Consider the following 46225-nt stretch of genomic DNA (forward strand, 5'->3'; position numbering starts at 1 on the left):
AGCATGGTGCTCCGGGCCCACGTGCTCAAGGCGGGGCCCCGGTCAGGCCTGCGGTCCCGGCCGGGTCCTGCGGCCCCGGTCAGGTCTTGCGGTAGATCCAGGCCTCCTCCGCGGCGGCGAGCACCTCCGCCAGGCGCGCGCCGCCCCCGGCGGTGACCGCCGCCGCGACCGCGCCCTCCAGGAACGGCACGTCCGCCACGAGCACCCGCCCGGGCTCCTCCAGCAGCCGTGCGGTCAGCACGGAACTGCCGAGATCGGGCACCAGGACCACCCCGTCGCCCTCGTCGGCGTGCGCGATCGCCGTCTCGATCAGGTCGATGCTGGTCCCGAGCCCGCCGCCCACGTCGCCGCCCGCCCCGGCCAGCGGCACGCGCTCCCCGGCGATGCCGCGCACCAGCGCCACCGCCTCGGCCGCCATCCCGGCGCTGTGCGAGACCAGCACGACGCCTACCATCGGGCGGCCACCGTGTGCAGGGCCCTGACCAGCAGCGCCGCCGAGGCCGCGCCCGGATCCTCGTGGCCCTCGCTGCGTTCGCCCAGGTAACTGGCCCGGCCCTTGCGGGCGCGCAGCGGTGCCGTCGCCCGGGCACCGGCCTCTGCCGCGGCTGCCGCCCGGTCGAGCGCCTCCTCCAGTTTCACCCCGTCCTGTACGGCAAGCGCCAGGGCCGCGGCTGCCGGGCGGAGGGCGTCGATCATCGTCTTGTCGCCCACGGCGGCCTTGCCCAGCCGCTCGACCGCCACGACCCCGGCCTCCAGCGCGGTCGCTAGGTCGGCGGGGGAGACCTGCGGGGCGTCGCCCAGCGCCTGGCCCATCGACCGCAACGCCGTGCCGTACAGGGGGCCGGAGGCGCCGCCGACCTTGCGGATGAGCAGGCTCCCGGCCGCACTGACCACCTTCCCGGGAGGGAGGGGGGAGCCGGAGGTGGGGGCGGGCGTCGGGGTCGGGTCGTCGGCCGGTGCCCGGGCGGGCACCGCTGCCTCCTGGATGGCGGTGAAGCCGCGGGTGAGGTTGGCGCCGTGGTCGGCGTCGCCGATGGCCGCGTCGAGCTCGGTGAGCCGGTCGCGGTGCGCGGCGACGACGGCGGCGCACTCGGCCAGCCAGGCGGTGAAGAAGGCGGCGTCCATCAGCGCCCCCAGCGCAGGCCGGGCGTCTCCACCGGCGCGTCCCAGAGCCGTTCGAGCTCGTCGGTGAGCCGGCAGACGCTGACCGAGAAGCCTTGCATGTCCAAGCTCGTCACGTAGCTCCCGACCAGCGACCGCGACACCCGCGCCCCCTTCCCGCGGATGTACGCCTCGACCTCGGCGAAGATCACGTACAGCTCCAGCAACGGCGTGCCGCCCATCCCGTTGACCAGCACGAGCAGATCCCCTTCGAGCGGCAGGTCACCGTGCACGGCGTCCATCGCCAGCCCGGCCAGCTCACGGGCCGTCCCCATGCCCGCCCGGCTGCGCCCCGGCTCGCCGTGGATGCCGATGCCCAGCTCCACCTGGTCGGCGGGCAGGGCGAAGGTGGCCTTCCCGGCCGACGGCACCGTGCAGGAGCTGAGCGCGACCCCGAACGAGCGGCTGCGCCCGTTCACGAGCTGCGCCGTCGCCGCCACCTCGGCCAACGGCGCCCCCGCCTCGGCCAGCGCACCCGCGATCTTCTCCACGAACAACGTCGCACCGGTGCCGCGCCGCCCGGCGGTGTAGAGCGAGTCCTGGACCGCCACGTCGTCGTCGACCAGCACCGAGGCCACCTCCACGCCCTCCTCGGCGCAGAGCTCGGCGGCCAGCTCGAAGTTGAGCACGTCACCGGTGTAGTTCTTCACGATGTGCACCACGCCCGCGCCGCCGTGGCCGGCGGTGGTGGCCTGGACGATCTGGTCGGGCACCGGTGAGGTGAACACCTCGCCCGGACAGGCGGCGTCCAGCATGCCGTACCCCACGAAACCGGCATGGAGCGGCTCGTGGCCGGAACCGCCGCCCGACACCAGGCCGACCTTGCCCGGCGTCATCGTGGCGCGGTACACCACCCGCTCCGCCACGTCCACGCGCAACCCGGGGTGGGCGGCGGCGAGGCCGGCCAGGGCGTCGGCGACCGCGTCGCCGGGATCGTTGAGGAGCTTCTTCATCGGGTACGTGGCGCGCGCGGGGCGGCCACTCCTCCCTTCGCCGTCGCCGTGGGGGGCCTCGTTGCCACCTTCTACCCCGGCTTCGGGCGTCGCAAGGTTACGCAGGCGTAGGTTACTGTCTAGTTCATGGCCGAGCTCGTGTACCCGCCCGTGATCGCCGCGGCTAGGACCGTCTTCCGACTCATGGACTACCGCTTCCAGATGGAAGGCGTCGACCGCGTTCCAGCACGTGGTGGCGCGGTGCTGGTCAGCAACCACATCAGCTACCTCGACTTCATCTTCGCCGGCTACGCCGCCTTCCCGGCCGGCCGCAAGGTGCGGTTCATGGCCAAGAAGCAGGTCTTCGACCACCCGATCTCCGGGCCGCTCATGCGCGGCATGCGGCACATCCCGGTCGACCGCTCGGCCGGGGCCGACTCCTACGCGCACGCCCTCGGCCTGGTGCGCTCGGGCGAGATCGTCGGCGTCTTCGCCGAGGCGACGATCAGCCGGTCGTTCACCGTCAAGGAGATCAAGAACGGTGCGGTACGGCTGGCGCAGGAGGGCGGCGTGCCGCTCCTGCCGGTCGCGCTGTGGGGGACGCAGCGGCTCTGGACCAAGGGGCGGCCCAAGCGCCTCACCCAGCGGCACGTGCCGATCAGCATCCTGGTCGGGGAGCCCATGCAGGTCGGGCCGGACGACGATGTCGCGGCGCTGACCCTGGACCTGCGCGAGCGGATGCGCGGGCTGGTCGACCGGGCGCAGGCCGAGTACCCGGAGCGGGAGGCGGGTGCGTGGTGGCTGCCGGCTCACCTCGGTGGCAGTGCGCCCACCCCGGAGGAGGCGGCGGCGCTGGACGCGGAAGAGGCCGCTCAGCGGGCGGCCAAGCGCCGGTGACCCCGGGCGCGGGGCAGTCCTGGGCGGGTGCCGTCCTGTGGTGGGTCAGAGCGTGGCGTGGTGGTGGTGCGCGGCCGTGCGGATGTCGGCCAGCAGGATCGCCGCCTGCTGCTGGGTGAGCCGCCGGGCCGGGTCGTAGCGCAGCAGCCCCTCGATGACCGGCCGCAGCGCGCCCGCCCGCCGAGGCAGCGGGTACACGCCGTTCTGGATCATCGCCACGACCGTCGGGGCGTCCTTGCCCGGGTACGGCGGCTGCCCCTCGACCGCGCTGTAGAGCGTGGCCCCGAAGGACCACATGTCCGCCTCCTTGGTGGCCGCTCCGCCGTACAGCCTCTCGGGGGCCATGAACGCGGGCGTGCCGCGCAGCCCGCGCGAGGCCGGTGCGTTGGCGCCGGTGTCGGCGGTGGCGATGCCGAAGTCGGTGAGCACCACGCGGTCACCGGTGAGCATGACGTTGGCCGGCTTGACGTCGCGGTGCAGGACGCTGGAGCCGTGCGCGTTGCGGAGGGCGGCGAGCAGGTGCCGGCCGATCGCGGCGACCGACTGCGCGGGCAGGGTGCCGACCTGGGACAGGAGCTGGTGCAGGGACAGGCCGTCGAGGTACTCCATGACGATCCAGAGCCGCCCGCCCTCCTCGATGAGGTCGTGGACGGTGACGATGTTGGGGTGGCTCAGGCCGGCGGCCATCCGGGCTTCGCGGAGCACCCTGCGGCGCACCGCGGCGAGCTCGCCGGAGAGCGTCAGCTCCTTGAGCGCAACCTCGCGATGGAGAAGCTGGTCGAAAGCACGCCAGACAATGCCCATCCCCCCACGACCGGCCTCCTCGCTCAGGAGGTACCGTCCGCCGATCTCCCGCATACCATCCCCTCGTCGCTCGATCGTAATCATGTCACCTGATCACGGCCCGGGGGACACTTACCGTGATCCGGATATGCCGGAAACGACGGTGGTGCAGGTCAGGGGGCGGGAAATCAGTCGGGGCGAAATCAGCGCGACCGCGATCAAGCACACCACCACGGCCGACACGAACACCGCCGGCAGCCCGTACGCCTCGCCGACCAGCCCGCCGGCGAGCGCCCCGAGCGGGCTGCCGCCCATGCCGATCAGGCGGTAGGCGGAGTTCACCCGGCCGAGCAGTTCCTCCGGGATGATGCGCTGGCGCATCGAGATCACGATCACGTTGCCCGCCGCGCCGGTGACCCCCAGCAGGGCGCCGGTCACGTACAGGGCCCACGGGGTGGGGTACAGGACCGGGACCAGCAGGAGCAGGCTGCTCAGCGTCCACACCGCCGCCAGCGTGCGCCCGTCGCCCAGCGCCGCGGCCACCCGGCTCGCCACCTGCGAGCCGACCAGCGCGCCGACCGCCAGCGTGGTCATCACCAGGCCGTACGCCGCGGGCTCCATGCCGATCCGCGAGCCCGCGCCGACCGCCCACAGGATGAACACCGCGAAGTAGGCGGCGTTGGCGAAGTTCAGCAGGCCGGCGGAGATGGCCAGCGTGCGGAGGAACCTGTGCTCGCGCAGGTACCGCAGCCCTGAGGCGATGTCGCGGCGCAGGGGGCCGGTCGACGGGTTCTCCGGCCGGTAGGTGCCGCGCATCCCCACCAGGGCCAGTGCCGCCAGGCCGTACAGCAGGGCCGGCGCCCCGATCACCGCCACCGGGACCAGCGCCACCAGCAGGCCGGCCAGCGGGGCGCCGACGAAGTCGTTGCCGATCGTCTGCACGCCCACCACCTGGCCGTTGGCGTGCGTCAGCCGCTCGCGCGGGACCGCCATCGGCAACACCGCCTGGGCCGAGGTGTCGGCGAACACCTCCGACACACCCGCCAGCAACACCGCCGCCACCAGCAGGGGGAGGCTCAGCCACCCGCACAACGCCAGCACCGTCGCCGTCCCCAGCGTCGCCGTGCGCACCAGGCCCGCCGCCATCATGATCCGCCGCCTGTCGCCCCGGTCGGCGATCGCGCCCGCGTGCAGGGCGAGCAGCAGCCACGGCAGCGTGGTGGCCATCCCCACCAGCGACACCAGCGTGGGGGACCTGGTCATCGTCACGGCCAGGAGCGGCGCGCCCACCTTGAGCAGCCCGTCCGCCAGGTTGGACGTGGCCGTGGAAACCAACAGATGTCTGAACGCCCGCACAGGAACCTCTTCGTAGCAGCTTGTGCAAATCTTCCTTTGCAAAGCTATCTATGCACACTTTCCTTTGCAAGCCGATATCCGGGCGACTAGCGTGGACCCATGACCCCGCCCACCCCGTCGTCCACTCCGTCGTCCACTCCGTCGTCCACTCCGTCGTCCACTCCGTCGTCCACTCCGTCGTCCACCTCGTCCGCCCCGTCGTCCACCTCGTCCGCCCCGTCGTCCACCTCGTCCGCCGAACGCCCGTCGGCCCTCCCACCCGGGACGCCCGCTTCCTCGCCCGCCGCTCCCGATCCCGATCCCAAGGTCGCACCGGGATCCCCGCCCCGCCCGTCCACCTCCTCGCCCGCTCCTTCCGGTCCTGAAGTCGTGCCAGGCTCTCCGTCCCGCTCGGGGGCCGTGTCGCCGCCCTCGCCCGAGCCCACCCCAAGTCCGCTCTCGCCCGAGCCCACCCCAAGTCCGCTCTCGCCCGAGCTGACCCCAGGTCCGCTCTCGCCCGAGCTCAGCCCAGGTCCGCTCTCGCCCGAGCTCGCTTCGGAGTCGCCGACATCCCGGGCTGATCCGGTTCTGGCGGCACCTGTGGCCGTTCAGGGCGCGGGCGCGCTCGGAGGTGTTCCGGGCGCGGCCGTATCCGGGGCCCAAGCGGCGACGGCCCCTGCCCCCGGCGGGGCGGCAGGCTCGTCGAGCTCGTCGAGCTCGTCGAGGGCGGCGGGTCCGGCGCGGGCGGCGGGGGCGACGGGTCCAGTGGGGGCGGGGGTTGTGGGGGCGACGGGTTCGGTGGGGGCGGGGGTTGTGGGGGCGACGGGGGCGACGGGTTCGGTGGGAGCGGGGGTGGTGGGGGCGGCGGCGCGGAAGTTGACCGGGGCGGCGCTGAAGTCGTTCGCCCACCCCCTCCGGCTGAGGATCTACGAGCTGCTGGAGGAGCACGGGCCCCTGACCGCGACCAAGCTGGCGGGTCTGCTCGACGAGAACACCGGTGCGACCAGCTACCACCTGCGGGAACTGGCTCGGCACGACATGATCGAGATCGCGGAGGGCCTGGGGCGGGGGAAGGAGAAGTACTGGCGGATCACCCCAGGAGGCTTTTCGACCGGCGAGCCGTGGAAGGAGCCGGACGCGGGAGCCGTACACGCGGCTCAGTTGCTCATCGACCGCACCCTCGGGCAGAGGGCTGAGGAACTGGCCCGGTGGCGGCAGGAGGCCGCGTCCACGCCTGAGGAGTGGGTGCGGGGCAGTGTGCTGGGGCGGCGGTCGTTGCGGTTGACCTCGGCCGAGATGCATGAGATGGCGTCGGAGGTACTGGAGGTGCTCGACCGGTTCCGGGTGGCGGCGGAGCGTCGCGAGTCCCCGGCGGAGACGGCTCGGGTGGTCGTGCACTTCGACGTGTTCCCGGTCGGGGTCACCGAGGGGGGCTCGGGGGGCGGGGTCGCGCAGGGGTGACGGGCGTCAGGCTGGGCGCGGACGTGGCTGGGCCGAGCGGGGTGGGACGGCCGTTGGTGCGGCAGAGCGGCCTGACTTTGGGAGGCTCCGCCGGGGGTGATGAGTCGGCGGAGACCCGTGCCGCGAACAGGGAGACGCACTCGACCTGCTCGGCGTCTCAGGCAAGGGTTCCGACCGGAAACCCCACAAGGCCGCACCAGAAGGGGGCCGCACCAGGAGGGGGCCGCACCAGGAGGGGGCCGCACCGGGAGGGGGCCGCACCAGCAGGGGGCCCGCACTGGAGAGGCCCGCATAGGGAGAGGGCGGTATCGGTAGAGGGTCGCATCGGAAGGACCCGGGTCAGGAGTGGGCTACACCACTAGGGGTCACGTCGGAGGTCGGGAGGAGGTCGCGCCGGGCTCCGCCTGGTCCCGGCGCGGCCGCGAGCCCCCAGGGGTGAAGGGTGGGACGCACCTCCCCCACGTCCAAGTGCGCGAAGGAGCTACCCGGAAAGGACTGCCGCCCGGCGAGCCGCCGGCCGAGGGGAACGATGGGCGGCAGTCCGGTCTCCAGGGTCAGACCCGCCGCCAGAGCGCCGGCACGTTGGGCGGCTCCCAGCCGACCTGCGCCGTGTGCGCCTGCAGGCAGCGGTAGGAGGCTCCGCCGTACGTGACGGTGGCGCCGGCGGCGTAGGCCGTGCCCGCCGCCCAGGTCCCACCGCCGGGCGGCGGGCTGCTCGGGGGCGGGCTGGTGGGCGGCGGGCTGGTGGGGGGCGTGCCGGGCACGTTGAGGACGAAGTCGAAGGTCGCCTCACGGGCGTTGCCGACGGTACGGACGTTCATGAGCAGCGCCGGGTTGAAGATCGTGTCGGTGCTGTTGCGCGGCTCGCCGGGGAAGTAGAGCTGCGTGGTGAGCACGGGCCGCCCGGGCGCCTGGACCTTGACGTGGATGTGCCGGGTACGGCCGGGGTAGAGGCCGGGCACGATCGTGGTGAGCCGGAAGGCGCCGGTGGCGTCGGAGAACTGGTGCCCGCGGAAGTTGTAGCCGGTGTTGTCGTAGGCGCCGTTGTTGTCCGCCTGCCAGAAGTCCAGCAGCGCGTTGGCGATCGGCTGGCAGGCCAGCCCGAAGACGAACCCGCTGACCGTCAGCCGCACGCCCGGCGTGGTGGAGGTGATCAGGGAGGTACGGCGGGGCGAGCTCGGCTTGAAGTAGGGCCCCTCGGTCTGCGGGGGCGTGGGGTCGTCGCCGTCGTCGCAGAAGGGCGTGGGGGTGAGCGGCTCCTCCATGGTGCGGGCCAGCGCGGGAAGCTGCGGCACCAGCAGCGGGAGCGGGGCGGCCACGATCGCCGCCTTGAACAACGTCTTGCGGGTGAGGCCCTTCGGGGTCTCCTCCATGGCTGGCTCCTGGGGGGTCAGAGGCTTTCTCCCAACCTGACACCCAGTCTGATCGGAGTGTACCCTACGATTTCCTATAGGATCTTGTTATGCCCGGCGTGACATGCGGGAACACCCGCGTGGGCTACGACTCCCAGACCTTGACGACAGTCAGCAGCCCGCCGGACACCAGCAGCAGGGCGAACCCCCAGTTGAGCCCGCCGAGGATCGCCCCGGCCAGAGCTCCTGCCGCGGCCAGCGCGATCACGGCGGCGATGACGATTCGGGCGGTGCGTGGCATGGGGCGGCTCCTCAGGTCATGGTTCACCTCCGGAAGGCGTTCCACCGCGTTCCATGGCGGGCCGAGGGCCGGGCAGGAGGGCCACCAGCGCCACCAGCGCGACGGCTACGGGAACGCCCCAGAAGAGGACGGCCGGGATGGCCGCGGCAGGGACGGCGTGTTCCCGGGCGAGGAGGGCGCCGAAGAGCGAGACGCCCATCGACAGGCCCAGGCCGCGGACCGACACCACGGCCGAGGTGGTGGCGGCCAGGTCGGCCGGGGGGACCGCGTTCTGCGCCACGACGACCAGGTTCTGCATCAGGAGGCCGAAGCCGAGCCCCAGGACGGCCAGCCCGAGGGCCGCCCAGCCGTACGGCAGGCCGGGCGTGAGGCGGCTGAGCAGGAGGAAGCCCAGCACCACCACGGCCGAGCCGGTCAGCAGGACGGGCTTGACCCGGGCGCCGGCGGTGATCCGGGCTCCGGCCAGCGAGGAGACCGCCATGAAGGTCAGCACGTACGGCATGAGCGCCAGGCCGGCCTGGGTGGCGCTCATGCCGTACGCGGCCTGGAGGTAGGTGGGCAGGTAGACGATCGAGCCGCCGAGCAACGCGCCGAGCAGCCCGGCGGCGGGGAGGGCGGCGCGCAGGACCGGGCCGGCGAACAACCGCACCGGGAGCAGAGCGTCGGCGGTGCGGCGCTGGCGCCGGACGAACAGCACCGACAGCGCCACCACCGCGCCGAGCAGGCCCAGGATCGCGGGCGAGCCCCAGGCGTGCTCCCGGCCGCCCCACTCGGCGACCAGCAGCAGGCCGACCACGGCCCCCGTCAGCAGGGCGGCTCCGGTGAGGTCGATCCGGACCTTCGCCCTGCTTCCGGGCAGGCGCAGGCCGGCCGCGGTGAGGGCCATGGCGAGCAGGCCCAGGGGGAGGTTGACGAAGAAGATCCACCGCCAGCCCCAGGCGTCCGTGATCGCGCCGCCGGCCAGCGGGCCGCCGACGCCGGCGAGGGCGAACACGCCGCCGGTGAAGCCTTGCACTTTGCTGCGGAGGCGTTGCGGGTACAGCTCGGACAAGGTGGTCGCGGGGAGGACGAACAGGGCTCCGGCGCCGATGCCCTGGAGGGTCCTGGCGGCGATGAGCTGCGGTGTCGACGCGGCGAGGCCGCAGAGGGCGGAGCCGGCGACGAAGACGGCGAGGGCGGCGAGGAACACCGGGCGGCGGCCGAAGCGGTCGCTGACCCTGCCGTACAGCGCTCCCGTCGCGGTGGAGGCCAGGACGTAGGCGGTGACTATCCAGCCGACCGCGTCCAGGCCGCCGAGGTCGGTGGCGATGGCCGGCAGGGCCAGGGCCACCACGGTCTGGTCGAGGACCGACAGCAGCATGCCGAGCAGCAGGCCGGCCGTGGCCAGGGGGACGTTGCCACGCGTGGTGAGCAGGATCATGCGCCCTGACCCCCTTCCCGGGAGAAGAGGGGCGAGGTCTCCCGGGACCCGTCCAGAAGGGGGTCGGGTGAGGCGGGGGTGTGGGAGAAGGAAAGGGGCGGGGTCTCCTGCAGGAGGGGGTCGGGCGAAGAGGGGGCGTGGGAGGAGGGGCTGGGGAGGGGGTGGTCGGTGGTGAGGAGGTCCTGGTCCAGGGCGGCGGCGGCGATGGTGCCGCTGGCGGCGGCGGCGATGACGGCGGCCATGGGCACCGGCATGCCGGCCCGGCGGGCCATGTCGCCGGCCGCGTACACGCCGCGCACGCTGGTGCGGCCGAGGTCGTCCACCTCGACGCACCCGTCGTCGAACACCGCGCAGCCGAGCCGGGCGGCCAGGTCGGACCGCTGGCGCGGCACGTTGACGACGAACACCACGTCCCGCGCCAAGGACGGCCCGGACTCGAACACGACCTGCTCCAGCAGCCCGTCCGCCCCTTCGAGCCGGGCGACGGGCTCGCACCGCACACCGACCCCGCTCGTCTCCAAGATGGCCCGCACGTCGGCGGAGAGCGGGTGCCCGTCGGTGCAGAGCACGACGTCGGCGGCGAACCGGCTCAGGTGCAGCGCCAGCCGTACCCGGGAAAGCTCGGCCCCCAGCACCGCCACCCGCCGGCCGGTGCACTCGTAGCCGTGGCAGTAGGGGCAGTGCACCGCGGTGCGGCCCCACAGCTCGGCAACCCCGCGCGGCCCGGGCAGGTCGTCGGCGAGCCCGGTGGCCAGCACGAGCCGACGTGCTCCCACGCTCTCGCCGGTGGACAGCTCCAGGCGGAAACCCTCGCCGTCCAAGGCACGGACGACGGTGCCGGTGGCCATCCGCACGGTGGGGTAGGCCGCCAGTTCAGCGTGGGCGAGGGCGCGCAGCTCGGCCGGGGGAGTGCCGTCCCGGGTGAGGAAGTTGTGCACCTGGGCGGCGGGCGCGTTGCGGCCCTGGCCGGCGTCGATCACGAGCACCTGCCGGTGGACCCGGCCGAGGGTGAGGGCGGCGGCCAGCCCGGCCGGGCCGCCGCCGACGATGACGGCGTCGAACATGTCTTGCCTCCGAAAAATCTTGACGGGAGAGCAAGTCTGCAAGTTAATGTCAACATGAAGTCAAGCGAGGCGACGATGCGGATCGGTGAGCTCGCCGAGCGGTTCGATCTGGCTCCGCACGTGCTGCGGCACTGGGAGTCGGTGGGGCTGCTGTCGCCCGCCGACCGGATCAACGGGCGTCGCCGCTACACGCACGACCACGTCGTCCGGGTGGTGACGATCCTGCGGGCGAAGGCGGCCGGGATGAGCCTGGACCAGATCCGGGAGGTGCTGACCCGCACCGGCCGGGCCGAGCGGCAGGCGTTGCTCCAGCGGCACCACGCCGAGCTGGAGCGGCGGCTCGCGGAGATCGCGGCCTCCAAGGCGCTCATCGAGCATCTGATGGAGTGCACGGCCGACGATTTCGCCCAGTGCCCCGTCTACCGCCGCCTGACCGAGACCGCATGACGAGGATGGCGGCCGCATGCCTTGATCGGTGAGCGTCGTCCGGGCACGGTGGGAGGAAAACGCCATCCCCCGGAGGACCCATGCCAGACCAGGTCGAACTGCTGCGCCGGCTGATCGTCGTCGACTCGGTCAACCCCGACCTGGTCCCCGGCGGCTCCGGTGAGGCCGCGATCGCCGACTACTGCGCGGGCTGGCTGGCCGAGCGCGGGTTCGAGATCACCTGGCTGGAGGAGCGCCCCGGCCGCCCGTCGGTCGTCGCCGTCGCGCGGGGGAGCGGCGGCGGCCCGGCGCTGATGCTCAACGGCCACCTCGACACCGTCACCCTGGCCGGCTACGACGGCGACCCGCTCGCGCCACGCGTCGAGGACGGCCGGCTGTACGGCAGGGGCGCGTTCGACATGAAGAGCGGCCTCGCCGCCATGATGACCGCCGCCGCCCGGGCGGTCGCGGCCGGTCCGCTCCGCGGCGACCTGCTGGTCTGCTGCGTGGCCGACGAGGAGCACTCCAGCGCCGGCACCGAGGAGGTCCTGCGCGGCTTCAGCGCCGACGCGGCGATCGTCACTGAGCCCAGCCACCTGGAGATCACCCTCGCGCACAAGGGCTTCGCCTGGTTCGACGTCGTCGTGGAGGGGGTCGCCGCGCACGGCTCGCGCCCCGACCTGGGCGTGGACGCCATCGCCAAGGCCGGGCACTTCCTGGTCGCGATCGAGGAGTGGGGCGAGCGGCTGGCCGCCGGTCCGGCGCATCCGCTGCTGGGCCGGGGCAGCGTGCACGCCTCGCTGATCCGCGGCGGCGAGGAGGCCTCCAGCTATCCGGCGGCCTGCCGGATCACCGTCGAGCGCCGCACGGTGCCGGGTGAGCGGCCGGAGGCGGAACTGGCCGCCATCCTCGACCGGCTCGCCGCGACCGTGCCCGGCTTCGCCTACCGCCTCGAACCCGGGCTGCGCCGCGAGCCCTTCGAGGCCGACCGCGAGGCGGCGATCGTGCGGACCGTGCTGGCCCAGGCCGAGCAGGTGCTGGGCCGGCCGCCGGTCATCCGGGCCGAGCCGTTCTGGACCGACTGCGCCCTGCTGGCCGGGGCGGGCATCCCGTGCCTGCTGGTCGGCGTGGACGGCGGCGGCGCGCACGCGGCCACCGAATGGGTGGAGCTCGACTCCCTCGACCGGCTCACCGAGTTGCTCACCCGGACGATCTGGGAGTTTTGCTCCTGACTTAGGCAAGGCTTTCCTACCTGCGCTGATCGGTGTAGGTTAGCCTTGCCTAAGTAAGGAGTTGTGGTGGCTGACGCCTTTCGCGCGTTTGACGTCCGGGTCCGGAGCCTGCAGCGGCTCAGCCCGTCGTTCCTGCGAGTGACCTTCACCGGTGAGGATCTGCACGAGTTCGCGGACAACGGCTACGACCAGCGCATCAAGCTGATCCTGCCGCTCCCCGGCACGGGCGTCTCGCGCTTCCCGCGCGGCGCCGACTGGTTCAAGCAGTGGTACGCCCAAGGCGAGGAGCGCAACCCGCTGCGCACCTACACCGTCCGCGCGGTCCGCCCCGAACTGTCCGAGGTCGACATCGACGTCGTCCTGCACGACGACGCCGCCGGCACGCCCGGACCCGCCGCCCGCTGGATCGCGAGCGCCGAACCGGGCTCCGAGGCCGGGCTGTTCGGCCCCGACGCCCGCTTCGAGGGCGCCCACGGCGGCCTGGAGTTCCACCCGCCCACCGGTTTCGCGACGGTGCTGCTGGCCGGCGACGAGACCGCCGTCCCGGCGATCATCGGCATCCTGGAGCGCCTGCCCGCGCACATCACCGGCGAGGCGCTGCTGGAGGTCCCGCACGAGAGCGACGCCCAGCCGATCGTCTCCGCGAGCGCGGTGAAGGTCACCTGGCTGGCCCGCGGCCACGAGGAGTGGGGCAGCCGCCTGGTGCCCGCCGTCGAGCAGGCCGCCGCCCGGCTGCTCCCGAGCGGTACGGCAGGCGTCGAGCCCGAGGAGGTCGACGTCGACGCCGAGATCCTCTGGGAGGTCCCCGAGGAGGGCGACGGCCCCTGCTACGCCTGGCTGGCCGGCGAGGCCGCGGTGATCAAGCGGCTGCGCCGCCACCTGGTCTCCGAGCGCGGCATGGACCGCAAGGCCGTCGCGTTCATGGGCTACTGGCGCCAGGGCCGCGCCGAGGACGCGTGAGCGCTCGGTGAGCACGAACGCCTCGACGAGCACTGACGCCCCGATGAACCCGGACGCCCCGACGAACAACCCCGACGCATCGAGCGCCGCCGACAGCGCGCTCGCCGGCACCGACCTGTGCCTGGGGTACGCCGGCCGTACCGTGGTCGACGGCGCCTGCATCAGCCTGGCCGCCGGCGCGGTCACCGCGCTGGTCGGCCCCAACGGCAGCGGCAAGTCCACCCTGCTCCGGGCCCTGGCCCGCCTGCACCGCCCCGACTCGGGCGAGGTACGGCTGGCCGGCGGCGACGACGCGCTGGCCCTGTCCGCCCGCGACTTCGCCCGCCGGGTCACCCTGCTGTCGCAGAGCCGCCCCACGCCCACCGGCGTGCGGGTGCGGGACGTGGTCGGCTACGGCCGCCACCCGCACCGGGGCCGCTGGCGCGCCGCCGACCCCGACGGCGAGCGCGCGATCACCCACGCCATGGAGCTCACCGGCGTGGGCGTGATGGCCGACCGCGCCGTGGACGAGCTGTCCGGCGGCGAGATGCAGCGCGTCTGGCTGGCCACCTGCCTGGCCCAGGACGCCGGCGTCCTGCTGCTGGACGAGCCCACCACCTTCCTCGACCTGCGCTACCAGGTCGAGCTGCTCGAACTCGTGCGTGACCTGGCCGACCGGCACGGCGTGGCCGTCGGCGTGGTCCTGCACGACCTCAACCAGGCGGCGGAGATCGCCGACCGCGTCGTGCTCCTGCATGGCGGCCGGGTGCGCGCCGACGGCGCCCCCGCGCAGGTCCTCACCGAGGACCTGCTCACCGAGGCCTACGGCATCCGCGTCGAGGCCACGATCGATCCCCTGAACGGCCTGGTCCGCACCCGCCCGCTGGGTCGCCACCTGGCGATGAAAGGCTGAGAAATCCCCATGCGTTCCCTCCTGGCGGTCGTCGCCGCCACGTTGCTCCTGAGTGCCTGCGGCACCACCGAGGCCCCGGTCGCCCAGGAGGTCGCGGCGCCCTCCGGTTCCGCCTCCGCCTCCGCCGCGCCGATCACCCTGACCGACGCCCGCGGCAAGCAGATCACCCTCGACAAGCCCGCGACGAGGGTCGTCGGCCTGGAGTGGGGCGAGGTCGAGCTGCTGGTCACGCTCGGCGTGCAGCCGGTCGGCGTCGCCGACGTCAAGGGTTACGGCACGTGGGTCACCGCGGCCCCGCTCGACCCTTCGGTCAAGGACATCGGCAACCGCCAGGAGCCCAGCGTCGACTCCATCGCCGCGCTCCAGCCGGACCTCGTCGTGATGGAGTCCGACGACTCCGGCCTGATCACCCAGCTCGAGAAGATCGCCCCGGTGATCGTCGCCAAGGGCAGCGACGCCTCGGCCAACATCGAGCGCATGCGTGACGACCTCACCCTGATCGCCACCGCGGTCGGCAAGACCGACGTGGCCACCAAGGTGCTGGCCGACTTCGACACCGCCCTGGCCGACGGCAAGGCGAAGATCGCCGCCTCCGGCTCGGCCGGGCAGAAGTTCATGATGGCCGACGGCTGGAAGGACGGCAGCAAGATCTCCATCCGCCCGTTCGGCAAGGGGTCGCTGGTCTCCGACGTCGCCGAGCAGCTCGGCCTGGCCAACGCCTGGACCGGCGAGGTCGACAAGGTGTGGGGCCTGGGCAGCACCGACGTCGAGGGCATGACCGCGGTCAAGGACGAGAACCTCCGCTTCTTCTACAGCGCCTCCGACGGCATCGACGTCTTCGCCGACCTGGCCGCCAACCCGCTGTGGAAGTCGCTCTCCTTCGTCAAGCAGGACCGGGTCACCAAGCTGCCCGACGGCATCTGGACCTTCGGCGGCCCGCTGTCGTCCCGGCAGTTCGCCGACGCCCTGGTGAAGGCCTACACCGGGTGATCACCGCAGTCGAGGCTCCCGCGTCGCCGATGCGCAGAATCGGCGTCGCGGGAGCCTTCCTCGTGACCCTGGCGGCCATCGCCGTCCTCGCCGCGGTGCACCTGACCCAGGGCACCTCGGACACCGACCTGTTCGCCCTCGACGAGCAGGCCATGAACGTGCTCGTCGCCTCGCGGCTGCCGCGCCTGCTGGCCGCGGTCAGCGTCGGCGTCGCGCTCGGCGCGGCCGGGGCGCTGCTGCAGTCGGTCGCGCGCAACCCGCTGGCCTCGCCCGACACGCTGGCCGTCAGCAACGGCGCCTACCTGGCCGTCGTGCTGGCCGCCACCTTCGGCCTCAGCCTGCCCGCCTTCCTGTCCGGCGGCCTGTCCTTCCTCGGCGGCCTGGCCGCCGCCGCCCTGGTGCTCGCCCTGTCGGCCGGTGGCAGGACCGGCACCACCCGGCTCATCCTGGCCGGCTCGGCCACCGCGCTGGCCCTGCAGGCGATGACCACCCTGCTCATGATCCTCTTCCAGGAGGAGAACACCGGCCTGTTCGCCTGGGGCAGCGGCTCGCTGGTGCAGAGCGACCTCGGCGGCGTCACCCAGATGGCCCCGGTGATCCTGCTCGCGATCGGCGCGGCCGTGCTGCTCGGCGCCCGCCTCGACATCCTCGGCCTCGGCGACGACACCGCCCAGGTGCTGGGCGTGCACGTGCGGCGGCTGCGGCTGACGGTCATCGTGCTCGCCGTCCTGCTGTCGGCCGCCGCGGTCACCGTCGCCGGGCCCATCGGCTTCGTCGGCCTGTGCGCGCCGGTCATCGTCCGGCTCGTCGCCCGGCGGCTGCCCGAGCTGAGCCGGCACCGGGCCCTGGTGCCGCTGTCCGCGCTGGCCGGCGCGGTCATCCTGCTCGGCGCCGACATCGCGCTGCGCTTCCTGCTCGGCGCGCAGGCCGGCGTGGACGTCCCGCCCGGCGTGGTGACCTCCATGCTCGGCGCGGGCGTGCTCATGTGGCTGGCCCGCCGGCACCGCGACGCCGGTCCCACCCGGCAGCCGCCGACCGTGCGCACCGCCGACACCGGCCGCACCGCCTTCGCGGTGCTCCTTGTCTCCGGTACGGCCCTGCTGATCGGCGCGGTCGTGCTCGGCCTGCTCGGCGGCGACACCTGGCTGCTCACCGGCGACGTCGCCAACTGGCTGCAGGGCCGGACCGGCAAGGCCCTGACCTACGTGCTCGACCAGCGCTGGCCCCGCGTCGCCGCGGCGATCCTGGCCGGTGCGGCGCTCGCCGTGGCCGGTGCGGCGTTCCAGGCCGTCTCCCGCAACCCGCTGGCCGAGCCGGGCGTGCTCGGCATCACCGCGGGCGCGGGCGCGGCGGCCATCGCCCTGCTCACGCTCGTGCCCATGGCCGGTATCGCGATGGTGTCCGGCGCGGCCGGGCTCGGCGCGCTGGCCGCCTTCGCCCTGGTCTACCTGCTGGCCTGGAAGGGCGGACTCAGCTCCGACCGGCTCGTGCTCATGGGCGTCGGCGCGCACGCCCTGTTCAACGCGATCACCATCCTGATCATCGTCAAGTCGGACCCGTGGAACACCGCCAAGGCGCTGACCTGGCTGTCCGGCTCGACGTACGGGCGGGTCCCGGCGCAGCTCCTGCCGGTCGCGGTGGCGTTGCTGCTCTTCCTGCCGCTGGCGTTGTGGCTGCGGCGCGACCTCGACCTGCTCGCGCTCGACGAGGACACCCCGCGCGTGCTCGGCGTGCCGCTCGAACCGGTGCGGCTGCTCGGGCTGGGCGGGGCGGTGATCCTCACCTCCACCGCGGTCTCGGCCGTCGGCGTGGTGGGCTTCGTCGGCTTGGTCGCCCCGCACGCCGCCCGCGCCCTGGTCGGCGGGCGGCACGTCCGGCTGCTGCCGATGGCGGCGGTGCTCGGGGCGCTGCTGGTGAGCCTGGCCGACACGCTGGGCCGTACCGTCATCGCCCCCGCCCAGGTGCCGGCCGGCCTGGTGACCGCGCTGCTCGGCACGCCGTACTTCGTCTGGCTCCTGTGGCGCAGCCGAGCCGCCCGCGTCTGAGCGCGGGACGGCTCGCGGCGGCTCAGCCTCGGCCGCGTCCCTCGGTCCAGGCCGACCAGAGCCCGGCGTAGCGGCCGCCGGAGTCGAGCAGGTCCTGGTGGGTGCCGCTCTCCACGACCCGGCCGCCGTCCATGACCACGATGCGGTCGGCGGCGGCGGCCTGGCTGAGCCGGTGGGCGACGAGCAGCGCCGAGCGGCCCGAGGTGGCCCGGTCGATCGCCTTCTCCAGCACCCGCGCCCCGGCGCTGCCCGCTTCGGCGGTGGCCTCGTCGAGCACGGCGATCTCCGGATCGGCCAGCACCAGCCGGGCCAGCGCCAGTTGCTGGCGTTGCGCGGGGGTGAGCCGCTGCCCGCCCTCGCCGACCACGGTCGCCAGGCCGTCCGGCAGCGCCTCCACCCAGTCGAGGGCGTCGACCAGGTCGAGCGCCCGCCGCAGCTCCTCGTCGCTCGCCGCCGGCCGCGCCAGGCGCAGGTCGTCGGCGAGCGGACCGGCGAAGACGTGCACCTCCTGCGTGACCATGACCACCTCGCCCGCGCCGATCGAGCCGGAGGCCGCCGGATGCAGGCCGGCGACCAGCTTGGCCAGCGTGGTCTTGCCCGCGCCGCTCGCCCCGACCAGCGCGACCCGCTCGCCCTCGCCGACGGTCAGGTCGACCTCGTGCAGGACCGGCTGCCCACCGGCGTAGGCGTGGCTGACGCCGCGCACCTCGACCCGCGCGCCGGGCAGGCTGCGGCCGGGCGGCTCCTGGGCGGGCAGGTCGATGACGCCGACGAGCCTGGCCAGCGCCGCGCTCGCCGCCTGGGCGTCGTCCAGCAGCACCAGCGTGGTGTTGACCGGCCCGAACAGGCCGTGGAAGTAGAGCGCCGCCGCGGTGGCCTCGCCGAGCCCCGCCGTACCGGTGCTCACCATCCAGAAGCCGGCCAGCACCACGGCCGCCAGCCCGGCGAACTCGGCGACGTGCAGCCGGCTGTAGAAGCCGAGCACCAGGCGCAGCCCGCGCACGGTCAGGTCGATCGCCGCCCGCGAGCGCCCGCCGACCCGGTCGAGGTGCTCGCCGGACAGCAGGAAGGCCCGGACGGTGGCCGCCCCGGCGATGCTGTCGAGCAGTTGCTGCTGCTGGGCGCCGGTGGCGATGCGCTGCGCGGCGTACAGCGGCACCGCGTGCCGTACGTACCAGCGGGCGGTCAGCACCTGGACCGGCGCGGCCACCAGCGCGGCCAGCAGGAAGCGCCAGTCGATCAGCGCCAGCCCCGCCATCGTGAGCACGATGGTCAGCCCCGAGCGCGCCAGCTCCGGCAGCGCCCCGCGCACGGCCTCGGCCACCCGCGTCACGTCCGCGCTCACCCGCGCGGTCAGGTCGCCGGACCCGGCGCGTTCCACCTGCTCCAGCGGCAGGGACAGGGCGTGGTCCACGAACCGCTCGCGCAGCTCGGCCAGGACCGTCTCGCCGAGCCTGGCCACCTGGCTCAGCCCGAGCGCGGTCAGCGCGCCCGCGCCCACCGCGACCAGCACCAGCAGGGCGATCGGCGGCAGCAGCTCGCCCCGGCCCGCCGCCACCAGGTCGACGATGTGCCCCAGCAGCGGCTGCGTGGCCAGCCCGGTCGCCGTCGCGGCGACGAGCACGCCGAACCCGGTGATCGCCAGCCTCCGGTGCGGCCGGACCATCTCCTGTACGGCGGAGCGCACCCGCCCGGTCGTCGCGACCGGCAACAGCTCGCTCATGCCAGCACCGCCGCCCGGTAGACGGGGTTGTGCCGCACCAGCTCGGCGTGGGTGGCGTCGGCGCTCACCCGGCCGTCCTCCACCAGCACCACGCGGTCGGCCGAGGCCAGCAGCGTCGGGCTGGTGGTCACCAGGATGGTGGTGCGCCCGGCCCGCCGGCGGCGGATGCCCTCGGCGATCCGCGCCTCGGTCACCGCGTCCACCGCCGTGGTCGGCTCGTGCAGCACCAGCACCGGCCGGTCGGCGGCCAGGGCGCGGGCCAGGGCGACCCGCTGGCGCTGCCCGCCGGACAACGATCCGCCCCGCTCGCCCACCGGCGTCTCGGGCCGCAGGTCGCCGGCTCCGGCCGCGGCCAGCGCCTCCAGGTCGCCGGCGTTGTCCAGCACCGTGCCGTCGAACAGGTCGGCGTCGTGCGGGGCGACCAGCACGGCCTCGCGCAGGGCGGCCGGGTCGATGCCGGCCAGTGCTGTCCCGTCCAGTTCGGCGCCTCCGCCGCCGCCTGGATCGGCCTCCCGGCCCAGCCGCCGCAGCAGGCTCAGCGCGTCGGCGGGGTCGGGGGCGACGACGCCGACGGTCTGTCCCGCCACCACGTCGAGGCCGGTCTCGCGCAGCCGTACCCGGCCGGCGACCGGCCCCGGCAGCGGCCCGTCGCCCTCGGGCACGGCGTACGGCTCGTCCAGCACCTCGGCCACCCGGACCGCCGAGGCGCGGGCCTGCGCCAGCTCGGCGCTGACCCAGGCGAGCATCTGCAGCGGCCCGATCAGGAAGAGCGCCAGCCCGACCGCCGAGACGAGCTGTCCCAGGCTGATCGTGCCCTCCTGCGCCAGCCGCGCCCCCGCGTAGGCGGTGATCGCGACGAAGACGCCGGTCAGGGTCAGCACCACCCCGCTCTGCAGGGCCTGCGCCCGCGCCGCCCGCAAGGTGGCGGCCAGCGAGTCGCGGCTGGTGCGCCGGTAGCGCTCGACCGCGGCGCGCTCGGCCCGCAGCCCCTTGAGCACCCGCAGCCCGGCCACCAGGTCGGCCGCCACGCCCGAGGCGCGGGCCGCCTGCTCCTGCTCGGCGGCGCTGCGCCGCTCCAGCGGCCGGGAGAGCAGGTGCCCGAGCCACAGCAGCAACGGCGTCCCGACCAGGACGAGCGCGCCCAGCGGCAACGAGATCGACAGCAGCACGACCGCGCCCACGCCGAGCCCCGCCAGACCGGCCAGCCCGACCGGCAGCGCCAGGTTGACGGCGCCCACCCGGCGCACGTCCTCGGTCGCCAGGCTGGTCAGCGCGCCGGGCAGCCGTCCCGCCTCGGCGCCGCCGCGCGGATGCAGCACCCGGTCCACCACCGCGAGCCGCAGGTCGTGGGCGGCGCTCAACGCCGCCCCCTCGGCCGCCAGCGCCCCGAACCGGTAACTGAGCGACAATCCGACGTACACCACGGCCAGCACGCCGAGCCAGCCCGCCAGGGCGGCGAACGTGCGCTGGTCGATCATCACCCCGATGAGCACGGGGATCAGCGCCTCGGCCGTCTGATGCCCCGCCAGCAGGGCGGATCCGGCGATGACGCGCCGCCGCTGCCCTCCGATCACTCGCCGCAGCACGCGCGCTCCTTAGCCTAGCCTTACCTAATTTAGGGCCAGGCTAGACCATCACCCCGCAGGGCGCACCCGGCCGGGTGGCAGCGCGCGGGGCTCCCGCAGGCCGTCGCCCGGACAGGGCAGGAACGCCTCGACGACGGTGCCGCCGCGCGGGCCCCGGCCGATCGTGCAGCCGCCGCCGAGTTCTGCGGCGCGCTCGCGCATGCTCCGCAGCCCGGACCCCGCCTGGAGCACGGCCTTGGGCGGCGAGCAGCCGACGCCGTCGTCGGCCACGCGCACCCGCAGTCCCGCCGGGAGCCGGCCCAGCTCGACGGTGATCGTCCGGGCCCGCGCGTGCCGGCGGGCGTTGGCGAGCGCCTCCTGGACGATCCGGTAGGCGGCCACCTCCACCTGGCCCGGCAGGCCGTCCAGCGAGCCGGACACGGTCACCCGCGCCTCCTCGGCCAGCAGCCGGACCGCCTGCTCCAGCCCGTGCGCGGCCAGGGCGCGCGGGCCGGTGCCGTCGAGCAGGTCCCTGATCTCACCCGTCACCACGTCCACGCCGCGCCGCAGGTCGGCCAGCAGCTCGTGGGCCAGTTCGGGGGAGCGGGCCACCGAGCGGCGGGCGGCCTCCAGGGCGATCGCCATCCCGGTCAGCCGGCTGCCCAGGCCGTCGTGCAGGTCGCGATGCAGGCGGCGGCGCTCCTCCTCGCGCGCCCCGGCCACCCGGCGGCGGTAGTGCTCCAGCTCGCGGGCGACGGCCAGGTTGTGCGCCAGGTCGGCGACGATCGGCAGCAGCGCGGCCAGCATGCGGCGCTCGTAGGCGCGCGGGAAGCGCGTCGCCTCGCGCGGGCCGACCAGCAGGACGCCGACCGGGCACCCGTGCCACGTCAGGGGGTACTCGCCCGGAGCGGGGCCGAGGTCGCCGAACCGATGCACCTCGGGTACGGCAGGCGTCCCCTCCCGGCCGGGGTCGATGCGCACGGCGGCGCCGGTCGCGGCCAGCCCCTCCGCCACCGCCCGCACCGCCGGGCCCATCGCCTCGACCGCTCCGACGAGCCGGATCTGCCGCCGCAACGCCTCGGCGTGCGTGCGCGGGTCGCCGCTTCTGCCGTACAGGACCTGGTCGAGCCCGCGCTGGAGCGCCCGCAGCACCGGCAGGAAGCACACCCCCGCCAGGATCGCCGCCAGCGTGCCCAGCACCGCCCCGAACCCGGACAGCACCAGTCCGGCCAGCGCGCCCGCGACCAGGTAGGCCGAGGCGACCGCCGCCAGCAGCGCGAAGCCGAGCACGGCCCGGCTGAGCAGCGTGTCGATCGCGTAGAGCCGGTAACGCAGGATGGCGACGGTCACCGCCACCGGCACCGACGCCTCGCCCAGCACGTCCAGCCAGAGGTACTGCCAGCCCAGCAGGTCGGCGAAGAAGACGGTGTCGAAGACCAGCGCCAGCAGCAGCCAGCCGATCTGCCGTCGCGTGTCCGGCCCGCCCCGCCAGAACCGCGCCACCAGCACCAGCACGCTCGCCCACACCAGCGGCTCGCCGGACATCGCGTCCACCCGCCACGAGGCCGGGATCAGCGCGTCGGTGCGGGACAGGCCCAGGCCGAGCAGCAGCGCGTACCAGCACGTCACCGCCAGGTACAGCCAGCGCCACCCGCGCGCCAGCAGGCCCGAGGAGGGATGGACGAGCGGCAGCATCACCGCCGCGTACCCGGTGAAATAGGCGCGGAAGCCGATGAAGAACGCCGCCACCGGCGGATAGTCGGGCGGCTCCGAGCCGAGGTAGGGCGCGTGCAGCGTCACCACCAGCGTGACCGCCCCGTTGGCCGCGCCCAGCAACAGCAGCAGCCACCCCGCCACCAGCCGGGGCCGCCGCCACACGATCAGCATGCCGAGCGGCGTGCTCAGCAGGGCCTGCACCCGGGCGGTGTCGGCGATGAACGACGGCCAGGGGTCCAGCAGTTCGAGCCACACGTGCGCGACCAGGGCCAGCAGGCCGAGCGAGCCCAGCACCAGGGCCGTGACCCGGGCCGGAAGGTCCCGTCGTGCGCCCACTGCATCACCCCGAAGGGGATTCTGGAGGCAGCTTCGCGCTGGCACCAAACGCTGACATCCAGTCAGGCCCCACCGGCGTACGGCAGGCCGATTCCCACCCGCCCGTGCCGATCAGTCAAGCCGCTTGTGGCGCTGCGCTGTGTCGAGGTGGGGCGTCAGGCTGCGCCGAAACTGTGGCGTGCTGGGGCGTCAGGCTGTGCCGTACTGCCTGGCCCTGATCCAGTCCCTGACCGCCCGGGTGCGCAGAGCCAGCCCGCCTCCCAGCAACAGCCCCGCCACCACCATCGAGACCCCGACCCGCGGCCCCACCGGATCACCCCAGTCCATCAGGCTCGCGGTCAGCACGAGCATCCCGCCACCGATCACCGTCGCCAGCACCGCGAACGCCGGAACCGCCCGCGGCCCGCCATGCCAGGCCCGGTAGATCCAGATCGGCACCCCCACCCCCACCAGCACCGCCGCCGGCAACCCGGACAGATCCGCCGGCACTCCCGCCACCATCTGCACCATCGCCCCGACCCAAGCCACCGTGCAGACCACCAGCCCCGCCACGAGCTGCCACGGCCGCCCCGCCGCCACCCGCGGCCCCGGCATCCCGGAAAACCGCCCCTGCCCGAAGGTCGACAGCGCCAGATTCAACCGCCGCGCAACCGACGGCGCATGGCCGACATTGATCCGATAAGCCCCCTCAGCCGTCCGACTCCCCGCCAGCTCAGGATGCCGAGCCCCGAACCCCGCATCCGCCGGCACCAGATCCACCACGATGCGCGCGTTCTCCAACGTCCCCCTGGCCAGCATCTTGGTCCGCAGATCGAACACCCGGTCCGGCGGCACGACCACAGCCGCCACCTCGGACCACATCACCACCCAGTCCCGCTCCCACCCCACCGACCGCAGCCCCTGCGCGCTGACCGCGATCCCGCGCACCCGCCGCCGGATCCGCCGCCCCGCGAACAGGCTGGCCAGCCCCAGCCCCATGAACCCCACCCCGAGCGCGACGCCCCCCGGCGTCGACCCGCTCCCCGGCCACGGCCCGGTCAGCACGAGCCCGAACACCATCAACCCCACCCCGGCCCCCACCGCCCTCAGCGCCGCCGCGGGATTGGCATCGACCACGATCTCCGTCATGACGACGGATGCTAGAAGCCACCGCTTTAGGAACGCTATGGGGTGGCGCGAGGGAAGAGGCGCCGGAACCGAGGCGATTCGCCTCCGCGCGCCGACCAAACCCGTTCAGGAACCGTTCGCCAATATCGATCGTCTCAGAAGTAAGACGTCGATCAAGGAGGCGAATCCTTGGAAATCGCTGACTTAGCAGTTTCGAGTCTCAGCCTGATCGTTGGTGCGGTGGCGCTCATCCTCGCCTACCGCAGCCTGCGGATCGGTAACAAGCTGGCGGGTATCTCGGTAACTCAGGGACAGGTGGCGCTCCATCATCGAGTCCTCGCCCAGATGATCGCCCATCCGGAGCTGTATCCCTACTTCTACGACTCCAAGCCGCTGCCGCAACAGGGCCGTACTCGCATCCAAGCTCTCCTGGTGGCCGAGATGGTGGCCGATGTCCTCAGCACTGGCCTGGACACCCGAGAGCGGATTTCGAGCTCCTACCTGGGCCCATGGACCGACTACTCCAAGGACATGGTCGCCAGGAGCCCTGCGCTCCAGCTGGTCATTTCGCAGAACCCCGCGTGGTGGGACAGGCTCGCCCCGCTGCTCGACCAGCCGGCCGGTCGCATTCTGCAAGCCGACCCAGTGGCTGGGACGCAGAACGGCACCGAGGCAGCTTGAGTACAGCCGTCGCACGCTGCCGGCCGCCGATTGTCACGGCATTCCGGTGATTGTCCGCCCGGAGAATTCGCCGCGCGGTCTGATGGTCCTCAAGAAAAACCTGGCGCCCCATCTACATTTCGCCGAAAGACCTCTGGCAACAGGGCTGTCCGAGGCCAATACGGATGAATTGGTGACCACCAGACTCATCGCACCGGTAATGTCACCAGCCCAAGACGCCCCCTGCCACGGCGCTACTCATTCAAGGAAGGGCGGCCCATCACCTCGCCAGCCCCCTCAGGGAGCAGTCTTCACCAGGAGCTCGACGAACCGGTCGCCCTCCCGCGAGTCCTGGCGGGCGTCCACGACCACCAGGTTCTCGCCCCGCCCGCCGGGCAGGACCGTGAACGCCGAGTCCAGGCCGCGGCGATCGAGTTCCTTGCGCACCTCTTCCAGCGGCTTGCCCTCGGCCGGGTATCCCTCCAGGAGCCCGCCCTTCCCGGTCGCGGAGCGGGAGCGGGCGAACTCCTCGATCAGCTTCTCGGCGCGGTCGTCGGGGACCAGTTCGCACGGCGCGACGGGGTCCTTCATGAGGATCGTGCTGGTACTGCTGCCGCCCCCGGACAAGGGGGTGATCGTCCAGACGAAGGTCTCGCCCGGGCGGAACAGCTTGGTGTTCACCCGCATCTGCCAGCCCCGGTCGACGCCGGGGATGTTCTGCGGCGCGTGGTAGAGGCCCTTGGGCACGTCCTCGACGTGCTGGGCGCGCGGCTCCTTGCACTGGCTGCCCTCGGGCACGAGGTCCACGATCGCGGGCACGCCCAAGTCCTTGAGCCGGCTGCTCAGCCCGGTGGCGTCCTTGAAGTCGGTCACCCTGACCCACACCACGCCGTCCGCCTGCTTGGTGACCGCCCAGGAGGCCGAGGTGTAGGTGCCGCTGTCGTCCAGCACGCTCGGCACGACCACCGCCGCCGCGGCGGCGGTCACGGCGAGCGCGAGCCCGAGCGCGAACCGGGGGCGGGGCCGCCAGCGCCGCGTGGTTCTCTCGGCGGGCTGGTACGCGGTGATCTCCGCCAGCAGTGCCCGAGCGCCCGCGCCGTCCGGGTCCCCGCCCGGCTCGCCCGGCTTCACCCTGGCCAGGGTTTGCGTCATCGTCTCGAGCTCGTCCATCACAGCGTCCCCTCCGTGGATACCAGCCGGTCCGTCCGCACGCCCGCCTCGGCCAGCGCCCGCGCGAAGCGTTTGCGCGCGCGATGCAGCCGCACCCGTACGGCGTTGCGCGTCAGGCCCAGCACCGCCGCGACCTCCTCCCGGTCCAGACCCTCCCAGGCGACGAGGGCCAGCACCTCCCGATCGTCGTCGGGGAGGGTGGCGAACACCCGCGCCACCGCCTCGACCTCGATGCCGCTCTCCGGCGCGGCGGCGTAGAGGTCGGTCAGCTCGGCGTCGAGCTCGACGGTCCTGGCCCGGCGCCGGTTGTCGGTGCGGTGGTGGTTGGCCAGGACCTTCCTGGCGACGCCGTACAACCAGAGGAGGGCCTGCTCGCCGTCCGGCAGGCTGTCCACCTTGCGCCAGGCGATGGCGAACGTCTCGGCGACCACGTCGGCCGCGTCCTGCGGCACGGCGCAACGCCGGACCGCGTAGGCGGTGATCTGGCCGTACGTCTGCCGGTAGACGGCCTCGAATCTGGCCGGCCGTTCCTCGGTCACGGGCGTCCTTCGTCGGGAGGGGATGCGGACATCACCGTCTATGTACGGCACAGCCCGGGCATTACCGCTCACGTCCGGTCAGCGGGCGAGCAGGGTGCGCAAGCGCTGGACGATCTCGGCGGGCGTCTCCTCGGCCATGAAGTGGCCCGCGGTGGTCGTGTGGTGGTGCAGGTCGTCGGCCCAGGCCGACCACAGGGCGGTGGCGTCGTAGCCGAGGGCCGCGCCCCAGTCCTGCTGGATGACGGTGACGGGCATGCGCAGGCGGGCGCCGCGGTCGCGGTCGGCGGTGTCGTGGGTGACGTCCACGCCGGCGGAGGCGCGGTAGTCGGCGACGATGGACGGGATCGCCTCCCGGCAGGCGGTGAGGTAGGCCGCGCGGATGCCGGCGGGGATCGCCGCGGGGTTCTTCACCCACTGGTCGAGGAACGAGCCGAAGAAGGCGTCGGGCACCGCCGCGATCATCGGCTCGGGCACGCCGGCCGGCTGGGCCATGAGGTACAGGTGCCAGCCGACCGCCGCCGACACCCCGTGCAGGACGTCCCACATGTCGAGAGTCGGCAGGACGTCCAGGCAGGCGAGGTGGGTGATCGCCTCGGGGTGGTCGAGGCCGGCGCGGAAGGCGACGAGGGCGCCGCGATCGTGCCCGGCCAGCGCGAACCGCTCGTGGCCCAGGGCGCGGGCGAGCGCGACGATGTCGGCGGCCATGGTGCGCTTGGAGTAGGTGTCGGGGCCGTTCTCGGCCGGCTTGTCGCTGGCGCCGTAACCGCGCAGGTCCGGGCAGATGACCGTGTGGTCCGCGGCCAGGTCGGCGGCGACGTGCCGCCACATGAGGTGGGTCTGGGGGAAGCCGTGCAGCAGCACGACGGCCGGGCCGGAGCCGCCGACGGCGGCGTTCAGCGTGACTCCGTCGGCGACGGGCACCTGGTGGTAGGTGAAGCCGGGGATGACCGGTGACATGGTCGTCTCACTCCTTGTGCGTGCTCTCGATGACTGGCTGATGTCCCCAGACTGGCGGGCCCGGATCAGCAACCGATCAGCACTAGCCTGGACGCGGGGGAACGGGGGCGTCATGGCCATGCGCATCGGGGTGCTCGGGCCGGTCAAGGCCTGGGACGGAGCGGGCGAGGAGATCGCCCTGCCCGGGCCCAGGCATCGCGAGGTGCTGGCCAGGCTGGTCGCCGCGCGTGGCCGGATGGTGTCCGTCGAGCTGCTCACGGCCGATTTGTGGGAGGACCCGCCGGCGGGCGCCGTCGGCGCGATCCGGACCTTCGTCGGCGCGCTCCGCCGCGCGCTGGAGCCGGACCGCCCGCCCCGCACGCCACCCCGGCTGATCGTCACCACCGGGCCGGGCTACGCGCTGCGGGCCGCCACGGACGAGGTCGACGCGTGGCGGTTCGCCGAGGCCGTCGAGTCCGACGCCCCGCCCGCGCGGCTGCTGCCGGTGCTGGACACGGCCCTGGCGTGGTGGCGGGGACCCGCCTACGCCGAGCTCACCGAGGCGCCCTGGGCGCGACCCGAGCAGGCCCGCCTCACCGAGCTGCGGCTGCGCGCGGTGGAGCGCCGCGCCCAGGCGCTGCTCGACCTCGGCCGCGCCGCCGAGGCCGTTCCCGAGCTGGACGCGCACGCCCGCGCCCAGCCCTGGCGGGAGGAGGCCTGGCGGCTGCTGGCGCTGGCCCTGTACCGGGCGGGGCGGCAGGCCGACGCGCTGGCGGTCCTGCGTGAAGCCCGTACGAAGCTCGCCGGCGCCCTCGGCCTCGACCCGGGCCGCGGCCTGCGCGACCTGGAGGCCGGCATCCTGCGGCAGGACGGCCGGCTGGACGCCCCCGCCGACGCGGCGGCCCGGGTGTGGGCCGGCGCCACCGCGGCGCTCGACCGCGCCGCGCCCGACGCCCGGCTGCGCCTGGAGGCCACCGCCGGGCTCATGCGCGGCCTGGCCGTCACCGGCGGCAGCGGCCTCCTCGCCGCCCGCGAGCACCGCGCCGCCGCCGTCGAGGCGGCCGAGGACCTGGGCGACGCCGAGCTGACCGCGCGGGTGATCGGCGCCTACGACGTGCCGGCGAACTGGACCCGCTCCGACGACCCCGCCCAGGCGGCCCGCGTGGTCGCGACGGCCGAGCGCACGCTGGCCCGGCTGCCGGAGGACACCGCGCCTGCCGTACGCGCCCTGCTGCTGGCGACCGTCGCGCTGGAGTCGCGCGGCACGGCGTCGCCGCGGGCGCGGGCCGCGGCCGAGGAGGCCGAGCGGCTCGCCCGCGGCCGAGGAGGCCGAGCGGCTCGCCCGCGGCGTGGACGATCCGGGGCTGCTGGCCTTCGCCCTCAACGGGGTGTACATGCAGTCGTTCGAGCGCACCGGCCTGTCCGGGCGGCGCGACGCCATCGGGGCGGAGATCACCGGCCTGGGCGAACGGCACGCGCTGCCCAGCCATGAGGTGCTGGGCCGCCTCATCCGGCTGCAGTCCGCCGCGGCCGTCGCCGACTTCGCCGCAGGCGACGAGCACGCCGCCCGCCTGGACCGGCTGGCCGAGCGGCACGGCCGGCCCCTGGTGACCGTGTTCACCACCTGGTACCGCGCGCTCCGCCTCGCCGAGGACCCGGCCGAGTCCTTGGCAGCCAAGGAGAGCGCCTACCGCGCCGCCATCGGCCTCCTGGACTCGGCCGGCATGCCCGGTCTGAGCGAGGGCCTGGCGCCGCTCGCCCTGCTCGCCCTGCGGCTGCGCCACGGCCGGGCCGCCGAGTGGGAGGACCCCGGCCGGTTCGGCCCCTACCAGCCGTGGGTGCTCCCGCTGCTGCGGGCCCCGAGGAGCCGGGACGAGGCGCACGCCGCGCTGCGGGAGGCGCCCGATCCGCCGCACGACCTGCTCGCCGAAGGGCTGTGGGCCCTGCTCGCCCGCGCCGCGCTGGACCTGGGTGACCTGGAGATGTCGCGCCGGGCGCACGCCGCGTTGCTCCCGGCCTCGGGAGAGCTGGCGGGGGCGGCGAGCGGCCTGATCAGTCTCGGTCCGGTGGACGGCCTTCTCGCCGATCTGGCGGCGAGTGCTCGAATGTGACCGTTCGGCTCGCTCAATGGTCAGTTCGGCGCACGGATCGTTGACGAAGATCCCCGAAAAACTTACATTTAACCGGAGTCTGGCCGATACCTCCTACCTTCACGCAGCCCTTCGCCAGAATCACCGGCAGGCGGGCGGCTTTGCCGTACATTCATCCGATGTTTGTTTGTGGAGGTTGGGTTGATGCTGCGCGCCCTCTTACTCGTCGCGCCGGTACTGGCGCTGAGCCTCGCCGTACCGCAGGCGGCCCGGGCCGAGGAGCCCGACGGCACGGCCTGCGCGGCCAGCGCCGCCGGCTACGTCCCGGTCTACGCCCTCGACCTGCCGGAACGCGCGAACTGGCGCAACCAGGCGCCGCCGTACAGCTTCGACAGGACCGCCGAGGTGGCGGCCGGGTTCGACCGCGTCGGGTACTGCCTGGAGCTGACCGGGCCCACGGGCACGCAGTGGGTGTGGACCTCGATGCTGCCCTTCACCACCGACGCCAAGCGGCTCGGGCTGCCCACCACCGACGGGCAGATCGTCAGGCAGCGCGTCGGCGGCCTCGAAGTCGCCTCCAACGTCGAGGGCGTGAGCACGGGCGAGGGCCTGACCGGCTACCTCGAGATGTGGCCGGGCAGCTACACCGCCGCGGTGTCCGCCCAGGTCCCCGGCGCCTCGCCGACGCTGTACGACACCGACGACACCCCGAGCTCCACCGGCGGCTACGGCTCCTTCCAGGTGCACCAGGTGAGCGCGACCCGCCCCTCCGCCGAGCCGACGAGGACGGTGCTCGCGGTCAACACCTTCACCCGCCCCAACGAGCCCCTGGCGCTCGGCATCGGTTCGGCGCCGTCCGGGCACCCGGACTGGACCTTCGCCGCCAACGCCGCCGCCTACACCCAGCGCCGGCTGACGGCCTACGCGAGGCCGTCCCTGCTCACCCTCACCGAGCAGCCGCAGGACCGCCGCCTCTACCCGCGCGACGCCTCGAACGGCGCGAACGTGCCCGTCTCCGGCGAGGTGACCGGCAGCGGCGTCCGGGCGGTGCAGCTCCGCGTCACCAGCGGCGACCACGAGCGGGTGTACACCGAGCCGGTCACCCGGCGGCGCACGTTCGCCTTCGCCCCGCGCATCGAGGCCGGCCTGCGGGAGTACCGCTTCGAGCTGAGCACGCTCGGAGCCGGCCCGCCCCGCCTCGCCGCCGCGTGGGACGGCCTGGTCTCGGGCGACGTCTACGTCATCCAGGGCCAGTCGAACGCGGTGTCGGGCAACTTCAGCGGCTCGGCGGCGGGCGAGGCCTCGCCGTGGGTGCGCAGCTACGGCTCGCCCAACGCCGACCCCGTCCTGTCCGGTACGGCACGCGGCTGGAACTACGGCATCAGCGAGGCCACCGGCCAGCCCGGCTCGATCGGCCAGTGGGGCGCGCGGATGGCGCGGCGGATCGTCGACACCCACGGCGTGCCGGTCGCGATACTCAACGGCGCCCACAGCGGCCGCCCCATCGACTTCTTCCAGCGCGACGAGGCCGACCCCGGCAACCTGCTCACCAACTACGGCCGGCTGCGCCAGCGGCTGGAGGCCGCCGGGGTCGCGGCCGCGGTGCGCGGCGTGTTCTGGTACCAGGGCGAGAGCGACTTCGACAACGTGCCCGTGCACGTGGGCGGCTTCACCGCGCTGCTGGAGGACTGGCGCGCCGACCTGCCCGGCGCCGAGTACCTCGTCTTCCAGGTGCGCACCTCGCCGTGCGCCATCACGACGAACACCGCGCTGCGGGACGCGCAGCGGCTGATGGGCGACACGCTCGGCGTGACGGTGTCGACCACGGGACTGAACGGCCACGACGGCTGCCACTACGCCTGGGAGCAGGGCTACCGGGAGATGGGCGACCACGCCTTCGCCGTCGCCTCCCGCGACTTCTACGACGGCCCCGCCGAGGGCGTCGCGCCGCCGAACCCCGACACTGCCGCCTTCTCCGGCCCCGAACGCACCGAGCTCACCGTACGGCTCCGCACCGGCGACCCGCTCACCGTCGAGCCCGGAGCCCACGCCGACTTCCTCGTCACCGGCGCGGCCGTCACCGTGACCGGCGTCGAGTACCGGGACGGCTCCCTGGTGCTGACCCTGTCGGGCCCGGCCGAGGGGGCGACCGGCCTCAGCTACCTGAGCCACCTGGGCGCAGGTCCCCGCATCCTCAACGCGACCGGAGCCGGCCTGCTCGCCTTCCACCAGGTGCCGATCGCTCCCTGAGATGTTCGCTCCCTGCCGATGAGTTCTGCGCGGATCCGTGGTCGATACGGCCGGACCCAGTGACAGCGACAGATGGAGGCAGTGGTGAGCGTCGACGACTCCAAGCGGGAGCGCCCCGTCCGGACCGGTGGACCCAGGGTGCTGGTGGCGGGGGCGAGCATCGCCGGACCCGCGCTGGCCCACTGGCTGCGCCGGTGGGGAGCCGAGGTGACCGTGGTGGAGCGGGCTCCGGAGCTGCGGCCCGGCGGGCAGGCGGTGGACGCGCGCGGGGTGGCCAGGGAGGTCATCGCGCGCATGGGGCTGGACGCGGCGGTGCGCGCGGCGTGCACCGACACCGCCGGCGCGCACACCGTGGACGCGGACGGGCGGGTGCTGGAGACCTTCCGCGCCGACGACGAGGGCGGCGACGGGTACATCGCGGACATCGAGATCCTGCGCGGTGACCTGGCCCAGGTGCTCTACGATGCCACCCGCGCCGGCGTGGAGTACGTCTTCGGCGACCGGATCGCGGCGCTCACCCAGGACGCCGACGGGGTCGACGTGGTCTTCGCGGGCGGCGACCGGCGGCGCTTCGACCTGGTGGTCGGCGCCGACGGGCTGCACTCGGAGCTGCGGGCGATGGTCTTCGGGCCGCGCGAGCGGTTCCTCCGCCACCTCGGGCACGTGCTGGCCTTCTACAGCGTGCCGAACAAGTTCGGGCTGGACCGCTGGCTGCTGGAGCACCAGGACCAGGAGTCCGGGCGCTCCGCCCTGCTGCGGCCCATCCAGGACGCCACCCGGGCGATGGCCATGTTCTACTTCCCCGCCGCCGGCTTCGACGTCGACCACCGCGACGTCGCGGCCCAGAAGGCCCTGCTGCGCGAGCGGATGGCCGGCCTGGGCTGGCTGACCGCGGACATCCTCGCGCACCTGGACGACGCCCCGGACTTCTACCTCGACCAGGTCGCCCAGGTGGTGATGGACCGCTGGTCGAGCGGACGGGTGGCGCTGCTCGGGGACGCGGGGTTCAGCTCCTCGCCGATGTCGGGCCAGGGCACCGGGCTGGCGCTGGTCGGTGCCTACGTGCTGGCCGGCGAGCTGGCCGCCGCGGGCTGGGACCCTGCCGCCGGGTTCGACCGCTACGAGGCGCGGATGCGCTCGTTCGTCGAGGCCAACCAGGAGATCGGCCGGTTGAACGCCCAGAGCCGCGCCCTCCCCGGGCCGGACGCCGAGCCGCGGCCCGACTTCACCGGCGAGTGGTTCGCCGAGCTGGTCGGGCGCGCGATCAACGGCGTCGAGCTGCCCGACTACGCGGGAGTGCCCGGCACCACGGCGTGAACGCGGCGACGCCCCCGGATCTCCGGGGGCGTCGCCACGTTCAACGGGATGCTCAGAACCCGAGCTTCTTCAGGTCGGGCTCCTGCCACCCCGACTGCGGGATGTCACCCCGGTAGGGCCCCTTGACGACCGGCGGCACGAAGCTCTCCTTGATCGTCCGGGCGTTCACCCAGCGGATCAGGTTGAAGATCGACCCGGCCTTGTCGTTGGTGCCCGAGGCGCGAGCCCCGCCGAAGGGCTGCTGGCCGACGACGGCGCCGGTGGGCTTGTCGTTGATGTAGTAGTTGCCCGCCGCGAACCGCAGCCGCTCGGAGGCCGACTCGATGACCTGCCGGTCCTGCGCGATCAGCGAGCCGGTCAGCGCGTACGGCGAGGCGGACTCCATCTGGTCGAGCACCGAGTCGAAGTCGGCGTCGTCGTAGACGTGCACCCCGAGGATCGGCCCGAAGTACTCCTTGACGAAGATCTCGTCCGTCGGGTCGTCGCCGACGATGATGGTCGGCCTGACGAAGTACCCGGTGGAGTCGTCGTAGGAGCCGGTCAGCAGCTCCAGGCCCGAGGTGGCGCGGGCCCGGTCGATGGCGGCCTTGTGCTTGGCGAAGGCCCGGTCGTCGATGACGGCGCCCATGAAGAGCGACAGGTCGGCGGCCAGGTCGCCGATGGTGAGCGACTCGGCGGTGGCGACCAGGTCGTCCTTGATGAGCGACCAGATCGAGCGCGGGATGTAGGTGCGCGAGGCGGCCGAGCACTTCTGGCCCTGGTACTCGAAGGCGCCGCGGATGAGCGCGGTGGTGAGCACGGCCGGGTCGGCCGACGGGTGGGCCAGCACGAAGTCCTTGCCGCCGGTCTCGCCGACCAGGCGCGGGTAGGAGTGGTAGCCGGCGATGTTCTCGCCGACGGTGCGCCACAGGTGCTGGAAGGTCGGGGTGGAGCCGGTGAAGTGGATGCCGGCCAGCGCCGGGTGCTTCATGGCGACCTCGGAGACGGCCGAGCCGTTGCCGGTGACGAGGTTGATGACCCCGGGCGGCAGGCCGGCGGCCTCCAGCAGGCGCATGGTGAAGTGCGCGGCGAACTGCTGCGTCGGCGACGGCTTCCACAGCACGACGTTGCCCATCAGAGCGGCGGACGTCGGCAGGTTCCCGGCGATGGCGGTGAAGTTGAACGGCGTGATCGCCAGCACGAAGCCCTCGAGGGGCCGGTACTCCATCCGGTTCCACACGCCCGGCGAGGACACCGGCTGCTCGGTGTAGAGCTGGCGCGCGTAGGCCACGTTGAACCGCAGGAAGTCGATGAACTCGCACGCCGAGTCGATCTCCGCCTGCTGCGGCGTCTTCGACTGCCCGAGCAGCGTGGCCGCGTTCAGCGTCTGCCGCCACGGCCCGGCCAGCAGGTCCGCCGCGCGGAGGAAGATCGCCGCCCGCTCGTCGAAGGACATCGAGCGCCACGCCGGGGCGACCCGGAGCGCGGCGTCGATGGCGTCCTGCACGTCCTGGGTCGTAGCGTCGTTGGTACGACCCAGAACGCTGCTCTTGTTGTGCGGCTGCACCACGTCGATCGACGCGCCGCCGCCCATCCGCTCGACGCCGTCGATCGTCATGGTCAGGTCGATGGCGTTGCCCGCCAGCTCCTTGACCCGGCTCTCCAGCGCCGCGCGCTCGGCGCTGCCCGGCGCGTAGCTGAACACCGGCTCGTTGGCCGGGACCGGGACGTTGGTGAAGGCATCCATGATCACTTACCCCCAAGGGCACGAAGGAAGAAGGCGACGTTGGCCGGGCGCTCGGCGAGGCGGCGCATGAAGTACCCGTACCAGTCGTCGCCGTAGGGCACGTAGACGCGGACCGTGTGCCCGGCGGCGGCGAGCTGCTCCTGCCGGTCGGTCCGGATGCCGTACAACATCTGGTACTCGTAGTCGCCGAAGGTGCGGCCGAAGCGGTCGGCGAGCAGCTCGGTGATGTTCACCAGCCGGTCGTCGTGGGTGGCCACCATGGGGTAACCCTTCCCCGCCATGAGGATCCTCAAGGCCCGCACGTAGGCCCGGTCCACCTCGGACTTCTTCTGGTGGGCGACCGAGGCCGGCTCACGGTAGGCGCCCTTCACCAGGCGCACCCGCGACCCCTCGTGCACCAGGTCGCGCAGGTCGCCCTCGGTGCGGTGCAGGTAGGCCTGGATGGCGACGCCGGTCTGCGGGAAGTCGCGGCGCAGCTCGCGCAGGATGCCCAGCGTCGAGTCGACCGTGGTGTGGTCCTCCATGTCGAGGGTGACCATGGGGCTGGCCGCGCAGATCTCCCGCGCGTGCTCCAGCGCCATCTTCTCGTCGAAGGCCTGGCCGACCGCGGAGAGCTTCACCGAGGCCTCGGCCTCGATGCCGGCGGCGCGCAGCGCGTCCATCAGCGTGGTGTACGCCTTGGCGGTCGCGGTGGCGGCGGCCGCGTCGCGTGTCTCCTCGCCCAGATGGTCGACGGTGACCGTGAGCTTGCCGTCGGTCAGGCGCTGGATGGCGGTGACCGCGTCCTGGGTGCTCTCGCCGGCCACGAACCGGTCGACGACCTGGCGCGTGAGCGGCAGGCCGGAGACCGAGCGGCGCACGAGGCCGCTCCGCGAGGCGGCGAGCAGAAGTTGACCGAGCATAGCTCCAGCGTAAATGCCCAGCTCAGGGCGCTCCTATCGACGTCCGTAACGCCGGATGTGGCATGCTGTTCGACAAATGCACAACACCGCAGAACTCCAGGAGACGGTCGACGAGATCGCCCGCGTGCTCGGCGCCTCCGCGACGCTCGAAGACCGTACCTTCCGCCTGCTCGCGTACGGCGCGCAGCACGGCGAGCTCGACGCGGTGCGCCAGGAGTCCATCCTCCGCCGGGCCGCCTCGCAGCAGGTCCGCGACTACTTCGAGCGCTTCGGCATCGCCCACGCCGACGGCCCGGTCCGCATCCCGGCCGGCGACGGGCTCAAGGCCCGCGTCTGCTGGCCGCTGCGCTACCGCGAGGTCACCTACGGCTACCTGTGGCTGCTCGACTCCGGCGCGCTCAGCGACGACCTGCTCGGCCGGGCCGCCCCGCTGGTCGCCCGGGCCGCCGCCAGCCTCGCCCAGGAGGCCCGCAGCCGCCAGGACCTCGGCCGCGAGCTCGACCTGCTGCTCTCGCCCGACCCCGACGACCGCTCCACGCTCGACGTGCGCGGCCCGGTGACCGCGATCGCCGTCCGCGAGTCCGAGCGCGCCGTCCCGCTCTGGACCCTGCCGCGCGGCGTCCTGTCCCGCGCCGGCTCGCCGGTGGCGCTGCTCGCCCCGGCGCACCTGGCCGTCGAGGTCGCCCTGACCGTCCGCGGCCTGTACGGCACCGCCGCCGGCCTGGGCGGCACCCGCCAGGACCCGGCGGAGGCGTGGATGAGCTGGCGCGAGGCCCGCCACGCGCTGCGCGTCGCCGAGCACTTCCCGCGCTTCGCGCCGGTGGCCCGCTGGGAGGAGCTCGGCGTGCACCGGCTGCTGGCCAGGCTGAGCCGGGCCGACCTCAAGGACCTGCACGCCGAGATCGCCCCGCTCGACCCCGAACTGGTCCTGACCGTGGAGACTTACCTCGACCTAGGCGGCCACGTCCAGAAGACCGCCGCCGAGCTCGGCATCCACCGCCAGACCCTCTACTACCGGCTGGGCAAGGCCGAGAAGCAGCTCGGCCGCGACCTCGCCGACGGCGACGACCGCCTCGCCGTCCACCTCGGCGTGAAGGCGGCCCGCCTGCTCTAGGGGACGCGGCCCACGCCTGTTCGTCGCAGCCACCCAGCCGCGACGAACATCAGCGCCCCGATGATCGCCGGGATTGCGGACAACGCACTGTAGACGTATCCGCATTGACCCGAGAAGCCGAGCCGGTCAAGCACCGCGACGGAGGCGTAGTACGGCATCAGCGGCCCGGCGACCATGACGAGCACGCAGAGCCAGCCGACCCCCTCCAGCCGTACTGCGAAGCGCCGCAGGGAAACCGCGTCCCGGAGCAGTGATCGGGACAGGCGGAAAAGCGCAACGCCCGCTCCCAGCGCGCACAGGGCGACCAGCCCCGTTTCCCCGTGGACCAGGACCAGTTCGGAGGCGGTGGGCCGGGCCACCTGCAGGTCGCGGCCCCCGATGAGCACTCCGTTCGACAGATCCCATGTTCGCGCATCGAACGTGTGCGGATGTGGCGAGCATCGCACGCTCACCACACCGCGAAGACTCTCACCGACCGCGGGAACCAGCACCAAGGCGGCGACGATGACGCCTGACAGCAACGCCAGAGCGCCGGCCACGGTGACAAATACCGGTAACCGTCCCCGAGGCCCGCTCATGTCCCTCTTTATAGCCCTGGGAGCAGCACCGGCGGAAGCTGCCGATCTCGCCCGCAGGGCCGGGTGCCTCTAGGAGCGGGGTGCGCGGTAGATCTTCACCCAGTCCACGTACATGGAGACGGTCTTCGGGGTGGAGCCGCCGCGGCACGGTGACCACTGGTTGCAGACCACGTCGTGCTGGAGGGCCAGGCCCATGGCCCGGCCGTCGGGCACGTGCGGGCCGCGGTAGTCCCAGACCTTCTCCCCGTCGAGCCAGAAGGTCAGCCGGCCGGGCAGCCAGTCGACGGCCACCGTCCGCCAGCGGGTGAAGTCGGCCCGCAGTTGCTTGTCGGCGCGCTCGTCGCCGGCGTGCACGAAGATGCCGCCGCCCTGCCGCTTGGGGTCGATGATCTCGGCGAAGTCGATCTCGGCGTGCTCGCCCCGGTCGGAGGCCATGAGCAGCGCGACCGGGGTGTAGCCCGCGCCGGCCTCGGCGCGGAAGCGGACCTCCCAGCGGCCGTAGGTCTGCGTCTTGCGCGTCGCCAGGCCGCCGGACAGGTCCTTGCCGCCGTAGAAGCCGCCGGTGATCTTCAGGACGCCGCCGGAGACCGAGACGGCCTTGCCGGTGCGCGGGTTCTCGGAAGCGGTGGGGGAGTGGTAGACCATCCACTTGCCGGTGTCGAGCCGGTCGAAGTTCTCCACGAACGCCGGCGCTCCCCAGCCGGCTCCCGGAGCGGGGACGGCGAGGGCGAGCGCCATGATAGTTCTGAGAGGCATGTGACCTATGGAACCAGAAGTCACATTCGGAAGAAGGGTGGTCGGACATTTAGCCCCGGACGGGCCATCGGCAGCGCCTCGTGCACGCCGGCCCCGGAGCCCTCGCCCGCGCCGAGCATGGAGCGCGTCAGCGCCTCCCGGGCACTGAGCATCTCGGTCAGCGCCGCGTCCAGGTGCGCCGAGGTCAGCACCCCCACCTGGCCGTTCTCCGCCAGCGCCGCCAGCACGGTACGGCGCAGCAGCTCCTTGAAGAACGAGGCGGTCATGCCCTCGGTCCGCTCGACGACCGGCTCCAGGTCGGCCTCCAGCCGCAGCCCCCGGCTGTAGAGCTCCAGCAGGGCCCGCCGGGCCCGCGCGTCCGGTTTGGGCACCTCGATCGCCAGGTCCACCCGCCCGGGCCGGTTGGCCAGCGCGTCCTCCAGGATCTCCACCCGGTTGGTGGTCAGCACGAAGGTGACGTCCGCCTCGGAGACCACCCCGTCCATCGCGTCGAACAGGGTGAACAGCAGCGGGCTGCCCTCGGGGGAGAAGCCGCGGTCGCGGGCGACCAGGTCGACGTCCTCCAGCACCACGATGGCCGGCTGCAGCCGCCGGGCGAGCGCGGCGGCCTCGGACACGAAGCGCAGCGCGGTGCCCGCCATCAGCAGGACCGTCACCTCCGGCAGCCGGCCCATCAGGTAGCGCACGGTGTGCGTCTTGCCGGTGCCCGGCGGCCCGTGCAGCAGCAGGCCGCGCTTGACGTGCTGGCCGTGCGCGACGAGCGTCCCGGCGTGCTCGGCGATGCCGACGACGTGCCGCTCGATCGCCTCCAGCACGCCCTCGGGCAGCACCACCTGGTCGGGGTCGAGGACGGGCCGCGGCAGGAAGGTGACCAGCTTGTTGCCGCGGTGCTCGGAGAAGCCGAAGGTGAGGATCTGGCCGCGGAACAGGTCGTCGGCCCGCATCAGGCGCTCGATCTCGTCGCGGGTGGCGGTGGCCGCGGCGCGGTCGCGGGCCAGCACGTCGATGCGGCAGCCCTCCATGCCGAACTGCTCGGCCGGTCCGCGCAGGCTGAGCACCACCGGCTCGCCGCCCGGAGCGCTCGCGCGCACCAGCCCGAAGGTGATCACCTCGGTGGTCTCGTCCGGCCCGACCGCCGCGGTGGTGTAGTCGACGGAGCCGAGTTCGAAGCTCTCCTGGCCGCGCTCGGCCACGGCCAGGATGTTCACGATGTCGTTGTGATGGCGGCTCGGGCCGGACAGGCCGAACCAGTCGGCACCGGCGCCGAGGTAGGCGTCCACGCCGCGCTGCAGGTTGACGTGCTCCCACACCGGGAAGGTCTGCGAGACGCAGACCAGTTCACGCACCGTGCAGCCGAGGTGCCCGGACACCCGGGCGACGAGCTCGGAGGGCGGGCGGGTCTCGTCGATGAGCTGATGGGCCTGGTCCAGGAGCCTGCGTAAGGCACGGGCCAGGGCTTTGGCTTCCTCGGTCTCCATGCCTGCCAGACTCGCAGATTCCGCCGCGGCGTGCCCGGACCTGCCAGGGCCCGTACGGCGCTGCCGTACGGGCCCTGGAAGAGGTGGTTCTACTGCGCGGCGGGCGCGGCGGTGGTGAGCGTGTCCTCGTAGACGCGGATCAGCTCCTGCCCGATGCGCTCCCAGCTGTAGCGCGAGCGGGCGCGGTCGGCGCCGGCGTACCCGATGGCGGTGCGCCGGGTCGGGTTGGCCAGCAGCTCGCGGGTGAGGCGGGCGGTGCGGGCCGGGCGGTCCGGCGGGACCAGCACGCCGGTGACGCCGTCCACGACCGAGTCGAGGTGCGAGCCGACCGCCGAGGCGATGACCGGCACGCCGCAGGCCATGGCCTCCAGCGCGACGGTGCCGGTCCCGGCCTCACGCGGCAGGGTGACGACGATGTCGGCGCCGCGCATCAGCTTGGGAACCGTGGTGCGGGCGACCTGGCCCAGGAGCGTGACCCGGTCGGCCACGCCGACCTGCTCGGCCAGCGCCATCAGGCCGGCCGCGTCGGCGTCGCCGCCCAGCAGCTCGGGCGGGGGCCCGCCGGCGATGACCAGCTCGACGTCCGGCAGCCCGGCCAGTGCCCTGATCACGGTCGGGGCGCCGCCGCCGGCCGAGATCCGGCCCACGTGCAGCAGTCTCGGGCGCGAGCCGCGCGCGGCCGACGGGCCCTGGCGGCGGAACCGCTCGGTGTCCACGCCGTACGGCACGACCGCGATGTGCTCCCTGGGCACACCGAGGCGGATGAGCTCGGCCTCCTCGTCGAGGCAACGGGCGATGACCGAGTTGGCGCGCCGGCCCAGCGCCCGCTCCAGCCGTACGTGCTGGCCGCGGTGCGGGGCGAAGAAGGTCTGCGTCACCGGGACGCCCAGCCCGGCCGAGGCGGCCACGGAGGCCAGCCCGGCGGTCCAGGAGTGGGCGTGCACCAGGTCGGGGCGCTCCTTGGTCCAGCGGCGGGCCAGCTCGTCGCCGACGCCCGCGATGTAGGGAGCGACCTCTTCCGGGCGCAGCGAGCGGCTCGGGCCGACGTCGAGGTGTTCCAGAACGACGCCGGGAGCGACCCTGACGCGAGGCTTGCTGTCGTCACTCTGGCGGCGCGAGTAGATGGTGACACGGTGCTCGCGGCCGAGCTCACGGGCGGCGGAGAGAATCTGATGGCGCCGAGTGCCTTCGGTAGAGGCAACGATAGCTATGTTCATGGCACACCTGTCAGGGAAGGGGGCTCCTTGGTGGTGTGCCTGCGTCTTAGGCACGATCAGCTCATCTAGTTATACCCCTATTCCGCCAGGAATCAAACGGCGCGAAGGGCGAGCACCACGATCTCGTCCCAGACCTGCCCGCCGGAGAAGGCGGCGCGGTCCTCCTCCAGGGCCTTGACCACGGTCGACGGCGCCTGCCCCACGCAGCGGGCGAGCGCGTCGGCGAGCCGGTCCTCCCCGTACGGCTGGCCGGAGGCGTCCCGCGAGGACAGCAGCCCCTCGGAATAGAAGACCAGCAACTGCCCGTGCGAGAGGGTGAGCTCCTCCACGGCCGTCCCGGCCTCGGGCGAGATGCCCAGCGGCATGCCGCCCCCGGCGAGGAAGCGCACGGTCCCGTCGGGCTGGACCAGCGCCGCCGGGTGGTGCCCGGCCGAGGCCAGCCGGATGCGCCGCCCCGAGACGTAGCCGGCCAGCGCCATCACGAACATGCCGGTGCCCTGGGCGACCAGCGCCTCGTTGACCTTGCGCACCGCCTCCGCGGGCTCCGGCTCCCACACGCTCAGCACCCGCAGCCCGCCGCGCACCATCGCGCTGACCGAGGCGGCCTCCTGGCCGCGGCCGACCGCGCCGCCCAGGGCGAAGCCCCAGCCGTCGGAGACCGGGAAGACGTCGTAGAACTCCGCGCCCACCGAGGCGCCCGGGTGGTAGATCGCGGCCGCCTCGAAGCCCGGCACGTCCGGCAGCGCCCGCGGCACCACGCTGGACGACAGCGCGTCGGCGGCGCGGGCACGGCTGGCGAAGGTCTGCTGGGCCCGCAGCGCCAGCCCGAGCTGGCGGCCGACCTCCTCGACCAGGCCGAGGTCGGCCAGCGTGAACGGCGGCCGCCCTGACGAGCGCACCAGGGTCAGCACGCCCTCGCCGTCGCCGATCGGCGCCGACACCATCGAGCCGGCCTCCATGACGGCCAGCAGCGGGCCGTCCTCGCTCACGCCGAGCAGCGTCTCGTCCTCGACCATCTCGTGCACCTCGCCGGAGCCGCGCTCCAGCACCCGGTAGACCGGCGAGGCCTGCTCGACCGTGCGCAGCAGCCCGCCGGGCGGCTGGTCGCGGGGCGGCACGACCGTCGCGCGCCGCAACCGGCCGTCGCGCACCAGGTCGGCGATGACCCAGTCGGCCAGCTCCGTCGAGAGCAGGCGGCTGGCCCGGGCCAGCGCGACCGGCTGGGACAGGCTGTCGGCGTCCAGCAGCAACTGCGCCAGCCGCGACAGCAGGTCCTGGCGGCGGGCCGCGGCGACCAGCAGCTCGGCCTGCTCGGGGGCGTGCTCGGCGCTCGGCGGGGCCGGCGGCTCGACCTCCAGCGGCAGGGCGACCACGGCGACCATCTGCTGGGGCTCGCCCGGCATCGTCAGCCGGGTCAGCGCCAGCCGTACCCGATGGGCGCGGCCCTGGTGGGCCAGGCGCGACTCGAACGCGGTGGTCTGCCCGGTCTGCAGCACCGAGGTGAGGTGCGAGCGGAACGCGGCCCGGCGCGAGACGTCGACCAGCAGCGGGAAGGCGCGGCCGACCAGGTAGCCGTCGGGGCTGCCGAGCAGGCGGGTGGTCTCCGGGTTCACCCGGCGGACCACGCCGCCGCCGTCGAGGACCACGACCGGGACCGGGAAGGCGCGGTAGACCTGCCGCAGCAGCTTGAGCTCACGCTGGCCGCCACCGCCGCCCTTGCGCCCGGACTGGCCCTTGCGCAGCTCCTCGTGGGCAGCCTCCAGCAGCTCCATGGCCGTGTCGAGTTCGGCCAGAGCGGCTTCGAGCGTGGGCGCCAGGTCGCGTGGATACGCCGATTTCGCGGCGCGCAAGGAGTTCACGCGCTCGGCGAGCTCCTCCACGGCATGCTCCAGCGCGCTCGCTCCGATCGGTTCGGTCAAGTCAGCCTCCTGGGCACGACGCTACGCCATCCCGGATTAACGTATCCATAGTGGGAAGGGGACAGATGTGATCACGCCCGCGCTCGCCCGGGAACTGGCCGCGCTGGCCAGGCTGGGTGAGGACACCTCCATCGAACGCGTCCTGCACGGCCTGACCAACGCCCTGAGCGCCGGGGTGCCCGGCTGCTCCGGGGGTTCGGCCGAGCAGTGGGCGGGCAACCGCCGGCTGCTCGTCTCGGCCTCGCACACCGAACTGATCGCCCTGGTCGAAGGGGAACGGGCACTCGGCGAAGGGCCCTCCGTCGAAGCCCGGCAGAGCGGCAATCGCGCCTTCGCCGGCGACCTGCTGCGCGAGCCGCGCTGGCCGCGCTACGCGGCGCTGGCCACCACGCGCGGGGTGCGCTCGGCGCTGATGGTGCCGGTCGAGGTGGCCTCCTACCAGCTCGTCGTCGGCCTCTACTCGGTCCGCCCGCGGGCCTTCCCCGAGCAGGCGGCGCCCGCGCTGGGGGAGATGCTGGCCGAACAGCTCGGCGTGGCCATGGCCAACCTGTACGACTTCGACGAGGTCCGCACCGGAGCGGCGCAGTTGCAGGAGGCGCTGGCCGGCCGGGCCATCATCGACCAGGCCAAGGGCATCATCATGAAGACCAGCGGATGCTCGGCCGAAGAGGCGTTCGACGAGCTGCGGCGGATTTCCCAGCATCACCAGGTGAAAGTGGCCGATCTGGCGAAACTGCTGGTGGAGGAGCACTCCAAGCGCAAATGAGCGGGGCTCATGCGGAGGCCAGGGCCTCCTCCAGCGTGCCGTACATCGGCAGCCGCTCGGCCAGCCCAGTGATCCACATCACCTTGGCCGTGCTGTAGCGGACGCCGACGAGCCCGAACTTGGCCCCGTCGGTGAGGTTGGCCTGCCAGCGATGCACGATCAGACCCAGCGCGCGCGAGTCCATGAAGGTCACCCCCGACAGCTCCAGCAGCAGGTCACCGGGCGCGGCGGCCAGGCCGTCGGCGAACTGGTCGCGGGTGGTGGCGTCCAGCACGCCCTCGACTCTGACGACGGTGAAGCCGCCGGCCGCGGTAGAGGTCAATTCGAGGGTGTTGTCCACGCGGCAACCTTACTGTCACGGCAACCGGGTTGAATACTTCGCCCCGGATGGGGGATACTGTCTCCAAGTCCAGCAGAGGGCTTCGGCAAAAACGGTTGCCTCTGCATGGGCTTTTTCTCGTTGCAGAGGCTCTCCCCCATAGAAGGACACAGAGATGACTCTGCGGGAACGAGTGCTCGAAGACATGACGGCGGAAGAACTGCTGGCCGACATGAACCGGCCGGAGATCGCCGACTACACCAGGGAACGCCTGCGCGAGCGCATCGTCGAGATGCACCGGCCGCTGGCCATGGAGATCGCCCGGCGCTACCGCTACCGCGGCGAGCCGCTGGAAGACCTGCTCCAGGCGGCCTACGTCGGCCTCATGAAGGCCATCAACGGCTTCGACGCCGAGCTCGGCCACGCCTTCCGCGGCTACGCCGTGGTCACCATGACCGGCGAGGTCAAGCGCCACTTCCGCGACCGCACGTGGGCCATCCGCGTGCCGCGCCTCTACCAGGAGCGCCGCTCCGAGCTGAACCGCCTGGTCTCCGACCTGAGCCAGGACCTCGGCCGCTCGCCCACCGTGGCCGAACTGGCCGCCAAGATGAACATCAGCGAGGAAGAAGTCCTGCTGACGCTGGACGCCTCCGCCGCCTACAGCACGCTCTCGCTCGACGCCCCGCTGGGCTCCGAGGAGGACGCCGCGTCGCTGGGCGAGGTGATTCCCGACGAGGACGACACCCTGGGCACCATGGTGGACAGCGAGTCGGTCCGCCCGCTCATCGACGCCCTGCCGCATCGGGAGAAGAACATTCTCCTGCTCCGCTTCTTCGGTAACATGACCCAAGCGGAGATCGCGGCCGAATTCGGCATCTCCCAGATGCACGTCTCCAGAATCCTGCGGAAGGTCCTCGACCAACTCCGGGCGGAACTGGTCGGCTGAAAGCTGGCGAATGGACGGATTTCCAAAGCCCCCAGCCGGAGTGCCAGTCGAACGTCTGACATTCCGGCTGTCCGACCTGTCCAGAATCCGGGACCTCGCCGAGAACGCCGCCCGATCGATCGGGCTCAGCGAGCAGGGCGTGGCGGACGTGGTGATCGCGGTCAACGAGGTCGCCACCAACGCCGTCACGCACGGACTCTTCGACACGGCGTACCTGTCCACGTGGGTGGACGGGGGAGACCTGATCGTGGAGATCCACGATCAGGGTCTCTGGACGCCGCCGTACCGGCCGGCTCCCGGTCCCCGCTCCACCAGCGGGATGGGGCTGTGGGTGGCGCGGCTGCTGGCCTCCGACATCTCCTTCCGCACCGAGTCCGACGGGAGCCGGGTGACGATGCGCTTCGGGGGCAAGAGCTGACCTGAGGGGACGGGGGCCGCGGGTCCGTCGGGTGGGAGCGGTTTCGGCCGGTCGCCGGGGGAAGGGATGAACCATGACATCCCGCATCTTGATCGTCGGAGGCGGCTATGTAGGCATGTACACCGCGCTACGCCTGCAACGGGCGCTACGCCGCGGCGAGGCTCAGATCACCGTGATCGACGCCGACTCGTACATGACCTACCAGCCGTTCCTGCCAGAAGCCGCCGCCGGCAACCTCGAACCGCGGCACGTCGTCGTCCCACTCCGCCGCGTGCTCAACCGGTGCACCATCCTCAACGGCTGGGTCACCCGGATCGACACCGGCACCCGCACCGTCGAGTTCGCCCCGCACCGCGGCCGCGCCCGCCGGCTCGGCTACGACCTGCTGGTCGTCGCGCCCGGCTCCATCTCGCGCACCCTGCCCGTCCCGGGCCTCGCCGACGCGGGCATCGGCTTCAAGACCGTCGAAGAGGCCATCCACCTGCGCAACCACGTCCTGGCCCAGCTCGACCTGGCCGCCTCCACCGACGACCCCGACATCCGCCGCGAAGCGCTCACCTTCGTCTTCGTCGGCGCGGGCTTCGCCGGCGTCGAGGCCCTCGCCGAGCTGGAGGACATGGCCCACGACGCCATCCGCGCCTACCCCGGCCTGAACGCCGGCGACCTGCGCTGGATGCTCATCGAGGCCACCGACCGCATCCTGCCCGAGGTCGGGCCGGAGATGGGGCGCTGGACGCTCGAACAGCTCCGCGCCCGCGGCATCGACGTCCGCCTGCGCACCCGGCTCGAATCGGCCAAGGACGGGCACATCGTGCTCGACGACGGCACCGAACTCGACGCGGCCACCCTCGTGTGGACCGCCGGCGTCAAACCCCACCCCGTCGTACGGCAGGGCGACCTGCCCGTGGACGACAAGGGGCGGGTCAAGGCGACCGCCTTCCTCACCGTCGAAGGGCGTGAAGGCGTCTTCACCGCGGGGGACTGCGCCGCCGTACCCGACCTCACCAAGCCGGGGGAGTACTGCGCGCCCAACGCCCAGCACGCGGTACGGCAGGCACGGGTCCTGGCGGACAACGTCCTCGCGGTGGTGCGGCGGCAGCCGCTGCGGCAGTACCGGCACGCCTACGCCGGGTCGGTCGCCAGCCTGGGGCTGCACAAGGGGGTCGCGCAGATCTACGGGCAGCGGCTGCGCGGGCCTGTGGCGTGGTTCGTGCACCGGACGTATCACCTGTCACGGGTGCCGACCTTCAACCGGAAGGTGCGGGTGCTCATCGACTGGACCCTCGCGCTGTTCTTCCGGCGGGACATCGTGGCCCTGGGGGCGCTCACCCATCCGCGGCAGGAGTTCGAGTTCGCGGCCAGAGAGCAACAGGCCTCCAGCGGGGCCTCTTCCTGAGTGCGGCGAGGCGCCCGCACCCCTTCCCGG

Annotated in this window: 43 protein-coding genes; 18 read left to right on the plus strand and 25 right to left on the minus strand. The window is 73.3% G+C overall.

What is annotated here, in order from left to right; genetic code table 11:
- Positions 1 to 79: 79 nt before the first annotated feature.
- Genes AB0I67_RS18720 through dhaK form a run of 3 tightly spaced genes read right to left on the minus strand, consistent with a single transcriptional unit; the run spans position 80 to position 2114 of the window.
- Complete coding sequence (locus AB0I67_RS18720; RefSeq protein ID WP_357924739.1) at positions 80 to 454, minus strand: phosphoenolpyruvate--protein phosphotransferase; 375 nt, start codon at positions 452 to 454, stop codon at positions 80 to 82.
- Positions 448 to 1125: a dihydroxyacetone kinase subunit DhaL gene (dhaL, locus tag AB0I67_RS18725; protein WP_357924741.1), complete on the minus strand. Its 678-nt coding sequence runs from the start codon at positions 1123 to 1125 to the stop codon at positions 448 to 450. The genes AB0I67_RS18720 and dhaL overlap by 7 nt, the downstream gene beginning before the upstream one ends.
- On the minus strand, positions 1125 to 2114 hold the full coding sequence (gene dhaK, locus AB0I67_RS18730) for a dihydroxyacetone kinase subunit DhaK (RefSeq protein WP_357924743.1): 990 nt from the start codon (positions 2112 to 2114) through the stop codon (positions 1125 to 1127). Before dhaK ends, dhaL begins: the two co-directional genes overlap by 1 nt.
- A 126-nt stretch (positions 2115 to 2240) precedes the next feature.
- On the opposite strand from dhaK, the gene AB0I67_RS18735 reads away from it, so the two are divergent.
- Entirely contained in the window at positions 2241 to 2990 is a 750-nt protein-coding gene (locus AB0I67_RS18735; protein ID WP_357924745.1) for a lysophospholipid acyltransferase family protein, read from the plus strand.
- Positions 2991 to 3035: 45 nt separating this feature from the next.
- On the opposite strand, the gene AB0I67_RS18740 is transcribed toward AB0I67_RS18735, so the two are convergent.
- The 3 genes from AB0I67_RS18740 to AB0I67_RS18750 form a co-directional block, all read right to left on the minus strand.
- A complete protein-coding gene (locus AB0I67_RS18740; protein WP_357924748.1) occupies positions 3036 to 3848 on the minus strand; it encodes a serine/threonine-protein kinase in 813 nt (270 codons plus the stop codon).
- A 57-nt stretch (positions 3849 to 3905) separates the two neighbouring features.
- Complete coding sequence (locus tag AB0I67_RS18745) at positions 3906 to 5129, minus strand: MFS transporter (protein ID WP_357924751.1); 1224 nt, start codon at positions 5127 to 5129, stop codon at positions 3906 to 3908.
- A gap of 86 nt (positions 5130 to 5215) precedes the next feature.
- Positions 5216 to 5434, minus strand: a complete 219-nt coding sequence (locus tag AB0I67_RS18750; RefSeq protein ID WP_357924754.1) for a hypothetical protein — start codon at positions 5432 to 5434, stop codon at positions 5216 to 5218.
- Between the two features lie 514 nt (positions 5435 to 5948).
- Between AB0I67_RS18750 and AB0I67_RS18755 the strand changes: the two genes are divergently transcribed.
- Positions 5949 to 6569: a helix-turn-helix domain-containing protein gene (locus AB0I67_RS18755; RefSeq protein WP_357924756.1), complete on the plus strand. Its 621-nt coding sequence runs from the start codon at positions 5949 to 5951 to the stop codon at positions 6567 to 6569.
- A gap of 554 nt (positions 6570 to 7123) precedes the next feature.
- Here AB0I67_RS18755 and AB0I67_RS18760 read toward each other — a convergent pair.
- From AB0I67_RS18760 to AB0I67_RS18775, 4 genes are all read right to left on the minus strand, one after another.
- A complete protein-coding gene (locus AB0I67_RS18760) occupies positions 7124 to 7942 on the minus strand; it encodes a carbohydrate-binding protein (RefSeq protein WP_357924759.1) in 819 nt (272 codons plus the stop codon).
- 124 nt (positions 7943 to 8066) lie between these two features.
- Positions 8067 to 8222, minus strand: a complete 156-nt coding sequence (locus AB0I67_RS18765; protein ID WP_357924761.1) for a hypothetical protein — start codon at positions 8220 to 8222, stop codon at positions 8067 to 8069.
- A 16-nt stretch (positions 8223 to 8238) separates the two neighbouring features.
- A complete protein-coding gene (locus tag AB0I67_RS18770; protein ID WP_357924764.1) occupies positions 8239 to 9642 on the minus strand; it encodes a DHA2 family efflux MFS transporter permease subunit in 1404 nt (467 codons plus the stop codon).
- The gene (locus tag AB0I67_RS18775; RefSeq protein ID WP_357924767.1) at positions 9639 to 10706 is read right to left on the minus strand and encodes an NAD(P)/FAD-dependent oxidoreductase; all 1068 of its coding nucleotides are present in this window, start codon (positions 10704 to 10706) and stop codon (positions 9639 to 9641) included. The genes AB0I67_RS18770 and AB0I67_RS18775 overlap by 4 nt, the downstream gene beginning before the upstream one ends.
- 54 nt (positions 10707 to 10760) lie before the next feature.
- On the opposite strand from AB0I67_RS18775, the gene AB0I67_RS18780 reads away from it, so the two are divergent.
- The 6 genes from AB0I67_RS18780 to AB0I67_RS18805 all read left to right on the plus strand — a co-directional run bounded on the left by AB0I67_RS18780 (position 10761) and on the right by AB0I67_RS18805 (position 17251).
- Entirely contained in the window at positions 10761 to 11153 is a 393-nt protein-coding gene (locus AB0I67_RS18780; protein WP_357924769.1) for a MerR family transcriptional regulator, read from the plus strand.
- 80 nt (positions 11154 to 11233) lie between these two features.
- Positions 11234 to 12364, plus strand: a complete 1131-nt coding sequence (locus AB0I67_RS18785; protein WP_357924772.1) for a M20/M25/M40 family metallo-hydrolase — start codon at positions 11234 to 11236, stop codon at positions 12362 to 12364.
- A gap of 66 nt (positions 12365 to 12430) precedes the next feature.
- Positions 12431 to 13324 carry a siderophore-interacting protein gene (locus tag AB0I67_RS18790; protein ID WP_357924774.1) on the plus strand — a complete coding sequence of 298 codons (894 nt, stop codon included), beginning with the start codon at positions 12431 to 12433 and terminating at the stop codon, positions 13322 to 13324.
- Between the two features lie 7 nt (positions 13325 to 13331).
- Positions 13332 to 14216 (plus strand): ABC transporter ATP-binding protein, encoded by an 885-nt coding sequence (locus AB0I67_RS18795; protein ID WP_357924777.1) that lies wholly within the window; start codon positions 13332 to 13334, stop codon positions 14214 to 14216.
- Between the two features lie 9 nt (positions 14217 to 14225).
- Positions 14226 to 15206 carry an iron-siderophore ABC transporter substrate-binding protein gene (locus AB0I67_RS18800; protein ID WP_357924780.1) on the plus strand — a complete coding sequence of 327 codons (981 nt, stop codon included), beginning with the start codon at positions 14226 to 14228 and terminating at the stop codon, positions 15204 to 15206.
- Positions 15203 to 17251 carry an iron ABC transporter permease gene (locus tag AB0I67_RS18805; RefSeq protein ID WP_357924783.1) on the plus strand — a complete coding sequence of 683 codons (2049 nt, stop codon included), beginning with the start codon at positions 15203 to 15205 and terminating at the stop codon, positions 17249 to 17251. Before AB0I67_RS18800 ends, AB0I67_RS18805 begins: the two co-directional genes overlap by 4 nt.
- A gap of 22 nt (positions 17252 to 17273) precedes the next feature.
- Here the strand turns inward: AB0I67_RS18805 and AB0I67_RS18810 are convergent, their stop codons facing one another.
- The 4 genes from AB0I67_RS18810 to AB0I67_RS18825 form a co-directional block, all read right to left on the minus strand.
- A complete protein-coding gene (locus tag AB0I67_RS18810; protein WP_357924785.1) occupies positions 17274 to 18974 on the minus strand; it encodes an ABC transporter ATP-binding protein in 1701 nt (566 codons plus the stop codon).
- Entirely contained in the window at positions 18971 to 20560 is a 1590-nt protein-coding gene (locus AB0I67_RS18815) for an ABC transporter ATP-binding protein (RefSeq protein WP_357924789.1), read from the minus strand. Before AB0I67_RS18815 ends, AB0I67_RS18810 begins: the two co-directional genes overlap by 4 nt.
- 48 nt (positions 20561 to 20608) lie before the next feature.
- Positions 20609 to 22591 carry a histidine kinase gene (locus AB0I67_RS18820; RefSeq protein ID WP_357924791.1) on the minus strand — a complete coding sequence of 661 codons (1983 nt, stop codon included), beginning with the start codon at positions 22589 to 22591 and terminating at the stop codon, positions 20609 to 20611.
- Positions 22592 to 22780: 189 nt separating this feature from the next.
- Positions 22781 to 23719 carry a hypothetical protein gene (locus AB0I67_RS18825; RefSeq protein ID WP_357924793.1) on the minus strand — a complete coding sequence of 313 codons (939 nt, stop codon included), beginning with the start codon at positions 23717 to 23719 and terminating at the stop codon, positions 22781 to 22783.
- Positions 23720 to 23887: 168 nt separating this feature from the next.
- Between AB0I67_RS18825 and AB0I67_RS18830 the strand changes: the two genes are divergently transcribed.
- Positions 23888 to 24379, plus strand: a complete 492-nt coding sequence (locus tag AB0I67_RS18830; protein ID WP_357924795.1) for a hypothetical protein — start codon at positions 23888 to 23890, stop codon at positions 24377 to 24379.
- A gap of 276 nt (positions 24380 to 24655) precedes the next feature.
- On the opposite strand, the gene AB0I67_RS18835 is transcribed toward AB0I67_RS18830, so the two are convergent.
- The 3 genes from AB0I67_RS18835 to AB0I67_RS18845 form a co-directional block, all read right to left on the minus strand.
- Positions 24656 to 25528 (minus strand): hypothetical protein, encoded by an 873-nt coding sequence (locus AB0I67_RS18835; protein ID WP_357924798.1) that lies wholly within the window; start codon positions 25526 to 25528, stop codon positions 24656 to 24658.
- Positions 25528 to 26067, minus strand: a complete 540-nt coding sequence (locus AB0I67_RS18840) for an RNA polymerase sigma factor (protein ID WP_357924801.1) — start codon at positions 26065 to 26067, stop codon at positions 25528 to 25530. Before AB0I67_RS18840 ends, AB0I67_RS18835 begins: the two co-directional genes overlap by 1 nt.
- Before the next feature lie 78 nt (positions 26068 to 26145).
- Positions 26146 to 27024 carry an alpha/beta hydrolase gene (locus AB0I67_RS18845; protein ID WP_357924804.1) on the minus strand — a complete coding sequence of 293 codons (879 nt, stop codon included), beginning with the start codon at positions 27022 to 27024 and terminating at the stop codon, positions 26146 to 26148.
- 112 nt (positions 27025 to 27136) lie between these two features.
- Here AB0I67_RS18845 and AB0I67_RS18850 point away from each other — a divergent pair, with 112 nt between their 5' ends.
- The 4 genes from AB0I67_RS18850 (at position 27137) to AB0I67_RS18865 (ending at position 32660) form a co-directional block, all read left to right on the plus strand.
- Positions 27137 to 28495, plus strand: a complete 1359-nt coding sequence (locus AB0I67_RS18850) for a BTAD domain-containing putative transcriptional regulator (protein WP_357924806.1) — start codon at positions 27137 to 27139, stop codon at positions 28493 to 28495.
- Positions 28398 to 29114, plus strand: a complete 717-nt coding sequence (locus tag AB0I67_RS18855) for a hypothetical protein (RefSeq protein ID WP_357924808.1) — start codon at positions 28398 to 28400, stop codon at positions 29112 to 29114. The genes AB0I67_RS18850 and AB0I67_RS18855 overlap by 98 nt, the downstream gene beginning before the upstream one ends.
- Positions 29115 to 29297: 183 nt before the next feature.
- The gene (locus AB0I67_RS18860; RefSeq protein WP_357924811.1) at positions 29298 to 31343 is read left to right on the plus strand and encodes a sialate O-acetylesterase; all 2046 of its coding nucleotides are present in this window, start codon (positions 29298 to 29300) and stop codon (positions 31341 to 31343) included.
- Between the two features lie 84 nt (positions 31344 to 31427).
- Positions 31428 to 32660, plus strand: a complete 1233-nt coding sequence (locus AB0I67_RS18865; RefSeq protein ID WP_357924813.1) for an FAD-dependent monooxygenase — start codon at positions 31428 to 31430, stop codon at positions 32658 to 32660.
- A gap of 52 nt (positions 32661 to 32712) precedes the next feature.
- On the opposite strand, the gene pruA is transcribed toward AB0I67_RS18865, so the two are convergent.
- Together pruA and AB0I67_RS18875 are read right to left on the minus strand one after the other, a co-directional pair.
- A complete protein-coding gene (gene pruA / locus AB0I67_RS18870; protein WP_357924816.1) occupies positions 32713 to 34386 on the minus strand; it encodes an L-glutamate gamma-semialdehyde dehydrogenase in 1674 nt (557 codons plus the stop codon).
- A gap of 2 nt (positions 34387 to 34388) precedes the next feature.
- On the minus strand, positions 34389 to 35288 hold the full coding sequence (locus AB0I67_RS18875) for a proline dehydrogenase family protein (protein WP_357924818.1): 900 nt from the start codon (positions 35286 to 35288) through the stop codon (positions 34389 to 34391).
- Positions 35289 to 35364: 76 nt separating this feature from the next.
- Here AB0I67_RS18875 and AB0I67_RS18880 point away from each other — a divergent pair, with 76 nt between their 5' ends.
- Positions 35365 to 36402 (plus strand): helix-turn-helix domain-containing protein, encoded by a 1038-nt coding sequence (locus AB0I67_RS18880; RefSeq protein WP_357924821.1) that lies wholly within the window; start codon positions 35365 to 35367, stop codon positions 36400 to 36402.
- Here AB0I67_RS18880 and AB0I67_RS18885 read toward each other — a convergent pair.
- The 5 genes from AB0I67_RS18885 to AB0I67_RS18905 all read right to left on the minus strand — a co-directional run bounded on the left by AB0I67_RS18885 (position 36399) and on the right by AB0I67_RS18905 (position 42350).
- On the minus strand, positions 36399 to 36980 hold the full coding sequence (locus AB0I67_RS18885; RefSeq protein WP_357924823.1) for a hypothetical protein: 582 nt from the start codon (positions 36978 to 36980) through the stop codon (positions 36399 to 36401). The two genes, AB0I67_RS18880 and AB0I67_RS18885, sit on opposite strands and share 4 nt — an antisense overlap.
- 69 nt (positions 36981 to 37049) lie before the next feature.
- The gene (locus AB0I67_RS18890; protein ID WP_357924826.1) at positions 37050 to 37736 is read right to left on the minus strand and encodes a glycoside hydrolase family 16 protein; all 687 of its coding nucleotides are present in this window, start codon (positions 37734 to 37736) and stop codon (positions 37050 to 37052) included.
- Between the two features lie 20 nt (positions 37737 to 37756).
- Positions 37757 to 39214: an ATP-binding protein gene (locus AB0I67_RS18895; RefSeq protein WP_357924828.1), complete on the minus strand. Its 1458-nt coding sequence runs from the start codon at positions 39212 to 39214 to the stop codon at positions 37757 to 37759.
- An 89-nt stretch (positions 39215 to 39303) separates the two neighbouring features.
- Positions 39304 to 40431, minus strand: coding sequence for a glycosyltransferase (locus AB0I67_RS18900; protein WP_357924830.1), 1128 nt, complete (start codon positions 40429 to 40431; stop codon positions 39304 to 39306).
- Between the two features lie 92 nt (positions 40432 to 40523).
- Positions 40524 to 42350 (minus strand): SpoIIE family protein phosphatase, encoded by a 1827-nt coding sequence (locus AB0I67_RS18905; protein WP_357924832.1) that lies wholly within the window; start codon positions 42348 to 42350, stop codon positions 40524 to 40526.
- A 67-nt stretch (positions 42351 to 42417) separates the two neighbouring features.
- On the opposite strand from AB0I67_RS18905, the gene AB0I67_RS18910 reads away from it, so the two are divergent.
- Entirely contained in the window at positions 42418 to 43116 is a 699-nt protein-coding gene (locus AB0I67_RS18910; protein WP_357924834.1) for a GAF and ANTAR domain-containing protein, read from the plus strand.
- 7 nt (positions 43117 to 43123) lie between these two features.
- Here AB0I67_RS18910 and AB0I67_RS18915 read toward each other — a convergent pair whose 3' ends face one another.
- Complete coding sequence (locus AB0I67_RS18915; RefSeq protein WP_357924836.1) at positions 43124 to 43456, minus strand: anti-sigma factor antagonist; 333 nt, start codon at positions 43454 to 43456, stop codon at positions 43124 to 43126.
- A 154-nt stretch (positions 43457 to 43610) separates the two neighbouring features.
- On the opposite strand from AB0I67_RS18915, the gene AB0I67_RS18920 reads away from it, so the two are divergent.
- From AB0I67_RS18920 to AB0I67_RS18930, 3 genes are all read left to right on the plus strand, one after another.
- The gene (locus tag AB0I67_RS18920) at positions 43611 to 44381 is read left to right on the plus strand and encodes a SigB/SigF/SigG family RNA polymerase sigma factor (RefSeq protein WP_357924838.1); all 771 of its coding nucleotides are present in this window, start codon (positions 43611 to 43613) and stop codon (positions 44379 to 44381) included.
- Positions 44382 to 44421: 40 nt separating this feature from the next.
- On the plus strand, positions 44422 to 44799 hold the full coding sequence (locus AB0I67_RS18925) for an ATP-binding protein (protein ID WP_357924839.1): 378 nt from the start codon (positions 44422 to 44424) through the stop codon (positions 44797 to 44799).
- 73 nt (positions 44800 to 44872) lie between these two features.
- On the plus strand, positions 44873 to 46195 hold the full coding sequence (locus tag AB0I67_RS18930) for an NAD(P)/FAD-dependent oxidoreductase (RefSeq protein WP_357924842.1): 1323 nt from the start codon (positions 44873 to 44875) through the stop codon (positions 46193 to 46195).
- The last annotated feature ends 30 nt before the right edge of the window (positions 46196 to 46225 follow it).

Source organism: Nonomuraea sp. NPDC050310 (genome assembly GCF_040655795.1).
Lineage (GTDB): Bacteria > Actinomycetota > Actinomycetes > Streptosporangiales > Streptosporangiaceae > Nonomuraea.

Excerpts from the sequence above, each read along its gene's own strand:
- AB0I67_RS18855 (WP_357924808.1), top strand. The coding sequence starts at position 28,398 with ATGCAGTCGTTCGAGCGCACCGGCCTGTCCGGGCGGCGCGACGCCATC.
- AB0I67_RS18895 (WP_357924828.1), bottom strand. The coding sequence starts at position 39,214 with ATGGAGACCGAGGAAGCCAAAGCCCTGGCCCGTGCCTTACGCAGGCTC.
- AB0I67_RS18765 (WP_357924761.1), bottom strand. The coding sequence starts at position 8,222 with ATGCCACGCACCGCCCGAATCGTCATCGCCGCCGTGATCGCGCTGGCC.
- AB0I67_RS18740 (WP_357924748.1), bottom strand. The coding sequence starts at position 3,848 with ATGCGGGAGATCGGCGGACGGTACCTCCTGAGCGAGGAGGCCGGTCGT.
- AB0I67_RS18835 (WP_357924798.1), bottom strand. The coding sequence starts at position 25,528 with ATGGACGAGCTCGAGACGATGACGCAAACCCTGGCCAGGGTGAAGCCG.
- AB0I67_RS18775 (WP_357924767.1), bottom strand. The coding sequence starts at position 10,706 with ATGTTCGACGCCGTCATCGTCGGCGGCGGCCCGGCCGGGCTGGCCGCC.
- AB0I67_RS18900 (WP_357924830.1), bottom strand. The coding sequence starts at position 40,431 with ATGAACATAGCTATCGTTGCCTCTACCGAAGGCACTCGGCGCCATCAG.
- AB0I67_RS18780 (WP_357924769.1), top strand. The coding sequence starts at position 10,761 with ATGAAGTCAAGCGAGGCGACGATGCGGATCGGTGAGCTCGCCGAGCGG.
- dhaK (WP_357924743.1), bottom strand. The coding sequence starts at position 2,114 with ATGAAGAAGCTCCTCAACGATCCCGGCGACGCGGTCGCCGACGCCCTG.
- AB0I67_RS18845 (WP_357924804.1), bottom strand. The coding sequence starts at position 27,024 with ATGTCACCGGTCATCCCCGGCTTCACCTACCACCAGGTGCCCGTCGCC.
- AB0I67_RS18930 (WP_357924842.1), top strand. The coding sequence starts at position 44,873 with ATGACATCCCGCATCTTGATCGTCGGAGGCGGCTATGTAGGCATGTAC.
- AB0I67_RS18760 (WP_357924759.1), bottom strand. The coding sequence starts at position 7,942 with ATGGAGGAGACCCCGAAGGGCCTCACCCGCAAGACGTTGTTCAAGGCG.
- pruA (WP_357924816.1), bottom strand. The coding sequence starts at position 34,386 with ATGGATGCCTTCACCAACGTCCCGGTCCCGGCCAACGAGCCGGTGTTC.
- AB0I67_RS18860 (WP_357924811.1), top strand. The coding sequence starts at position 29,298 with ATGCTGCGCGCCCTCTTACTCGTCGCGCCGGTACTGGCGCTGAGCCTC.
- AB0I67_RS18880 (WP_357924821.1), top strand. The coding sequence starts at position 35,365 with ATGCACAACACCGCAGAACTCCAGGAGACGGTCGACGAGATCGCCCGC.
- AB0I67_RS18920 (WP_357924838.1), top strand. The coding sequence starts at position 43,611 with ATGACTCTGCGGGAACGAGTGCTCGAAGACATGACGGCGGAAGAACTG.
- AB0I67_RS18735 (WP_357924745.1), top strand. The coding sequence starts at position 2,241 with ATGGCCGAGCTCGTGTACCCGCCCGTGATCGCCGCGGCTAGGACCGTC.
- AB0I67_RS18825 (WP_357924793.1), bottom strand. The coding sequence starts at position 23,719 with ATGACGGAGATCGTGGTCGATGCCAATCCCGCGGCGGCGCTGAGGGCG.
- AB0I67_RS18875 (WP_357924818.1), bottom strand. The coding sequence starts at position 35,288 with ATGCTCGGTCAACTTCTGCTCGCCGCCTCGCGGAGCGGCCTCGTGCGC.
- AB0I67_RS18890 (WP_357924826.1), bottom strand. The coding sequence starts at position 37,736 with ATGCCTCTCAGAACTATCATGGCGCTCGCCCTCGCCGTCCCCGCTCCG.
- AB0I67_RS18810 (WP_357924785.1), bottom strand. The coding sequence starts at position 18,974 with ATGAGCGAGCTGTTGCCGGTCGCGACGACCGGGCGGGTGCGCTCCGCC.
- AB0I67_RS18785 (WP_357924772.1), top strand. The coding sequence starts at position 11,234 with ATGCCAGACCAGGTCGAACTGCTGCGCCGGCTGATCGTCGTCGACTCG.
- AB0I67_RS18770 (WP_357924764.1), bottom strand. The coding sequence starts at position 9,642 with ATGATCCTGCTCACCACGCGTGGCAACGTCCCCCTGGCCACGGCCGGC.
- AB0I67_RS18720 (WP_357924739.1), bottom strand. The coding sequence starts at position 454 with ATGGTAGGCGTCGTGCTGGTCTCGCACAGCGCCGGGATGGCGGCCGAG.
- dhaL (WP_357924741.1), bottom strand. The coding sequence starts at position 1,125 with ATGGACGCCGCCTTCTTCACCGCCTGGCTGGCCGAGTGCGCCGCCGTC.
- AB0I67_RS18850 (WP_357924806.1), top strand. The coding sequence starts at position 27,137 with ATGGCCATGCGCATCGGGGTGCTCGGGCCGGTCAAGGCCTGGGACGGA.
- AB0I67_RS18885 (WP_357924823.1), bottom strand. The coding sequence starts at position 36,980 with ATGAGCGGGCCTCGGGGACGGTTACCGGTATTTGTCACCGTGGCCGGC.
- AB0I67_RS18800 (WP_357924780.1), top strand. The coding sequence starts at position 14,226 with ATGCGTTCCCTCCTGGCGGTCGTCGCCGCCACGTTGCTCCTGAGTGCC.